This is a genomic window from Parasediminibacterium schistidii (assembly GCF_046546515.1).
Lineage (GTDB): Bacteria > Bacteroidota > Bacteroidia > Chitinophagales > Chitinophagaceae > Parasediminibacterium.
Window position 1 is genome coordinate 1 of the sequence record NZ_JBKHKJ010000014.1, and the last position, 57,671, is coordinate 57,671.

Here is a 57,671-nt window from a genome sequence, read left to right on the forward strand (position 1 = left end):
ATAAAAATACCGGCGAAAATAATATTATAAAAATATACAACTGTTCTCGTTTTGGCCTCCTCTGCTTGCTCCCGCTCCTGTGCAAGAATTTGTCGCTACCTTTGTGGTTAAGTGGGGCAGGATGGGAGCAGGCTTGTGCTAGGGTGAAGTTTTACTAAAAAAGTAAAATTTTTATGCACCCCATATAATCACAGTTGTACGCAGCAACACCTCAAAAAAAGAATTAGCCAATAATTGCTTATACGCACGATGTGCTTACTTTTGGCATCCCTAAAATGATTTTTTATAAATAAAAGCACTGGGCTTGCCCGTGCTTTGTTTTTTTGCAAATAACACATGGAATTAAGTAAAAATTTTGAGCCTGCATTAATTGATAACAAATGGTATGGGCATTGGATGGACAAGGGGTATTTTAGTAGTAAGCCCGATGGCCGTGAGCCTTATACAATAGTGATGCCGCCGCCTAATGTAACAGGCGTACTACACATGGGGCACTGCCTTAACAATACCATCCAAGATATATTGATACGCCGGGCAAGGATGCAAGGCAAAAACGCTTGCTGGGTACCTGGTACAGACCATGCTTCCATTGCTACCGAGGCAAAAGTTGTAGGCATGTTGCGGGAGCGGGGTATTGCCAAATCTTCCTTGTCTAGGGATGAATTTTTGGGGTATGCATGGGAATGGAAAGAAAAATATGGCGGTATTATCCTGCAACAACTGAAAAAGATTGGTTGCAGCCTCGATTGGGACCGAACTTCCTTTACAATGGACCCAGATTATTACCAATCTGTTATCCAGGTATTTATAGACCTGCATAAAAAAGGGCTTATTTACCGTGGCAAGCGCATGATAAACTGGGACGTAAAAGCCAAAACAGCCCTTAGCGATGAAGAAGTAATAAGGAAAGAGACAAAGCAACAGCTGTATTATTTAAAATATGCGTTGGTAGATGCAGATGGTTTGCCATTGACCAATAGCTCCCCTTTAGGGGATGGGGGTATTATCATCGCCACCGTCCGCCCCGAAACCATCATGGGCGACACAGCCATTTGCGTACACCCAGATGATGAACGATATAAGCACCTGCATGGCAAATATGCGATTGTACCATTGGTTAACCGCAAGATACCCATTATAACCGATGAGTACATAACCATGGATTTTGGTACTGGTGCATTGAAAGTAACACCTGCACATGATACCAATGACTACCAACTTGGCCAAAAGCATAAGTTGGAAGTAATAGATGTACTGAATGACGATGGCACTATTAGTGCCGAAGCGGGCATTTTGGTTGGAGAAGAACGATTTGCCGCTAGGAAAAAAATAGTAGAAATACTAAAAGAAGGTGGCTTTGTAGAAAAAATTGAAGAATATGTCAGTGAAGTAGGGTATAGCGAAAGGACAGACGTGGTAGTGGAACCACGCCTTAGTCTGCAATGGTGGGTAAGCATGAAACAATTGGGCGAGCCAGCGTTGAAAGATGTAATGGAAGAAGCCATTAAGTTCTACCCACCTAAGTTTAAAAACCTCTACCGTAGCTGGATGGAGAACATAAAAGATTGGTGCATTAGCCGCCAGTTGTGGTGGGGGCATAGGATACCGGCCTGGTATGATGAAAACGGTAATTTTTATGTGTCAGAAAATGCTGATGGGGCTTTGGCTTTGGCGAAAAAAGATAACCCTGCTATTACTATTGAACAATTAAAGCAAGACGAAGATTGCCTGGATACTTGGTTTTCTAGTTGGTTATGGCCTTTTGAAGTATTTAAAGGGCTGAGCAACCCTGGTAATGAAGAGGTTAACTACTATTACCCCACCAATACCCTTGTAACTGCCCCGGAAATCATTTTCTTTTGGGTAGCTAGGATGATTATGGCAGGGGAGGAGTACATGAAAGTAAAGCCTTTCAACGAGGTATATTTTACAGGTATTGTGCGGGACAAGCTGGGCAGGAAGATGAGCAAAAGCCTTGGCAATTCGCCTGATTTGTTGGGGTTGATTGACCAATATGGCGCAGATGCTGTTCGTTTTGGCATTATGATAGCTTCCCCTGCGGGTAATGATATTTTGTTCGACGAATCGGCTTTGGAGCAGGGACGTAATTTCAATAACAAGTTGTGGAATGCTTTGAAGCTGGTGAAGATGTGGGCAGGCCGTGTACCCCCATCCCCTAAAGGAGGGCAGGAGCAGCCTAGCACTGATGACTTACGACTTACTACTTATGACTCTGTTTTTCCTGTTGATTGGTTTAATAGCCGCTTGAATGAGGTAAAAGCACAAGTTGAAATATTGATGGCTCAATTCAAATTGAGCGAAGCGTTAAAAACCATCTACTCCTTGGTTTGGGACGATTTCTGTAGTTGGTATTTGGAGTGGGTAAAACCAGGTTTCGAGCAACCCATCAGCAAAGAAGTATATGACAAAACAGTTGGCTTTTTTGAAGAATTGATGCAATTACTGCATCCATTCATGCCGTTTGTTTCTGAAGAAATTTATCATTTGCTAAAAGAGCAGGATGATGATTTGTGCGTGAAGCTATATGGTGCTGTTATTAACCCTGACACTGCTATTTTGGAGGGTGGCGAATTATTAAAGCAAGTAATCAGTGCTTTGCGTGATGCGCGCAACAAGAACCAGATAAAACCCAAGGATACCATCCAATTGCACATCCAAACAAATAACAAGGATAATTACAAAGCAATTGAAAGCATTCTTAGCAAACAGGTAAATGCCGCAGTCATTACTTATGCCGATAGCACGGTTGCTAACACCATTGTGGTGGCTGTAGAAAGGGATAAGTTTTATATAGAAAGCGAAAAAGCCTTAGACACTACTGCTTTGAAACAAGAACTTTTAAAAGACCTTGCACATCAAAAAGGCTTTTTAGAATCTGTGGTAAAGAAGCTAGGCAACGAGCGTTTTGTTCAGAATGCAAGGCCAGATGTAATAGAACTTGAACGCAAAAAGCAATCGGATGCCGAAGCAAGGATAAAAACAATAGAAGAAAGCTTGGCAAATATTTAAAGCGTTTCCTAACCTTTATAGGGTTTTGAACCCTATAAAGGTTTGCAAGAAAATTGGGGGTATAGTTGCAAACCTTCAAAAGGTTGGCAACTACTAATATACAAATAGGGGTTACAAAAATTTACCTAGGGCGTTTATAACTTTCGGGCGGTTTATTTATCAAAACCCTTATTTTCATCATTATTTAAATACGATATGCAGCTTTCCTACCGAGCCATTTATTTGCGAAACATATTTTCTATACTCCTGTCATTTGCTTTTGCTAGTACTTGTTTTGCCCAAGGTGGTGAAGTCGGGCTGCTGAATAACATCAACCCTGATAACCCATCATCCAAGTTCTGGCAAGTTACTTCCGCTTCTGTATATCCTATTTCTGTAGGTATTCCTGCCGGGTTATTAGTTCTTGGCTACCTTCGGCAAGATAAAAACGAGCAACGGAAAGGTTGGGAAATAGTGGGGGCTTTGGCGGTGAACACGGTTATTGCGCAAGGAATGAAGTATGCCATTAATCGTAACAGACCATACACAAAATACCCGGACATTATCCACCCTTATGATGCGAGTGAGGAAGGCAAATCCTTCCCATCTGGTCATACTTCTACTGCTTTTGCATTGGCAACATCTTTGTCTATCGAATACAAGAAATGGTATGTTGTTGTCCCTGCCTATGCTTATGCAGCAAGTGTAGGTTACTCTCGGTTGTATTTAGGTGAGCATTATCCTACTGATGTTTTGGCAGGTGCAGCCATTGGTGCAGGAAGTGCATACCTTAGCCACTGGCTAGAGAAAAAAATATTCAAAAACAAATAACCACTTATCCATGGATCCAGTTTCTTCGCCCATAACAATTAGGACGGCTATTTTTTCGGATCTACCCTTAGTACAAGATATAGCCCACGCTAGCTGGCCATCAGCATACAGTAAGATTATATCTAAAAAACAAATAGACTACATGCTGGAAATGATGTACAGCCTCGAGTCTTTAGAAAAGCAAGTATTTGAGGGCAACCAATTTATCTTGGCAGAAAAAGATGGAGCCGCCATCGGATTTGCTTCTTTCATGTTTAGGGAAAATGGTGTGTACAAACTAAGCAAACTATACCTGTTGCCTGAAGCAAAAAATACAGGTGTGGGAAAAGCCCTTTTAAAAGAGATAATTGCAAAGGTGATTAGCCTAGGGGGGAAAGAACTGATTTTACAAGTAAACAGGCAAAACAAAGCAGTTGGGTTTTACGAGAAAATGGGCTTTGAAATATTGTATGAGTTCGATTTTAATATAGGTGAAGGATATGTTATGAAGGATTATGTAATGTCGTTAAAATTGTGATTAATCTATGCCCTTAATTTTTCTTACCTTAAAACTTTGTGCCTCTTTGTGTCTTCGTGGCTTTGTAGCAGATTAACCAAAATTGCACCAGTGTAATAGCTATTTGCCAAATAACTGCTTGATTGCATTGTTTTATTTGGCTATTAACCCCTAATCCCCTTATTTTGCACCCGGAGAGATGGCAGAGCGGTCGATTGCGGCAGTCTTGAAAACTGTTGACTGTTACAGGTCCGGGGGTTCGAATCCCTCTCTCTCCGCCAGTACATACAAAAATGCCTTGCAACCAATAGCTTGCAAGGCATTTTTGTATCCCCTAGGAAATAAATGGCATATTAGGTCGATATGCAGTGGGTAAGGTATTTAATATTTGTTGTAAAAATGAAAGGTACACACTGACTACTCACAACTGACATCTCACCACTTACCTTTGCAAGTAAATGATTACTCCTTCCACCATAGAGCAAATAAAAAGCCGCCTCGACATCATAGATGTTGTTGGTGAGTTTGTGAAACTAAAGAAACGGGGGAGCAATTACTTGGGTAACTGTCCTTTCCACAACGAAAAAACGCCTTCTTTTACCGTATCGCCCGCTAAAGAGTTGTATAAATGTTTTGGTTGTGGCAAAAGTGGCAATACCATTACGTTTGTGATGGAGCATGAAAAACTAAGCTATGTAGAAGCACTTAGATGGTTGGCTGCCCGCTACAACATAGAGGTAGAGGAAACACAGGTAAGCAACGAGCAGAAACAACTGATACAAGTTGCAGACAGCTTGTATATTATCAACAGTTTTGCAGCAAAGTTTTTCGACAACCAGTTGTTTAATACCGAGGATGGGCAAGCCATAGCCATGAGCTACCTTAAGCAACGGGGCTTCAGGGAAGAAATACTCAAAAAATTCCAAATAGGATATAACCCTGCCCAGCGGGATACCTTGGCCAAAGAACTGATTGGCAATCAATTTAACAGGGAATTACTGCCCCGCACAGGGCTTGTGGCGGTACGCAACGAAACAGAGCTGGTTGACAACTACCGTGGGCGTATCATTTTCCCTATACACAGCAACAGCGGCAAGATAATAGGGTTTGGGGCAAGGGTAATTGGAAAGGCCGAGAAAGCACCCAAGTACATCAACACGCCGGAAAACGAACTTTACTCTAAAAGCAAGATTCTCTACGGTTCCTACTTTGCCCGGCAGGCTATTGACAAGCAAGACGAATGCTTGCTGGTAGAGGGCTACACCGATGTAGTAAGCCTTCACCAGGCAGGCATTGAAAATGTGGTGGCAAGCGGTGGCACATCGCTAACTATTGACCAGCTAAGGCTGGTAAAAAAATATACCAGCAACCTTACAATTATTTATGATGGGGACAGTGCAGGCATAAAAGCCGCTTTGCGTGGGCTAGACATGGCATTGGAAGAAGGCCTTAACGTGAAACTGGTATTGATACCAGACAATGAGGATCCCGATAGCTATGTAAACAAAGTAGGCACGGCTGCCTTCCAGCAGTTTATTGCTAACAATAAAAAGGATTTTATCCTTTTTCAGTTGGAGGTAATGCTGAAAGATGCAGGGACAGACCTAACCAAGAAAAACACACTCGTAAACCAGATTGCTGAAACCATCAGTAAAATAAACAAGGCTGAGGATTTTACCAAGCAGCAAGAATACATCAAGCAATGTGCTGCTTTGTTGAAAATAGACGAAGCCGGGTTAATTACGCTAGTTAATAAAATAAAAAGGGACAAAGTAGCTAAGGAAGACAAGAAATTGTCTTTGGACGAGCTAAACAACCAGCTTACAACCGATCAGCAAGAAACTAGCACACTTGACGATACCAGTTTCTTAATAAGCGCAGACGAAAAACAGGAACAGAATATTATAAGGGTATTACTTGATTTTGGTTTGAACCAGTTTACGGAAACAGAAACGGTTGCAGAATACATATTTGCTGGCTTGCAGGACTTCCCTTTCGAGAACCCCCAATTGGAGCAGCTATTAGAACGCTACAAAACAGAATACCGCCAGGGTTTAGAACCTTCTACCAAAACATTTCTATATTCTGAAGACAAAGAAACGCGGGAACTGGTTATTGCAATTACGCTTTTCCCTTATGAATTAAGTTCCAATTGGGATAAATTGTACGTGGGCAAAACCATTACCAATCAGGACAATAGCCACCAGGATGTCTTGACGAGCATGAATTATTATAAGCTGTGCAAGCTAAAGAAGATGTTTAAGCAAAATCAAATTGACTTAGAAAAAGCCACTAAGGAAGAAGCAACCCTACTTATAAAAATTCATTTCGATTTACAAAAAATGGTAAAGGAGATAACAAAAGAGGGAGGAACAGTAATTCTAAAATAATTTTCACAATAAATTAATATTGAATTAGTTTAAGTATATATTTGCAATGCCTTGATTGTAAAATGCAATGCTGTAGAAATAGGACGCCCTCTCTCTGTTGCTTGCTAAATGAAAAATTCGGAGGATTTTACGAACTTTTTTTAAAGTATCTCAACTTCCTTTGAAACCTGACCTCCAACGATAATTTTGCCCTCTAGCGATTGCTGCCATTTGAAAAAGCCCATCTTTCTTTGTTGCTCATGCGAAAATATACAACGAACTTAAAGGTTATCCTTTAAGTTTTTTTTATTAAATGATGCCAAAGACGTATTCAGCAAGCTAAAAGCCTTGTCAACATTAGGTTTTGTGGCTATTAAGCTATTACGCCCAATATGCAGATTAAACGATTTTTTCCAAAAATATACCAAGTACATTTAAAAAACTTCGCGTAGGTCTTCGCTTTCCCCTCCGAGGAGGGGTAGGGGTGGGGGTGGGTTTATTGACAATATATTAATCTGTGCTTCTTTTGAATAGAAGCTTAGAGTAACGAAAAGAGAAGATTTGAAATGCACTGAATGTGCTTTTCTACTAAGTTTTAATTTTAGCTAATCTATCATTTTTTCTTTGTGCTAGTTTGTGGGAATATAAATATTGTGGTGGGCAGAAACAAAACATTTGTGATTATTCGTGCATTAATGGCAGCAAAACAAAAGTTCCGTGCAAAAAAAAGGGTCTCCCTGTAGAAACAGGACGACCTCTAACGATTGCTTGCCATATGAAAATTCTTAAAAATAAATTTTGGCCTTTTGAAGTGGCGTAACTTTTATGCCTGAAACCTATCTTGTTATTTTTATTTAGAAACTTAACAAGTTGTTTTTTTTGTTTTGTTACACAAATGTAGGGTGCATTTGCGCATGGTAGAAACCAACTTGCAGCCAGTTTTATGATGCCTAACCTTTGTTGTGAACACTGAAAGCCCCATCATCATTGGTTTTCAGCTAAAAAATACAATTATGCCCAACTAAAAATAAATGTAAATAAAACACTTATAAAAGCTAAAATAGTTTGTAAATAAGCTAAAATAAGTTATATGGGTTTTAAGATTTCCAACTTTGAAAAGTATATTTGCAGTGAACATAATAGGCGGAAAGTTCCGTGCAAAAAAAAGGGTCTCCCTGTAGAAACAGGACGACCTCTAACGATTGCTTGCCATATGAAAATTCTTAAAAATTATTTTTAGCCTTTTGAAGTAGCGTAGCTTTTAAAAAAGCCTTATTACGTTTTTAATCTTTAACAAGAACCTATTTTTTTGTTTTGTTACACAAATGTAGGATGCACTTGCAGGACTTGGAAACCAACTTATACATCATTTAATGATAGCAAAATGATTTTTAAATGATAAAACCTAAGCCCTTATTGGGTTTTATGCTGTTTGTTCAATGATGCCCAACGCAAATAAATGTTATTGAAATACTTATTTTTTCTGCTACTTAGGTGCCAGTTTGGTGATAGTGGCACAAATGCATGAAGACATAAAGCGACACAAATGTTTAAGAAAAATAGAATTACACAGCTTTTAATCCTTTTTTGCTTAGTGCTGCTTCGAGCCTTAGTACCTTTGTGGCTATCTTACTTTGCTTTAACCATTACTTCACCCCACCTTGTCCCAATAGGTCTTGCTATATGCCAATGGGCTGATGCCATAATGCAATTTGAACTGGCGGTTAAAATTTGAAACATTGTTGAACCCGCACTCATAACAAATCTCGCTGATGTTCTTTTCTCCCGAAACCAGCAATTTGCTGGCATGGCTTAGCCGGAGGTCGTTTAAATATTGGGCGAACGTTTTACGAGTACGCTGGCTGAAATAGCGTGAAAATGCGTTGTCAGACATATTGGCTACTTTGGCCACTTCCGTCCTGCTGATGTCGTTGGCAAAGTTTTTCATCAGGAAGTCCAGCACCTTATGCATCCGTTCGGATTCTTTTTCATTTATTCCCGTTAATCCTCCGCCAGATATGAAATGGCAATCGGCAGATGCAGCAAGCAACTGCAATATTTCCAACAGTTTAATTGCTCTGGCAAATCCAGACAATTCTAGTAGCTCAAATAGCAGTTCGCTTGCCTTCTTATTGGTGTTGCCTGTAATTTCAAGCCCCTGCACGCTTTTCCTGAACAGTTCTTTGATTTGTTTTGCCTCGGGCATAGAAGAAAAGATATGGCCAAAACTGTTTTCAGAAAAATGAACAACAATAGATTTTGCCCGCAAATCTGTGTTTGGCTCATAGTAAGGGACATCGTTCCTATATAAATGCGGCAGGTTTGGGCCAATTAAAGCCAAGTTGCCCGGCTGAAAATTGCTGATATTGTTGCCGATAAAACGCTTGCCCGTGCTTTCTGTAACCAGCACAATTTCATATTCTGGGTGGAAATGCCAAGGTGTGGGGTAATATGTGTATTCAAAAGATTTTACCACAAAACTTTCCTCGGCATCCTTTGGCAGGTATTCTAATACAGGTTTCATATATGGTGGATTGCTATATTTTTTTCACTTAAAACTTTGTGCCTCTTTGTGTCTTCGTGCCTTCGTGGCTAGTTAATCGAATTAATTAAATGTTACAAAAGTATCAATATTCGTTTTATTTTAGGTATAAAAGTACAGTACACCACCATAATTTCGCATCAACAAACAAAAAATATTTTCTATGCCGCACAATCACCTAGCGCCTTCGCAGGTAGCAGCCTTTCACAAGGACGGCTACATCGTTATCAAAAATTTTTGCAGCAAAGAAGAAATCAACAAGTTGTATGGCACTGCCGTTGGCGACAACGCTATGCTTAACAATGCACTGGATTTGAATGACCAGTCTGGTAAGAAAACAAAGCTGTCGCTATGGTTTACCCCTGGCAATGATGTGTTTGGTTATTTGACCCGGAGCGAAAAAATAGTACACTCAGTGGCGCAATTGCTAGAAAGTGATGCCCATGTTTGCCACTTCCATTCCAAGCTGATGCAGAAAGAACCCAAAGTGGGCGGCGCATGGGAATGGCATCAAGACTATGGCTATTGGTACAAAAACCAATTTATGTTCCCCAACCAATTAATCAGTGTAATGGTGGCACTAACGGATGCCAACAAAGAAAACGGCTGCCTGCAAGTAATAAAAGGATCACACAAACTGGGCAGGATAAACCACGGCTTTTCTGGCGAGCAAGTGGGCGCAGACATGGTAATGGTGACCAATTCCCTTAAAACAATGGAATTGGTTTACAGCGAGTTGGAAGCAGGAGACGCTTTGTTTTTCCATAGCAACCTGCTGCACCGTTCCGAGGCCAATTTATCTGAATATCCACGTTGGTCTATTATTTCCTGCTATTCATCACAGTCAAACCTTGCCTATAACGAAACTTCCACCTCTTGGAACACGCCAGTAGACGTAGTTCCCAACGAGGCTATTTTGGAATGGGAAGCACAGTCTTTGTCAGAAGCTGATTTCCTGAAAAAAGAAGACGACCCTGCTTTAAAAGAAACAGGCTGGGAAAAATCGGTTCCAGTTTCTTAAACATACACAATTTCCCGAAAGTTTAAAACTTTCGGGAAATTAAACGCATATTTAGCAACGATTGCCACATGAAAAAAGAAAGTGATTACAATGCTTCCCGTAGGAAATTTATACAACAATCTGGCTTGTTGATTGGTAGTGGGCTGTTTGCAGGAAGCCTGCTAAGCAATGCTTTTGCCGAAGGCTTAAAAAGCCATAAGCCAAAAGTGAATGCGCATTTATGGCTGTACGCCAGCAAATACCCGCCGCAATGGGACGCTACCCCTAGCTTGGAAGCCTTGTTTGCAGATATGAGCTATGCGGGCATAGACGGTGTTGAACTAATGGAATCTGTATTGCGGCATGACGATGCGGTGAAAACGCTAAACGAGCTTATAAAAAAATACAACTTCCCTGTGTCTGGCTCGTCGTATGGGGTTGGGATGAATATGTGGGATACCGACCAGCACCAAAAAATATTGGACGACATTAACGTAGTAGTTCCACGCCTAAGTCAGGTAGGCGGCAAAACATTCGGCATATCTGTTGGCGAGCCAAAAGGCATCAAAACAGAACAACAGTTGGACGCACAGGCTGTGGTGCTGAAAAAAGTATTGGCTATTTGCAAGGACAATGGCATACAGCCGAACCTGCACAACCATACCTATGAGGTGGAAAATGGGATGCACGACCTGAAAGGCACATTGGCCAGGATACCAGATGCAGCCTTGGGGCCAGATTTAAACTGGCTGATAAGGGCTGGCATTAACCCCATTGACTTTATTAATACTTACGGCAAACAGATTGTTTACCTGCACATCAGGGACCAATATGCGAATGGCACGTGGACCGAATACCTTGGGCAAGGTGTAACAGATTTCCCTGCAATTGCTGCTGCCTTAAAAAAGCAGGGCTTCAAGGGCAATGCGGCCATAGAACTTGCATTTCCTGCTGGCTTTACCCCTGTGAACCCATTGAAAGAAGACTGGAAAATGAGCAGGGAATATGTGAACAAAACCTTTGGGTGGTAGGAATTATGAGTTATGAATTATGAGTTAGGCGTTTTGAGTTATCAGGGTATCAAGCATCCCGGCTATCAATCGTTTGGCTTACTTTTTAAAAATAGTCTTTAAAGAAAATAAAACGAGTTTGCAGATGAAGATTGCCATGTTAGGTTCTGGGTTTATCGCCCGTTTTTATGCCACGTCGCTACATGCGCAAAGGCGGAAAGATTTTATTTATACCATTTATTCCAGGAATATTGATAATGCGCAGCGCTTTGCGGCAGACTACCAATTGGCGCATTTTACAGATAACATGGAGGAAGCCATCAACCACCCCGAAGTGGAAGTGGTTTTAATTTCGTTGCCCAACCATTTGCACGAAATAGCGGTGGCTGCTTGTGCCAAAGCAAAAAAGCATGTGCTATGCACCAAGCCCCTTGGCCGCACGGGTGCAGAAGCCAAGCGCATGCTGCAATTGGTAGAAGAAGCGGGCATTTTTGGGGGCTACCTGGAAGATTTGTGCTATACGCCCAAGTTCCTGAAATCTGTTGCCAGCATTCAAGAAGGGAGCATTGGCAAAGTGCTTTGGACAAAATCAAGGGAAGCGCACCCGGGCCCACACAGCGATTGGTTTTGGGACAAAGAAAAATCGGGTGGCGGAGCCATTATTGACCTTGCCTGCCACTGTGTGGAGATAAGCAGGAATTTTATTGGGAAAAATGTAAAGCCCATAGAAGTCATGTGCTGGGCAGCCACGCAAGTGCATCCCATTGAAGCCGAAGACCATGCCATAGGGTTGGTGAAATACGCCAACGGCGCCATTGGCCAGTTTGAAGTAAGCTGGACATTCAGGGGTGGTATGGATTTGAGGGACGAAGTAGTAGGCACGGAAGGCAGTATTTGGCTCAACAGTTTTTTACGCACTGGCTTTGAAGTGTTCAGTACAGGCAAGGGCGGCAACTATGTGGCCGAAAAAGCCGAAGTAAACAATGGCTGGCTGTTTCCAGTTGGGGACGAAGCACACGAGCTGGGCTACCCCAATATGTTTACGGATATGTTTGATGCCATTGAAAGCAAAAGGCAGCCACTGGAAACGTTTTATGATGGCTATATTGTAAATGCCATTTTGGATGCGGCTTTTATATCGGCCAAGACAAAACAATGGGAACCCATAGCCATAGATGATTGGCGTGGGGATGAAACCCTTGTTGAAACCGGGGCAGCATTGGTATCGTTTGACGAGGAATATTACCTGATAAAAGAAGAAGTATTGCCCAATGGGGATATAAAATTGATTTTGAAAAACAAGCAAAGCGGCGAAGTGGTACAGAAAAACAAGTAGTGTTTTTTTGCCACGAAGGCACAAAGGCACGAAACAGCACAAAGAAAAAAAATTAAAAGGTATTGGATAACATAAACGGGTTCTTTTTATTCTTCCTTATTTCTTCGTGCCACTTTGAGCCTTTGTGCCTTTGTGGCAAGAAAACTTTTTTCTTCTCTTCTTTCTTCGTGCCGCTTTGAGTCTTCGTGCCTTTGTGGCAAAAACCCTTTTTCTTCTTTCTTCGTGCCACTTTGAGCCTTGGTGCCTTAGTGGCAAAAAAACCTAAAATAAATAACGATTGCTATGGGCAACAACAACGATACAATAGCTACAGCCAATATAAATACCAAGGGCGTAAAAGCCAATACATACGACGTAATCGTGATTGGCTCCGGTATCAGCGGAGGCTGGGCGGCCAAGGAATTTTGCGAGAAAGGTTTAAAAACGCTTTTGCTGGAAAGGGGCCGCATGGTGGAACATATCAAGGATTACCCAACAGCAAACATGGCCCCGTGGGAATTTCCCCACAGGAACGTGCTGCCCAACAAGGTAAAAGAAGAAAACCCCATCGTTAGCCGTTGCTATGCCTTTGAGGAAGCTACTGAGCATTTTTTTGTAAAAGACAAGGAACACCCTTATATACAAACCCGCCCTTTCGACTGGATAAAAGGCTATCAGGTAGGCGGCAAATCTTTAACCTGGGCCAGGTGGGTACAACGCTGGAGCGACCATGACTTTGAGGCAAATGCCAAGGAAGGGATTGCAGTGGATTGGCCTATCCGCTACAATGAGCTTGCGCCTTGGTACAGCTATGTAGAGAAATTTGCGGGCATTAGCGGCAACAGGGACGGGCTGGCACAAATACCCGATGGCGAGTTCCTGCCACCTATGGAAATGAACGCCATTGAAAAGCACCTGAAACAAAGCGTTGCCGCCAACTATGCGGGCAGGCCTATAGTTATATCCCGCACGGCCAACCTATCTACCTCACTTTTGGGGAGGGGGCCATGCCAATATCGTAATTTATGCGTTAGGGGATGCCCATTCGGAGGTTATTTCAGCAGCAATTCTACTACTATACCTGCGGCACAATTAACTGGCAATTTGACCATCAGGCCGTTTTCAGTGGCGCATTCCATCATCTACGATGAAAAAACACAGAAAGCAAAGGGTGTGCGGGTAATAGATACCAATACAAAAGAGGCAACCGAATTTTTTTCAAGGATTGTTTTTGTAAATGGCGGTACGTTAAACTCCACCTTGATTTTGCTTAATTCCACTTCTTCCCGTTTCCCTAATGGCATGGGCAACGACAGTGGCGAGCTAGGGCATAACCTGATGGATCATAACTACAATGCCCGGATTTCTGGTGAACACAATGGGTTCCAAGACCAAAACACCATTGGTAGGCGGCCAACGGGCATTTATATACCCCGATTTAGGAACTGGGGTAGCGATAAGCAAACTGCTTATGCAAGAGGTTTTGCTTATGCCTCTGCCAATGGCAGGGAAGCAAAAAGTATTGATGGCGTGGCTATTGGCAGCGATTTGAAAGATGCAATCACACATCTTGGCCCCTGGAAGGTAAACCTAGTGGGCATGGGCGAATGTTTGCCGAACCATAGCAACAAAGTTTCGCTAAACAAGGATAAAAAAGACGACTGGGGCGTGCCTCTACTGGACATTGATGCCAGTTTTACCCAGAACGAACACAACATGACAAAAGATATATTGGCCAGCGGGGCAGAAATGCTAGAAAAAGCAGGCTTTGTAAATATTGTTTCAACCGATGTAAACAGTGCCATGGGCTTGGGGATACACGAAATGGGTACAGCACGCATGGGGCGGGATGCAAAAACATCGGTACTGAACGGTAATAACCAAGTATGGGGAGCTAGCAATGTTTTTGTAACTGATGGTGCTTGCATGACATCTGGCTCCTGCCAAAACCCTTCGCTTACTTATATGGCACTTACGGCAAGGGCAGCACATTTTGCAGTGGAGGAATTGAAGAAACAAAATTTATGAAACCATACATACGTTTACAACTTTCGTTGATGATGCTGCTCCAGTTTTTTATATGGGGCAGTTGGTATGTAACCATGGGTACTTACATGGCCAATACGTTAAAGGCCGATGGGTTGCAAATAGGGGCTGCTTATGGCATGATGGCCATAGCCACTATTATTTCGCCGTTTTTTATTGGCATTATTGCAGACAGATACTTTGCACCTAAAAAACTATTGGGCTTGCTTCATCTGGCAGGGGGGCTGGTTTTGCTTTTCATTACAAAAATAGAGAGTGCCAATATTTTCAATTGGGTATTGTTGATTTATGCCTTGCTCTATGCGCCTACCCTATCCTTATCAAGCAGCATAGCTTTTGACCAATTGCAAAACACAGGTAAATCTTTTGCCGGCATCCGTGTGTTTGGCACCATTGGATGGATAGTAGCTGGCATCAGCATCGATAAAGTTTTCAACCTTAGCCCATCTGCTATGGGTTTTACGTTTACAATGGCTGGCGTGGCTTCACTTGTGCTTGCGGCATTAAGCCTCGCATTGCCCAATGCCCAGCCAAAAGATTCAGTTGTCCCCGTTTCAACCGCTGCTATTATAGGCAAGGATGCTTTTGGGTTGTTCAAAAAAAAATCATTCACTATTTTCTTTATTGCTTCCATTCTTATTTGCATCCCATTGTCGTTTTATTACAGTCTTGCCAACCAGTTTTTAAATGAAACAGGCCTAATCAATGCCACGAGCAAAATGGCTTATGGGCAAATCTCGGAAACTGTATTTATTGTGTTGATACCCTTTTTTATGAAAAGATGGGGCATTAAATGGATGATTATAACAGGCATGGTGGCTTGGGTGCTGCGGTTTTTGTTTTTCCGCTATGGTGATGCAGGCAACAATAGTTGGATGCTGATTGCGGGCATTGTATTGCATGGCGTTTGCTACGATTTCTTTTTTGTAACAGGGCAAATGTACACAGACAGCATTTCCAACGAGCGCAACCGCAATGCGGCACAAGGCATGATTACCATGGCCACTTATGGTTTAGGCATGTGGTTAGGTAGTTTGATTTCTGGATATGTGGCCAAACAAGCAACCATTAATGCCAGTAGCCACCATTGGGATACGGTATGGCTAGTGCCAGCAGGTATAACAGTTACGGTACTACTATTTTTTAGTTTTTTATTTAATGAAAACAAAAAACAGGTAATCGTAGTATAGCCACTAAGGCACGAAAACATGAAGAAGCACAAAGTCTTTCTTTTCTTCTTCTTTCTTTCCTTAGTGCCACTTTGCGCCTTTGCGCGTTAGTGGCGAAAAAGTTATTAAAATTTATTTTATGAGAAGAAGAGAGGCAATAAGCAGGTTGGGTATTTTATCAGGCGCAGCATTGCTAGGAACCACGGGGCTACTAAGCAGTTGTCATTTTGCCGATAAGAAACGTACCACTTTAACGGAAAAGGACATACCCTTGCTGGATGAGATTGGCGAAACCATTATACCTGAAACCGCCACCTCGCCTGGTGCTAAGGCCGCTAAGATTGGGGCTTATATGGTATTGATGGTAAACGACTGCTACAACGCAGCACAACAAAAGTTATTCCTGGAAGGGTTAGATAGTTTTGAAGCTGCTTCCCAGCTACAATACAAAGCCTCATTTTTAGAACTAAGCCCAGCAGATAAAAAGAAGTTTTTAATGCAGTTGGATAAAGAAGCCACGAAAATAAAAAACAAAAAAAGCATTGCTCCACAGGCTGGTGAGCATTACTTTGCAGCGTTGAAAAGGCTTACTTATAATGGGTATGTTACTTCTGAAGTTGGGGCTACAAAAGCACTTCGCTACGATCCTATACCCGGTAAATACGAAGGCAGCGTGCCTTGCAAAAAAGATGAGAAGCCTTGGGCTACAAGTTGATGGAAAGATTTTTAGCCACTAAGGCACGAAGGCTCAAAGCGGCACTAAGAAAGGAAAGGAAAGAAAAAAGAATTATAAAAAACAAACAATGAAATTACAACACTTATCTTATTTGGCAGCAATAGTAGCATTAATGTCTTGTGGTGGCGGCACGGAAAAGCAAGAGGCCCCTGCTGCCGCACAGGAAACTGTAAAAACCGATATAAGCACCAACCCCGATTATCAAAAAGGGTTGGCATTGGTTGCCAAGTCTGACTGTTTGGGCTGCCACAAAATTGAGGACAAACTAGTAGGCCCTAGCTATGTGGATGTAGCCAACAAATACCCGTCTACCACGGAGAATATTACCATGCTTGCCAATACCATCATCAAAGGCGTAACGCCTGACAAAGCAATATGGGGCAAGCTGCCCATGAGCCCGCACCCGCAGCTTTCACAAGCAGATGCAGAACAAATGGTGAAATATGTGCTGTTGCTGAAAAAGTAACAGTACCCTTTTTTACCATTGGCTCAATCCCTTCAAAGCAGCTTTATTAATAGTCGGCATAGCTTCCCCCGGCACAAGCAAAACATTAAATACTTGTTTTGTATGGGCTGGCAGCGTTATCTCAAAGCCTACTATTGTTGTGCCGGGGTTTAAAGCATCGTAGCTATGCTGAGGGTCGGTAGGCCATGTTCGCAAGCGCACTTCTTTCAATCCATCAACAAATAGGGTAAGCTTTTTGCCCTTATTTTCCAATTGTATTTGGTTGCCCTTTGCTTGACCTACGGTGGCAGAGGTAACCATTGCCCACCTGATGGTACAGGCAGAATCGCCTGTTTCCAGTTCATCCCTTACCGATACATATTGTTTGTCTATAATGGCAATGCCCCTTTGTGCTTTTGCCAAACCTTTGTACAGTGACGACATATCTAATGCAGCACTCATAAACATGGAGTCTGACGAATGGGATATAAATTTGGCATTGCCTTTTACTAACTGGAAACCGTTGTTCACGGCTAGTGTGCTATGTGCTAAGTTATTGTAGCGGAACACCTGCCAACGCTCTGCATCCTGCCCCATATCCCACAGTTTTACCCCTTTAGATTCCAGCGATTCATATTCCTGCATACCCAAATCCATCGACCACCTTACGCCATCGGCATCCATTACAAAAGAACCAACATCCATGTGGCCGTGGCTTGCCGAAGGGCTTCCACCTTTTAGCCCCACATATATAGCCGAAGGGTTTTGCCAGGAAGTGCGCATCAATGCCACTGGATTTTCGCTCTTTCCATCCCATATTTTATTGGAGGGTGGGAGTATTTTTTCTGGGTCTATTCCTTTGCCCCAAAGCATAGCAGCAGGCAAGAAACGGTTGCGGGTATCCTTGGGGCTTAGTTTCATTAAGTTGTCACGCTCCTGCCATAGCAGGGTGGGATCCTTAAATTGATTGGCAAACCAAAACATAGCTGGCTCTAGACCATTAGCCCCATTGGAGGCATCGGAATAGTTGAAGCTAAGCCTTGTGGGGCCTAGCATATTTTCGTAAAAAGAGGCCGTTTTACCAAAACCCGGGGCTGCAGACAACCCATAATCGGTACCGAATAGGTTTTGCAAAGCATCTACAAAAAACACATTGAAGCTGGTGCCATAAGCCCAATACATGTAGCCTTCGGGGTAAGTGCCATCGGGGACGTAGGCCTTCATGGGTATTTGGATGCTTTTAAATGCCCGTGCTATTAACTGTACAGACAAAGTAGGCTGCTGTTCATACACGGCCAAAGCCCCAAAAGTGATACCCGCATTGCACACTTGGTTCCAGTTGTTGTAATTGCGCATCCAGCCATTGTATTTGGTGTCGAGGGAAGGCTCGATTCCTTTTGCAATAATTGCCTTGCTGATAGCTTCCCGAGAAGCTTGGGAAAGATCTGCATATAGCCAATCGTAACCGATGGAAACAGCCATCGTCATTTCGGCTACGTCTAAAAAATGCGAAGGATTCCAATCGCTGAATTTGCTCATGGCGAGCATTTCTGCCTCGCACCTATTAAAATATTTCCTGTCATGGGTAATACGCCATGCGTAAGAAAGAAAAAATATCCGCCTGAACGCTTCCCTCGACTTATCCAGCAGCCGCCTGCCAATCAACACCCTTTGCACAGGGGGCAAGGCCAGCATTACATCACATTCGTTGATAATCGTATTGTGCAAATGCCCCCAATATGGGCTGGCAGCTATGTTTTTTTTAATGCCCTCTTCCTGCCCTGCCAATAGCAATAACCGTGGGTGGCCTGTTATTTTAGCAGTGTCTATCTTCTCCGCCTGTCCTAAGCATTGGAGAAAAAACAAGGAAAACAAAACCCCTTTTACTAATTTTAAATAATGACTATATGCTTGTTTCATGATGTAATTGAAATTTTTTCTAGGCTACATAACTACACCAAATTTTTGACAATGCGAAGGTTTCTGGGAGTGTATCATATTTTTTTTGAAAACTTGTAGTAATGAGATTTATAAAAGCTTTTCGCATCTTGCACCTTTAGTTATATGGGCTAAAAACACTAACCCTTAATTTTTTACTTTTCAAGAAAACTTAGTGTACCTTGTGGGTAGCTAAGTATCATGACGTGAACAGTAGCAAAACTTAAAACTTCCCCCAAATGGACATTGATAATATACCCCCTGCCTCTTGGATAACAAAAGAGGAAATTGCTGCATTGATAAAGCCTAGGAAATCCGATTCGCACAAAGGCACTTATGGCCATGCCTTATTGTTGGCTGGTAGCAGAGGCAAAATGGGAGCGGCCGTTATTGCTGCAAGGGCTTGCCTGCGTTCAGGGGTGGGGTTGTTGACGGCAGTAGTGCCAGAGGAAGAAAGGGCTATACTGCAAATAGCTTTGCCAGAAGCCATGATTCATTTCAGGGGAAATAAGTTAATAGATTTAGATAAATATGCCAGCATAGGCATTGGGCCAGCTTTTGGAACTGATAATGTTTCTAGCGAAGCACTTTATACTATTTTGCAGCGGTATGCCAAGCCAATAGTGATAGATGCTGATGCCATTACCATCCTATCGCAGCACAAAGATTGGTGGGAGAGGATACCTGCCAATTCCATCATTACCCCGCACCCAAAAGAATTTGACAGGCTATTTGGCGAAAGCAAAAGCAATGATGAAAGGGTAGGGAAGGCCATTCAATTATCTAAGCAATACCCTTGGGTAATAGTATTAAAAAACAATTTTAGCCTTGTTGCTGCCAATGGTAGCCAGTATTTTAACAATACAGGCAATGCGGGCTTAGCAAAAGGCGGCTCTGGCGATATGCTTACAGGGATGCTCACGGCTTTGCTGGCACAGGGGTACAAACCTGTGGATGCTGCCATTATTGGGGTGTACCTGCATGGGCTGGCAGCAGACATAGCTGTGAAACAACACAGCATGGAAAGCTTGCTCGCAACAGATGTAATTGAAAAAATAGGGGAGGCGTTTAAATCATCACTCGTCTTTCATAAGTAGTAATTAGCATAGCGTAAGTTACTAAGTTGCAGCCGTTCTCATTCTAGGGAACAGGGGTTAGGGAGAATTAGGCAAAAAATGCGAAAAACATAGTTTTTAATCATAAAAAACAATATTTTAATCCAAATAGAACCTGTATCCAACAGAAATACTAAATGGTAAATAGGTGAATTTTGTCCCGAGGTTTTTGTAATAATCATATTTTTCATAAAATGCTTGGCTGCGAATAGGGACTAGCAATGCAAAAGACCAACATCCTTTTTTGTACGCACGCCTTTTCCGCTCAATCCCAACACCAAATGAAGGCCCGTAATACAACGAATTCTCAATTGTTTGCCCTCCAACAGTAGTAATCTTAATAGCAGCATTGTACCCATACATGCCCATGAGGTAAAAAACATTCCTGCTAGAAGATGTTTCATTTAAGAACCTGTATTTAACCCCAGCGTTTACCCCCATCCCAGCTATGGCATACCCTGCACCTGCAAAAAAGCCTAGTTTCTTTTTTGGGTAATACAAAACATTTGCTCCAAGGCCGCCATAATCTATCCCAGCCCCAATGCCAATAGATATATTGTCATAAGCTTTAAAGGGGCTGTCATCATTTGTTTGTGCATGGCTTTGGGCAACAAACAATAAAGAACAAGCGTATACAATTAGCCTTAATTTTTTTCTCATGTAATAGTTAGTGTTTTAATATGAAATAAGCAGTTGGTAATCAATTTTATGGGTGTAAAGAAAAGGAATATTTTGTAAAAAAAGGAAACAAGTTAGCACTTCATACTATATCGTTATCAACGGAAGTGTAAATCAATGCAGAATCAAAATAGCTAGGGGCTAATAGATAATATAAATATTTTTTTTTAAGGCAACTTTAATAAAATTCCTGTGTTAAATTATTTTAATACTCCCAAAAGCTTCAGATAGAATAGAAATAATTGTAACAAATGAGAAAAATAACAAAACCAATTTTATTGCCATTTTGGTGGCAAGACTTTCTATTGACAATTCCACGCATCGTTTGCGGCTATTTGCTTACCTCTAGCTTTGGGGCAGACAAATTTGGGATGCCATGGTCGCCAGCAGACAAAAATTTAGGGTTGTTTGAAATTGTATTTTGGTTTCCTGAGGATGTGGCCCATTATGGTGGAATTTTTGCCCACTTCCCAGTATTTTTTGCTTGGATGGCAGGTTTCAGCGAAGCGGTCGGGGGAATTTTTTTGTTGGTGGGTTTTCAAACCCGCATTGCTTCCTTGCTCATTTTTGCCACAATGCTTGGTGCTGTTTTTTTGCAGCAAATCCAACAAGGAATGTGGAATACCCTGCCTGCACTTGGCTTTTTATGGGTTAGCTTATATAGCCTAACGCTTGGGTCGGGGCGTTTTGGGCTTGACTATTTAATCTTAAAAAAAACACACAAATGAAAAATAATAGGTTGCTAATGATAGCAATAGCCATTCTTGGTTTATCAAGTTGCGTGCAAAAGTCAAGAAAGAAAACAATCGTTGTGAAATTGAACTTGGAAGGAATAAAAAATATTCAAACTGTGGGCATCCGTGGCAGTGAAAAGCCGTTAAGCTGGGATTATGATATAGGGTTAAAACCCATCGCCAAAGACAGTTTGTATGTTGCCACCTTTTCTTTGGTTACAGGATATAAATTCACGGAAGCAAAATTTACCGTGAATGGGCAATTTGAGCAGCATTTGAAAGACAATAGGAAAATTATATTTAGCGACAAGGACACAACATTTTATGAAGCAAGTTTTGATATGGAAAAGAAATAAAATTAAGCCCTTTGAACTATTTTTTTATTTGTAAAAAATCATGGCAATAGATGATATTAATCATTTATCGCGGAGGCGCTGCAGGATATTTTCGCTTTAATAAATAAAATTAAACGATGAAAACATTACTTGTACCCACAGATTATTCTGAAACCTCCAAAAATGCGGTTTTGTATGCACTAGGCTTTGCAAAACAGGCTGGCGCAAATAAAATAGTTTTATACCATACTTATTCTACCCAGTTGGATATTTCGTCAGATAATGTTTTGCCTACTGGCATAGTTGTAGACTATGCCGCTGAACAACAATTTGCAGAGGAGCAATTGCAACTTTTTAGGAAAAGCATTGAAAGCCTCATTCCAAAAGGTATTGAAATAGATATTTTAGCGGTAAATATGCCATTTACCAGCAATATAAACAAAGTAGTAAAGGAAACGGGGGCCGATGCCATTGTTATGGGCATTACAGGTGGCGGGATAGTAGCAGAAAAGCTGATAGGCAGCAATGCCACCACCGTGGCAAGGAATGCAACGGTGCCAGTAATAATTGTGCCGCCACAAACCACCTATACACATATCATAAGGATATTGCTGGCATCAGATTTTATAGATGTAGAACTATCAACGCCATTTGAACCCATAACAAAGCTGTTGGATGCAACCAATGCACAGTTATTTATACTGCATGTGGCCAAAAACGAACAACAGGTATTAGATGCAGGCCATCCTGCTAGCGTGGCTTTTGAGGACTGGCTGCCTGGTGCCCACCCTTTTTTCCATTTTGCGCAAAATGCAAACTTTGCCGAGGCCGTAAATGAGTACGCCATAGAAAAAAAGATTGGATTGATTATCATTATCCCTAAAAAGCACGACCTTGCCGAAACGCTTTTTATAGGTTCTTACACAAAAAAATTGGTTTTCCATACCGATATACCTGTAGCTGCCATTAGTAATAACTAATGAAGGAGGGTAGGTTGGAGAGGGCTTGGGATAAAAAGTACAAAAAACTTTTATGTACCAATTCAGGCCGTTAAATCAGGTGCTGATGTATATATTTGTAAAAGCATTATTGTACTTATTGCCAAAATAAAATACATGAAAACAACCCCCTCTCCACATAGAGTTCCAAAATAAAAAGTGATGCTCGGCGTAGATTTTTACTAAGTCGTTACGTCCACAATCCCACGCCGAGCGGGGGGAAACGCTGTGAAGCGTTGGCAGCAAGCAACAGATAAACAAAAAGCTTAAATACGCTTATATTTGATGGGAGTAGCGTAAATTTACTCGTTATCGGCCATTTTCGCACCCTACTTTTGTAACAATCAGCGACAAACAAAACACATTTATAGTATATAAGACAGGTGGAAATAGGACACATAAAACTGGTTGGACAATCCCCAAACAGCAGACAAAGGCAACTTGGCGAAACCTGCGGCCACAACCTGACCAGGCACTTCGTGGAACAAAAACCGTTCAAAGGTTTACACATCTTGCAGCTTGACAAAGTCCCCTCAGTCACTAATGTCACAAACCTATATGGGGGAATTTTGGGATGCTCATGGGGGAAATATGCCACCATATAGGATTTTACTTTTGGACTACCGCCGACTGTAGACTAATTTACGGCAGTTTAGCAACAGACGGACTTGGCAACCTAAAATGACTCACTTTTAATACATCATAAATCATCATTGATACACGATAAATCCACATTGATACACAATAAATCATCATTAAATCACCATTAAATCACGATAAAACCTTCGTTAATAATGAATAAAACAACTGTATATCAATGAGTTACATCAAATAATTCAGCTTAGCGTAGACTCCTGTCTACGTCATAGCGTTTGCAAATCTCCCGATTTGCGTATCCTAGCTAATCCACATGAACCTTAGTGTTGTCATAAAACCCAACTTCCCGAAAGTTTAACCTTTCGGGAAGTTGGGTTTTAGAAGTTTAAGATAGAACACAAGAAACCTAATTATTTACTGCAACACCGTGCCAGCCAAAGGCGGCAGGTTTACTAGCAGCATATAACATTTAGTCGGTTCATCTACCAGTAGGTCAATAATAACTTTTTCAAAATACTAATATATTTAGTTTATCTTCGTGCAACAGTTAGCTTAAAAAATGGAGACAACCCAACCCAAGCTAAATCGTAGTTCTTTTTTTACTAATATTAAAATAGTGGTAGTGTCAAAATAGGTTTTGTTTTATGGGCATAAAATCACTCACTTTTTCTCACAAATCTCTCATAAATAACGCATAAATCACTCAAAAAGTACGCACAAAACACGCACAAAACACTCAATAAAATTTAATTTTATTATTGATAATCAATGGTTTACAAGTGAGGTAACGATTTTTGAAAAAAGAAACAGAGTAAAAAAAACACAAAAAAGGCAAAATTGAAACTATTTTAATAAAAAGCAAGATAAAAAATATATTATTAAAAATATGTAAATATTGTCTCCTTTCCCTGTTCCTGTTACCTTTTCCTTTAGGTAACTTGTCTCGGTCTTTCTGTAGGGGTGAGGTTGGGCTAGGTTGATTTTTTAATAAAAAAAGCGAAAAACTTTTATGCACCCATGCTAATACAAATGCCTATATATATTTGTAAAAGCAGTATAAAACGTATTGCCAAAATAAAATACATGAAAACAACCCTACTATTTATTTTCTCTTTATTTCTTACATTCTGTAGCTATGCACAGGGAATTGAATTTGAACATGGCACATGGGCAGAAGTACTAGCCAAAGCCAAGCAAACCGAAAAGCCGATTTTTGTAGATGTTTACACTTCTTGGTGTGGGCCTTGCAAACGGATGGCAAAGGATGTATTCCCGATGGCAGAAGTGGGAAAGGCATATAATGCCAATTTTATTTGCTATACTGTTGATGCTGAAAAAGGTGAGGGCATGAAAATTGCAAGCCAATATGAAGTAAATTCTTATCCTACCTATCTTTTCCTGAAAGCTGATCAATCGTTAATAATGAAAAGCATGGGCAGTATGGCGAGTGAAAAATTCATTGCACTAACGGAATATGTAAAGGCAGAGCTTGCTACAACTAAACCCTTACAAGTATGGGATAAAGAATATGCCCAGAAAAAAATAGATTCTACCTTTCTTTTAGCTTATATCCAAGAACGCTCGAAATTAGGAATATCGAATGCAGCACTCTTTGATGAATACTTGGCTTTATTGCCTGCTGATAGCCGAGCCTCTAAAGCAATTAGTGAAATATATAAGAAAGAACGCAATAACTTAAAAATAAATTCATTGGCGTATGAAAACTTTCAAACCAACCCCTTAATTGGATACAACAGATTGGTACTTGGATATGGGATAGTTTCTGCAGCAATAAATAACTCATTTCGCGAGGCAGTAAAGACTAAAAACGAACAGTTGTTGCAACAAGTAATTGACGAAAATGGCAAGTTGCCTAAAACACAAGCGTCTAAGCAAAAGGAGGAGTTTTACATGGACTATTACGAAGGCACGAACAACATGGAAAAATACATTAGCTCTGCAACCATGTATTGTGAAACGTATTTAATGCCAATTTCGACCGACTCTATTGCAAAACAAGATAAGATAAACCTTCAAAAATTTGAGGCAACACAGAAACCCTTCCTTGCCATGATGAAAGATACTGCGCTAGTTGCAGAACTTAGGGATTATAATGAACATTTGCTCAGGAATAAAAATAGCAATGCCTTGAACGAAGCAGCTTGGGGCTTTTTTGAAAAAGTAACCGACACAAAAGCATTGGAAGATGCTTTGCGATGGTCGAAAAGGTCTTTGGATATTTATCTTACGGCCCAATATATAGACACCTATGCAAACCTGCTGTATAAATTAGGCCGAAAACAAGAAGCCATCACTAAAGAAACGGAAGCATTGAATTTTGCAAAAAGCACAAAGGGCCTTACTAAAGTATATGAGGATGCCCTTAAAAAGATGAATGCTGGGGAGAAAACTTGGAAATAAATGCTAGTAGGGAATAAGTTTTTTATACCTGCATTATTCACAAACCTAATTTATCTCATCTCATTTTGTGTTTTAGGGTTTTGCAACTAGTGGCATATTCTTTATTTATAAATAATGCAGGTTCGTGCTTTTGTGGCAAGATAAATTTCAAAATTATTTTTTTGCTAAACATTGGGACAGCGTAATACTTATTACTAATATCTTCGCAGCAATGGAGAAATTTGCACACGACACCATAGTGCCACTGAAAAACAGCAGCCTTAGCAAAAAAGAGCAAGTGGCTGATATGTTTGACAGTATTGCTTTCCGCTACGATTTCCTTAACCGGTTTTTAAGTGCAGGAATTGATGTTTGGTGGCGCAAAAAAGCCATCAGTCAGTTGGCAGCCCTGCAACCTCAAATGGTTTTGGATGTGGCTACCGGCACGGCAGACGTAGCCCTAATGACTTACGACATATTGCATCCCCAAAAAATAATCGGTATAGATATTAGCGAGGGCATGCTAAACCTTGGCAGGAAGAAAATAACAGCAAAGGGTCTTGGAAATACCATAGAGCTCTACACAGGCGATAGCGAGCATATTGCTTTTGATGCAGATACCTTCGATGCCGTCACGGTAGCATTTGGCGTTCGTAATTTCCAAAACCTGCAAAAAGGGCTAGAAGATATGAGGCGGGTGCTAAAACCAGGTGGCAAGTTGGTAGTGCTGGAATTTTCAAAACCCAAAAACGGGTTATTTAAAGGGTTTTATAATATATACATGAATATCATAGCACCTGCTTTTGGCAAAATGGTAGCCAAAAACAAGGATGCGTACCAATATTTGAACGACAGCGTGCAAGCATTCCCGGAAGGTGGCACATTTTTGGACATTATGAGGCAGGCAGGATTTAAAAACACATATTTAAAAAAACTTAGCTTAGGAATATGCACCATTTATTGCGGAAACAAATAAGGTTATTGGCTTTTGTGGCGGCTTGTATAGCCAGTTTTTCGGCAATGGCACAAGAAAAAGAAATTAACCGTGCAGAACACGATGATTTGCCATATTATTTTGGTATTACGCTAGGCTACAATTCTTCTTATCTACATGCCAACAAATCAAGCTATTTTTTAAAGCAGGACAGCATATTGTCTGCACAGCCTGGTTCTGGCGGTGGTATAACGCTTGGTTTTGTAGGCACATTGAAACTGAACGACCATTTTCAATTCCGCTTAAACCCACAACTGGTGCTGGGGGGGGGTAAATATTTTACTTATACATTAAACCCTAACCGCCTTAGGGCTGACAGAAGCGAAAGTTTGAACACACAAAAAACATTGCCTTCTACTTTGTTGAGTATGCCTATCCAAATAAAATTCAATTCAGACAGGATTGACAATTTCCGTTTTTATGCCTTGGGTGGCATAAGGCTAGACAAAGACCTTAGCAGCAACTCTGCTGCCAGGAATGCAGAAGACTTAATAAAGCTAAGTGGCAATGACTTTGGGCTTGAAACAGGGTTAGGATGCAACTTCTTTTTGAAATTTGTAACCATCTCGCCGGAGCTTAAGTTTAGTTACGGTCTAACCAATATACATGCACGTGACCCCAATTTAAAGTACTCCGCTATTTTTGACAAGATACAATCGAGGATGATTAGCTTCTCGATACATTTTGAGGACTAGCAGGGTTTGATTTTTTCTTTTTACAATGTGCCTATGAGTTGGGAAACCCTACCCATATATCTCCAGCAGGCCATCGGGCAGGGTTACATAAAGAATGCCTTTTTTCCTGTCTATGCTTTGCAATGTTTCTGCATGAAGCGGTATAAGGGCTTCGTTGCCTTTGTAGGTTATCCTTATTAATACTTGATGTGGCTGCTCTATTATTTCTTCAATATTGCCCAGCAATTCAGTTCCTTCCATAACTTTATAGCCAATCATAGCTATTGGGCTTGCTTTGCCAGCAAGCCTCCTGAAATCGGTTTCAAGTAGATAAGTTTGCTTGCCAATTATTTTTTTTGCTTTTTCCTTAGTGCCAATGCCTTCTAGCTCTATATATGTTTCGTCAACTGTTTTTGCCTTGGATGCCACCAGGAAATAAGGTATAAAACTGCCCTTTACTTCTTCTATAAAAACAGCATCAACATTTTTAAACGTCAATTTTTTGGCAAGTTTATGCTGTAAAATCAATTCCCCATTTAAGCCAAAAGTGGCTACTATTTTACCAATATTAATGTATTCTTCCATGAAATTAAATATTTTTTTATAGCCGAATCCTTCATGCGGCGTATGCAATACCCCCTACGTTTCATTAAAATGTGCCACTACCAATTTTGCTTTTGCCAGCCCAACCACATCGGCCAATTCTTTCTCGGTTTTTAGCTTTACATTTTTGACTGACTTGAACATTTTAAGCAAAGCACTAGCTGTTTCTTTCCCTATGCCTTTAATGGTTTCCAATTCATTTTTAAATGTGCCTTTGCTCCGCTGGTTTCGGTGGAAGGTAATGCCAAAACGGTGCACTTCATCCCTTATGCGCCTGATTAATTTTAGGCTATCGCTGTCCCACGGCAGTTTTTTAGATTCGCTGTCCCCCGGGAAGAAAATTTCTTCCTCGTTTTTTGCCAGCCCCACTACTACCATTTGCCCCAATAGATTTAACTCTTTTATGGCTTCCATGGCACTGCTTAGCTGCCCCTTGCCACCATCTATAATCACAAGTTGAGGAAGGCTTTGCCCTTCTTCTGTCAGCCGCCTGTACCGCCTGAAAACCACTTCCTTCATGGTAGCAAAATCATTGATGCCTGCAACTGTTTTTACGTTGTAGTGGCGATAGTCCTTATTACTGGGCATACCGTCTTTAAAACAAACCATCGCACTTACTGGGAAGCTGCCTTGGAAATTAGAGTTATCGAAACATTCTATATGCACTGGTGCAACTTCCATTTGAAGGTATCCTTGCAATTCGTACAGTACATTTTTCTTTTCCCAATCCGACTTTCCTTCTAAGTGCAATATCTTCTTTTTCCGTATTTCTTCTTTGTAATAGTTTACATTTTTCAAAGATAAATCCAGCAGTTTCTTTTTATCGCCTGCTTTTGGTATGGTAACCACGAGGCTTGCATCTGGCAACTCCACGGGAAAAGGCACAATTACCTCAAGGCTCATGCTGTTGAAAGTTTCCCTTAAATTGGCTATTGCAAATGCCAATACCTCTTCTTCTGGCTCATCCAGCTTTGGTTCTAGCTGCACGGTATGTGTTTGCACAATAGTGCCGCCCTGCACCATCAGGTAGTTTACATACGCTATGTTTTCATCCTTTAAAATAGAAAATACGTCCAAGTTGGTAAGATGCTTGCTTACCACCACGCTTTTTTCTTGGTATGTTTCTAAATGTTCCAGTTTTTTCCGCACCATTTCTGCCTTCTCAAATTGCATGTTAGTGGCAAAATCCAGCATTTGCACCTTGTAGCGGTTTACCACACTGCTTAAATTGCCCTTCAGCATATCCCGCATTTGCTGTATGCCTTCGTTGTAGTCCTGCAAGGTTTGCAAGCCCTCGCATGGGCCTTTGCAATTGCCTAGATGGTATTCCAAGCATACTTTAAACTTGCCTTTATTAATGTTTGCCTCTGTTAATGGCAGCTTGCACGTACGCAAAGGGATGTATTGCTTGATGAAGCTAATAAGTTCCCTTACTTTGCCCGATGAAGTAAAAGGACCTAGGTATTCGGAACCATCGTTGAACTTCCTCCTAGTTAAAAATATCCGTGGGAACGGTTCTTTTTTAATAACGATGTAAGGGTAAGTTTTATCGTCTTTTAAGTTGATATTGAACTTAGGCTGGTATTCTTTTATTAATGCGTTCTCTAATAAAAAGGCATCCTGCTCGCTGTCAACTATCGTAAAAGCCAAATGGTGGATGCGCTGTACTAGCTCATGCGTTTTATAGCTGGTAAAGGTTTTAGAAAAATAAGAGCTTACCCTTTTCCGCAAATCTTTGGCCTTGCCTACATAAAGCAGCTCGCTGTCTTCATTATAATATTTATAAATACCGGGCTGATGTGGTATGGTATGGGTAATATTTTGAAATTGCTCCTGTGTCATTCTTTTTATTTGCTCTTGCCCCTCTTCTTTGGAGAGGGGTTGGGGTGAGGTCTAGTTTTGTAATGCAAAAAAATTGCTTACTCCTGCTCCTGCAAGTTATCGTTCCAGTTTACTATTTGCTGTATGCCATATTGTATGCCATTACTTTTTACAATTGACTTGTTGATAGAGAAACTTTTGCCAGGTTTCCAGTTAAATTGTGAAATGATGGTTGAATCATCATTCCCTTTTGATGTCCTGATAAATATATATTTCACCTTGCTGGTTTCTTCATCTATCAGTATATCTATATTTTGAACCTCTAGCTGCTTGTTTGGGGTGGTATAGTTGAAAGTGATGCTGTTGGTAGAGAGGTCCCTAAAAATGTTTTGCTTGTAATAAGGTTTCAATTCTTTTGTAGTAATATCCTTTTCTACAAACTCATTTGCAAGTTGGGCAAACTTAGCTTTAGTTACAGCAAATGAGTCTGTCCTTTTGTCGTCTCGTTTAATAATACTATACATATAATAAGGCGTAGAGGAAACCTCTTTTATTTCGCTTAGAAAAAAACTTTTAATATCATAAAAGGTAGATGTGTCTATCACGGTAGGCTTGGCAATAACCGCTGCATTGTTTTTTTTCGATTTGCAACTCGGCAACATATTTAATAGCACCAAGAAAGATATTAAGGAAACGAGAAATAGTATTTGCTTCATTTTGCAAAATTATTTAAACAAGCACAATAATGCAGAGGAAGTTTTGGCAAGAGGCAGAAATTATTAAGATATAAAGGATATTCGATGCTATTCAGGAGGAAGTTTGGTTAATTTGTCACTAAGACCTAAGATATAGAGAAGCACAAAGTTTTAAGGAATAAGAAAAAGAAGAAAATTATGTTTTTTAAACTCTTCTAAGCTTGTTTTCTTTGTGCTAATTCGTGCTTTTGCACCTTTGTGGCAAAAAACATAGATTACCTATTTAATTGGTCGTATTATACCAACCTTAATACCGTAGTCCATGCGGTATTCCTTGATAGGGTATTTGTCTGTATAAGTAGGCAGATGCTGGTAGCGCATTTGTGGGCCAACGTATAGGGTAGATTTTTTTAGCTTGTAACTTACATTAGCTTCCAAGCTGCTATTTATATTCCAATGACGGAAGAACGACTCACCATTTGCATAGTATTTGTAATCGGTAGAGATAATATAAACATTTCTGTTAAGTGATAATGTAGGCTGTATAGAAGCACTTAGGTTTATCCCAAAACGTTTTTTGTTATATAAGTTCCACTCCACCCCAACAGGAATAGAAAGTTGATACAACTTGTTGTCTAGCTTAGCTGTCGCAAGCCCCCCGCCATCATTGCTATAACCTGTAACAACATTTACAGAATCTAGCTTATTGTTTTGTACAATTTTTATGGTAGCAAGCCCTGCGGTGCGGTATGCGTCTATATAATACTGCCTGATATTAAACTGCAAGCCTGTTTTGAAAGTGAGGTTACTGGCAAGTTTATAACGTATGCCCAAGCCTAGTTCAGTTCCTAAGGCAGCCCTGTGCCTTACCTCTTTGTTTATGGTATTGGCAGCAGCTGTGGGTGTAGAAGCTAATTGATTGCTAACCTGATCGTCTTCCAATCTCCTGTAGCTTATAGAAGGGGTGGTATATATTTCATAATCTAACCTATTAGGCAAAACTGCTTTTTCTTTCCTAGTGGCGGCATCCCTGTCCTTGCTGCTTAACAGGGCAAAGCTAGGCTTATTATCCGAAGCTATTTGCTTTTTTGTAGTTGTTTTACTTGGCTGAACAGCTAGTTGTGCGCTTAATTGCTTATCAATAATAGGTATGTTGATATTGGCATATTTTGGAAGGTCTATATCTGAATATATCAATCCTTTTGTTTGTGTTGACTCATTTTTTTCGTCATTCAATTGATTAATCCCAATTAAATGATTGTAACTTGACACTGCTATACCCCCCTTGGCTTCTTTAAGGTTAATCTTAGAGCCCGTAGCAGTTGCTGTCTCATAATTCTCAATTGGCAACTCGTTGCTCAATATAAAATTACTTGTTAAACCGCCTTTATTTGCTTTATTTTTTAATATATAATTAGGCTTTTCTGCGGCATCCTTGAGTTTGTTATCGTTTGAAATAGCTGCTACCCCGTCTTTCGATTGCAGGTTATTCAACAATACATCCTGCTTAACTTTCAGAAATGAATGATTAGTATCGTTAAATTTTATTTTGGTAAGTATATTGTCCGGAGGATAGTTAAAAAAAGTTGCAACACTAATGGAAAGTACAATAACAAAAGCTATGATGGTAAGTGCAGGCCAAGACTTTTTTGGTTGTACTTTTTTGGCAATATTGTTCCAAACATGGTCTGAAGGAAACATTTTAATATTGCCCGCTTCATCCTGTAAAAATTGTTCAAAATCATCAAAGTTTGTTTGATCTCTCATTTCAAGACGACTCCTTCTATTTTTGCACAGTAGCAAACCAGTTTACTTCTGGCTTTGGGTTATCTATAATTTGTTTACGGACTAGCATGTTCTCCAGCATTACCTTAGCCCTTGTGTACTGACTTCGGCTAGTGCTTTCGCCTATCTCCAACATTTCACCAATTTCACGGTGGCTATATCCTTCTATTGCATATAAATTCAGTACTGTCTTATACCCAATTGGCAAGTTCCTGATACATTCTGCAACCTGCCGCCCCTGCATGATAGAGGCTATTGATTCTTCTCTTGCTTGAAAATTTTCAGCCTGTTCCAACCCCACGCTTTCATTAAACTTTTTTGTCTTTTTCAAAAAATTAATGCAAGTATGAACTATTATCCTTCTTATCCACCCCTCAAATGCACCCTTTCCTGCAAAAGTATGTATCTGTGAAAACACCTTTATAAAGCCTTCCTGCAGCATGTCTTCCGCATCTTCCCTGCAATAGGCAAAACGGTAGCAAACACCCAGCATCTTGGGGCTATATTGATTGTATAATTCCCTTTGTGCAAGGGGGTCTTTCCGCAAGCAGCCATGTATAATTGCTTGTTCTACCATTTGGGATAATTTTTATCCCACTAAATTAGACAAAAATTCTGTTGCGATGCTGCTTTTGTAAAATAAAAAGCAATTAATTAACGAAATAATAATAGAAGGACATAAAAAATAAAAAAAATCTAAAGAAAATAGGAAAAACAAGGGATTTTTAAATGACTTTTTTTAGTCAAAAACAAAGTCCGTAAAGCATCAAAATGCACATCCCTTCTCACTTATAATTTTTTTAGCATATCCACAACTCCTTCCCGCTTTAAAATTAAATAGCCAAGCCGATCGTTGCTTACCCCTTCCTGCAACTGGTAACTAAAAACAAGTTGGCCTTGTGCAACACCTGTTTCAAAATACCTGAAACTGATATTGGGGTGCTGCCGCAGCGAATCCGCAATTTCGTACAAATGGGTAGATAGTATAAAAAGCCCGTTGGGCATTTTGTGCAGCCCTTCTATTACTTCTATGCTGCATTTCATGGCATCCTGCACGTTTGTGCCTTTAAATAATTCGTCTATCAGTATCAACCATTTTTTTCCGTCGCTTATTTTCTCTACTGTCCTTTTTATGCGTTGCACTTCATTAAAAAAATAGCTTTCCCCTTTTACAATGTTGTCTGCCACCTGTATATTCGTCAGCAGCCCATCAAACAAGCTCAGCTCCATATCTTTTGCAGGCACCCCCATGCCAATATGTGCCAGGTAAACAGCAATGCCCACTGCTTTTATAAATGTGCTTTTGCCGGCCATGTTTGCCCCCGTAAGAAAAAGAAAATTGGTGTTTTGGTCCAGCACCAAATCATAAGATACAGGTGTTTCCAGCAACAAATGGTACATGCCATTTGCTTTTATGTATGGCTCGTCAGAGGGCTCTATCACTGGAAAAGCCAAATCATATTTTTTACAGTCATACGCAAGGCTTGTATAAGCATCCAGCCTACTATACACATCAACCAATTCAAATGCTTGCTGCTTGAAGTGCAGCCGCAGGTACTTGCCAAATACCAGCACAGCTGTAGGCGGTATATTTTTCTCGTTTGTCCATTGCAGCATGGCTTGCAGCATAGGCCGCTGCAACAGCAGGTTTATTTTGCTGCACCACATTTTTACCTCTTTGCTGTTTGCCCCTGTTTCCAGTATAGTGGCAATATTTCGCAGTGTTTTTACAAAACTGATAAAATGCTCCACAGTATATCGTGTAACAGAAAAATCAGGGGCGCTAAATAACCTGTAAAAATGGCTATTGAATATATTGGGATGGGCAGGGTATGTATTTACTATTGTATCAAAAAAACTTTCGATAACCATGATAGTGCCATTGGTAATAGTCTCCGGCAATTGGTGCGACACTTTTACCAAATGCTGGATGGTATGCTGTGTATCTTTTATGGCTTCTATGCTCGACAATGGGTTTGCCAAAATCCATTTCAAATATTCCCTTCCGCCATTTGTTTTTGCATGGTTCAAATAATGGAACACAGATTGCTCTTCATTAGGATGAAAAATGGAAATATCTTGTAGCGTTGTTTTGTCAACAAGCATCTTTTAATTATGAATTATGAGTTATAAATTATGAGTTTCACTATGAATGTAAATAATATAATTATATAAGATGCCTTTTCATCCATAATTCATAATTTATAACTCATAATTCATCACTACGCTCCCATTTGTTTAGTGGCAACTGGTTTTTTATACTCCATGTAGTATATCCGCATAAGAATCAGAAGGTACGAAATCATCAGCGGGCCAAATATCAAACCGGGTATGCCAAAGTAACGCAGGCCTATGATAACACCAAGCACAGTAACAATGGGGTGAATATTGGCCATTTTTTTGGCTAACAAAAACCGTATCAGGTTGTCGCTGCTGCCTATTACGATAGCCCCCCAGCCCAATACAAAAAAGCATTGCCAATTATGTCCTTGCGCCAGCAAATAGCCAGCCATAGGCACCCAGACCAAGGCGGTGCCAATTAATGGTATAATGGAAGCAAAGCCCGTGATGATGGCCCAAAAAACAGGGTCGGCAGCATTGGCAATATAATAGGCAGTAAAAGCCAGTAGGCCATGGACTACTGCAATCAAGGGTACACCCACCGAATTGCTTACGGTTTGTGCCTTTAGCTCATCCCCAAAAAGCATCACCTGGCTTCTTTTAAAAGGAAGGAACAAAACTAGGGCTGCTTCCATGCGTATGTTCGTAACAATCATGAAGTACAAAAAGAAATACATCATGCTGATGGTGGTAAAAAAATTGAAACTGCTATTTAGTATAGACGAAACCATGTTAGTGGCAAAATCTTGGATGCTGCCAATGCTACTGCTGATAATGTTTATATGGTATTTCTGTTCTATCACATCGCCAAGGTGGCGGATAGGCTTTACAAGCTCTGCCGGGTTTCTTGCTACAAATGCAATTTTTTGATACAGCATGGCTGCAAATAAACCGATGGGGAGTAGGATAATAAAAAATGAAATAACAATAACCAAGGTGGCCACTGTGCTTTTTTTCCATTTCCATCGCCTCAACAATAAATCAATTAGTGGCTTGCTCAGCACATAAAACATAACCGCGCCGAGGAAAGCAGTAAAAAAATCGAGCAAACTCCACAACATTGCCACTGAAAACAGGATAATGATGGCTAAAAAAAAATAGCGTTCTACAAAATTGGTCTCTTTTTTGCTTTCCATAACATACTTTAGGTACAGGTAAAACTCATTTGCCGTACATTTACTAAAGATAACAAAAATATTTTCCAACTAAAAAAACAAGCATCATGAAGAGCAATGAAAAATTTTTGGCAGGTGTAATCCTAGGCGCGGCAGCAGCAACAGCACTAGCTGTTTTTTTTACAAGCGATAAGGGCAAAGAAGTTTTCGCAAGTGCAAAAGACACTGCTGAAAAACTTACTGGCGACTTGAAAACCAAGCTGCAAAGCCTTGAAGGCGAAATGAAAACCCTGCTAAAAAAGGGAAAAGCAATTGAAGCAGATATTGCGGCAACAGTATCAGCAGATGGAACTGTGTAATTTTATGCACTGTTGGGTGTATTTCTTACTCACATTTTTAACCTTTATAGGGTTTGTAACCCTATAAAGATTTTGCAGCTTGCAAATTATTTAATCATCGGTACAACAGCACTCATCATGGAACAAGAACCAGGAAAGCCTTCTTTTTTTGCTGAAAGCAAGCAAACAATAGAAGATTATGTACAGGATCGACTGTTGCTGCTAAAGTTGCAGGCGGCAGAAAAAGTAGCCCGGCTTGCAGCCCTTCTATTCACGGGGATAGTACTGGCATTGCTCAGTTTTTTTGTGTTGTTGTTTATCAGCATGATGGCGGGCTATTATTTTGCAGGGATTACAGGCAGCCTGTATATTGGTTTTGGCATTGTGGCAACATTTTATGTGGTACTTCTAGGGCTTGCTATCAAGTTCAGGAAACCTGTATTAGAAGAAAAAGTTGCCAACATCATAGTAAATATTTTCTTTGAAGAAGAGGAGGACGCAGCATGAAGCCAAGCATAAACACTACGAGAATAGGCACACTGAAAGATGTACAGGACTCTATACATATTTTGAAAAAGCGTGTCAAGGTGCAGGAGAAAGATTTAAGCATCCGCCTGAAACGCCTGCCAGAGGAAAGTTTTAAAGCTACCACTGGTTTGTTTTTGCCTGCCTTTATCAATAATAAAATATCTGGCGGCACTTGGAAGCTGGTAAAAGACGGGCTGGGTATCCTATCCCCATTTAGTTCTAACAAAGCTGGTTATATTAAAGATGCAGCCAAGCAAATAGGCATCATGGCCTTTATGAAAGTCGTGCGGGGGTTTATAAAAAAATAAACCGCTATTCTTGGTAAATTGCCAAAAAGGAACGAAGTCTCGAAGATGTACTAAGAAAAAAGTAACGACTCCTTGGCTTGCATTTATTTTTTCCCTTTTAAACCTTCGTGCCTCTCTTTGTTTTAGTCCTTTCATGGCAAAATTTAGTAACCATAATTTAATTTGCTCCCATGCAGCCATATTTTTACACAATATGTCTAGCCATTGCATACATGGCTTTTCGTAATACATATCAGGCTACATTTGCTGTTTTACTAAATAGAGAAAGTGATATGTTTTGGTACGAGCAAGATGTGAAGGGAGTGGAGGCGAAGAAGGCAAAGGTTGTTAATCCTAAAATGCTCTTTTATGGTAGTTCTTCCATAAGGTTGTGGTCTAGCTTAGAAAAAGATTTTGCCGAGTATAAGCCTTTGAACATGGGTTTTGGAGGTTCAACAATGGCTGCATGTATTGTTTATTTTGAAAGGCTGATGGCTGGGTTAAACCCCGATATTATACTTATTTATGCTGGAGACAATGACCTAGGCGATGGGCGCCACCCAGAGGAAGTGCTTATTTTCTTTAAACAACTGATAGCTGAGATAAGGGGGAGGTTTGGTAAAATACCCGTTCTTTTTGTATCCATAAAGCCAAGTATCACTAGGTTCAACATCATTAACCAAATTAGGTTTACCAACTCGATTATTAAAGATGCGATTGCCAAAATGGATGGAGAGGTATTTTATATTGATATATTCGACAAGATGCTGGATGCCAATAACTATCCTGACAAGTCGTTGTTTTTGTCGGAAGGGCTGCACATCAACGAGAAAGGCTATGCTATTTGGAAAAAAATGATAACGGGTTTTATGACTGAGCATAATATTCATTTACAATAAAATGTCCGCCCTGTATGAGCGTTGTTCCATTATCTTCATTTATTACCGAGAAAGGCTATAGACGAGAATATTTTAAATGGTTTAGCCCTCATTTGCAGCGAGATATGGAATTGTTGGTTTTTGGGTTTGCTGGCAAGCCAGTGATTTTTTTTCCTACAAGGACTGCAAGGTTTTACGACTACGAAGATTGGAAAGTAATAGACGCCTTTAAAGAAAAGCTGATTGGAGGTGAACTACAGATTTATTGCGTGGACAGTGCTGACCAGCAAAGTTTTTACAACAAGGCCATCACCCCTGCCGAGCGCATCCAGAAACATTACCAGTTTGAAAATTATATTTTGCTGGAACTAATGCCGTTTATCAAGCAAAAAAACAACAATCCATATTTAATATCTGCTGGTTGCAGCCTAGGCGGTTACCATGCAGTAAACTTAGCCTTCCGTTACCCGCAATTGTTTAGTAAAGTGGTGGCCATGAGTGGCAGGTACGACCTTACGCTGAAACTAAAATTTTTCGATGATTTGTTCGATGGCTATATAGACAACCATATATATAGCCATACGCCCATAAAATTTATTCCTAATATACAAAACCCACATAGCTTGGATTTGCTGCGAAAGCTAGATATAACCCTAGTGATAGGGGAAGAAGACGCATTCCTGGAAAACAACAAGCAAATGCACGAAGTGCTGTTGCAAAAGCAAATACCCCACCATTTCTACATCTGGAAAGGAGAAGCCCACAAAGCCCAGTATTGGATACAGATGGTGCAGTTGTATTTTTAGTGATGAATGATGAGTTGTAAGTTCATAACTCATCATTCATCACACATAATTCATAACTTATAATTTATAACTCATAATTAAGATGGGTATTTCTAAAACCCCGCCGCCGCCTTATTACGCCGTTATCTTTACTTCTGAAATAAGAGAGCCTGCCGCAGGCTATGGAAGCATGGCAGAAAAAATGGAAGCGCTTGCAAAACAGCAGCCTGGTTTTTTAGGCGTGGAAAGTGCAAGGGACAAGCTAGGCATTACCGTTTCGTATTGGGAAAGCCTAGAAGCAATAAAGGCATGGAAACAAAACTCTGACCACCTAATGGCGCAGCAAATGGGCAAAGAGCAATGGTACGAAGATTATAAAGTGCGGATTTGCCTAGTAGAAAGAGATTATACCTTGTAAATATCTGCTATAGGGCTGGCAACCTAATTCCTAATTCTTAATTCCTAATTAAGTGCTATTTCTTTATTGCCCTTGTTATTTCTGCCTTGCCAATAGGCCCCCGTATTTTCTCCACCCAAAAACCTGCTGCTTGCAAGGCTTTCCTCACACTAACTTTACTTGAATATGTAACCAACACACCATTGGTGTTGGTTAAAGCATACATAAGTTTAAATACTTCTTCTGTCCAAAGTTCTGGCTGCACGGTTGGGGCAAATGCATCAAAATATATCACATCGAAACATTTGCTTATGTTTATGTTTAAGAGGGATTGAAGGGATTTATTGATAGTGAAATACTCATTTATACATACTGGTTCTCCCCAAGCAGCTTGATGTAGCTGCATTAATAAATGGCCAGTGCCTAATTGGTTATCATATTTCAAAGCACCTGACTCTTCCAGCGTTAAAGGGTATAGTTCAATGGCATAATAATCAATTTTCCTGCCCAGCTTGGTAGCATCCTGCAAAGTGAGCAAGGCATTTAAACCAGTGCCAAACCCCATTTCAAATACCGATACAGTATCAGTTTTAATTGTTGGCAGGGCATATTGCAAGGCAGCTTCAATGTATATATGCCTACTTTCTTGCACAGCTCCATGCCTGCTATGATAAGTAACATTCAGTTCAGGGATAGCAACTGTGTTACTTCCGTCCCTTGTTATTTCAATTTCACGGTGCATCATCAATGAAACATTTCTTTTTGCGGTTACAAATTTTGTTGCTAACCACCACATCTAATGTGCTTTTTTAGCCAAAAAGGCACAAAACCACTAACAAAAACTAAGAAAAATAAGTTATAAAGGTAATGATAACATAATTTTTATTCTTTTTTCTCTTTGGTTCTTTACGTAAAACTTTTTGCCTCTTCGAGTCTTTTTGTCTTTGTGGCAAATTAACCAAACTTGCATTTGAGCCTCTGCTGTTAACCCTTTTCTTGCCGGCTCAAGGGGCTTTGCCCGCTTGGTTTGGCTCGCTTTTGACACCAAAAATTTATTTTTGAGGCCTTTGCGAACTATAACTCATTGAAATACAATGCCTTATGGTTTTTACAAGTGAGTGTTTCGTGAGTGATTTATGAGTGATTTTCGCGGAAAAGTAAGTCCTTTTGAGTGTTTTTTGAGGATGAATGTAAACTGTCATGATGTTTTTTTATATTAAAAATAAGCCCCACGGGGCATTGAGATAAAGCTAGGCTAACAAAAAAAAACAGGAGGTTTTTAATACATGCAGCGAGCCAAGGCGAGGCCAAGCACAGGGATTGTGCTAATAAAAACAAAGACCCTTATACTACAAAGTCGGTATTGATTTAATATCTGTGCAAAAGGACAATCCTATATGGGGGAAATTTTGGATGCCCATGGGGGCATATTTCCCCCATATAGGATTTTTATTTTGGGCTTTATACATATCCATGCCAATTTTACATTGAAGGAGGAACTAGCCATCTTAGCTTTAGCTCCTACACAAGGTGTTAGTTGGCTGTAGAAAATCATAATTCACCATCAAAATCTTATCAGTTTCTTATCAATAAACTATCATTTTCCTATAATAAAACTATCATTCCATTATCAATAAATTATCATAAAATTCACTTAAATTATCATAAAAAAAGAGGCTTAAAAAATATAAACAACTGAATATCAATGAGTTGCAAGCAAAAAGAGAGACGCGGAAAAAAATAAATCACGGAAAAAGATGAAAAAAAACATTTCAAATGTTCTCTTATACTCTCACATTCCCTCCTTTGTTTTTGCTCCTTCTCTCTTGTTCTTGCCACATCTCTCTTTGGAGAAGGTTGAGGTGAGGTCGGGCTGGGGTGAGGCAGAGATTTAGCGTGGGGCTATTACCATCAAATATGTAGGTTGCTGATAAATAAAAAAGGGGAATAAAAAGCAAAGATTTTATATGCGCCCTTCAAAATAAGTTTTTTTTCATTTTTTTAAATATTCGGTAAATTTGTGGACTAATATATAATTTTATGCGTTGGCTAATATTCCCTCTTATTTTGGTATGCACCAATATGGCTGCCCAGTGCAAAACATTCAGGTTGAATGCAGACGGCGACACGCTGGACTGTGTGGACAAGAACAATAAAAAACAAGGCAAGTGGGTGATAAAAACACCAAGTTTACATGGCGAGCAAGGGTATGACGAAGAGGGGGAATTTGTAGATGGCAAACGAGAAGGGCCATGGCGGAAATACAACTTAATGGGCGATTTTATAGCCGTTGAAAATTACAGATGGGGCTACAAAGACGGCGTGAGCCAATACTTTAATATATATGGCCTGGAACATGAGGAAACTTGGAGGGCAATAAACCCACAGTACCCTTACGACACGGTGCTGGTGCCAGATGTAACCAACCCCGATAAATACGAGCTAAAAGTAGTAAAAGTAGAAGGGGGAACTGTAAAAAATGGCAACTGGCGGTACTACAACCCCGAGACAGGAATGATTGTAAAAACTGAATTTTATTGGCTGGACAAATTGCAAGACCAGTCTGGCGCAAATGGGCAAAGCCAAGGAACCAAGCTTAGCGCATCTACTGGCAGCAGCAAGCCAAAAGAAGTACAGCAATTTGAGAAAAAAATTGCCAATAAACGGAAAGTAAAAATCCGGGATGGAAGCACATCATTTTAATTTTTTAACCTAGCAACCTTTTAGCCAACCTACGCGTATTATTAAAATTGGCTTTGTAGTTGTAAAATAGTATAGCCCCATTTTGCCTGAAACCCCTGCCAACATATTAGCACTCATCGATGGTTGCTGCAAAAACAACCGGAATAGCCAGCGCGAGTTGTACTATTTCTTGCATGGTTTTGCAGCAAGTGTTTGTTACAGGTATGTAAACCAGCAAACAGACGTGGATGAATTGGTAAGCGAATCATTTATCAAATTGTTTAAAAGCATGGAAAGGTTTGAGGCAAAAACAGGAGCAAATGTTGAACTATTGCTAAAAGGCTGGTTCAAAAGGATTATTATTAATACCTGCATCGACTTTTTAAGGAAAATGCACACTATTATACCCATACAAGAGCTCAACTATGAGCAAGACACTACTTTAGGCCAAGAAGAAACAGGCTTAGACAAGGTAGAATACAAGGAAATAATAGAAGCCATAAGGCAGCTTTCGCCTTCTTACAGGTCTGTGTTTAACCTATTTGTAATTGAGGGCTACTCACACGAGGAAATTGCCACAGAGTTAGGCATTTCTGTGGGTGCCTCTAAGTCTAACCTAAACAAGGCAAGGAACAATTTAAGGAAGATTATTAATGTGCAAAACAAAGTAGCAGTGTAAAACTATGTTTAATCTGGAAGACAACGATAATGAATTGGATAAAAAAAGCCGTGAGGCGGCTGCGGGGTTTGTATCCTCTGCAACGCCGCCTGCTTGGGATATTTTTGTACAGCAACTAAACCAAGCTATGCCCATTAACAAGAGAAAGAGAAGGTTCTTTTATTGGTGGGTACCAGCGGCTATTGCGGTTGTATTGGGGGTAAGCACGTATTTTATCATACAAAAAAGTAGCAATATCAGCAAGGTATCGCCCGCTGCTAATATTGAGATCCCTGCTGCAGCAGTTGCAATATTGCCCATCCATAAAGAAAAACAAAATACTGCAAACAAAGCCACCAAACTAACAACCGATACACAAAAAACGTTGCCTTACAGCAACAAAATGCAGCAAGAGGCTTCAACAGCCCTCGTAACAAAAAAAGGCATTACTAGAACAAAAGAGGATAAAATTCATGCAGAAAATAATGGGAATAGCAATAAAAAGAAAATTAAACTTTCCTTAGCTGCACCAAACAATTCGGGTACCACAAACAGGCAAAATAACATTGCACTTATTAGTAGTAATAATACAGCCCACAGACTAACAAAGCTAGAAACAAGAAAACCTATTTTAAAAAACAAACTAGTTGATACAACTGAAGTAGTAGCAAAATATTCGGATAAAAAACAGGTATTAGCTGCCTTAAGTTTAAAAAAAGAACAAAAAAACGAAGACGATGTTGTTTTAATTAACAATACCAATTTCAAGGGTACTACTACTGCCACCGCCACCCCAAGTAAAACGCTATTAACAAACAAAATAGAAGTATTAGATTGTACCCATAACTTTTTTGCAGCTAAAGACAGCACTAAAAAAGCAGTAATAGCTAGTTTGCCTCGCGATACTTCCTTAGTAGCCACAAAAGACACAACCAATAAAAAATCAAAAAAACATACCTTGAATGCGTTTAGCATAGAAACGGTAGGCACATCTGATGTTAGCACAGTAAAGTTTACTTATATAAACAAAGCAAGTTATGGCGGCGGGGCAATAATTGGCTATCATTTCAATAAAAAATGGAGCATACACACCGGCGCTATCTATACCCAAAAAAATTACAAAGCCGCTGGCAGCGATTTTACTTTGCCAAAATCCTCTTGGCTAAGAAATTATAAAATTGAAGATGTAGTAGGTTATTGCCGCATGTGGGATGTGCCATTGGTGGTTAGATATACAGTAAAAGAAACACAAAAAGCAAGTTTTTTTATTAGCGCAGGCTTGTCTTCGTACTTTATGAAGAAAGAAAATTACAGCTACGCTTATTATATTGGCGGAAACAAGTACACATACAATGCCTCTTATAGCAATAGCCCTTCTTACTTGTTATCCATTGCAGATTTTTCTATAGGCATGGACGAGCATATATCCCCGCATTTCAACCTTCATATCGAGCCTTATGCAAAACTGCCACTGAAAGGCATCGGTTTTGGTAGCATGCAAATAAGTAGCTATGGTTTAAACCTTGCATTGCAATACAAGCGGTTGTTGCATAAATAATTTCAGGGAAATTGCCACAAAGGCACAAAAACGCAAAGTAGCACTAAGGGATTAAGTAAATAATTGAATTTAACTATTTACCCACCCTAACCACTTTTTCCATTACTTTTCTGTCTGTATAAACCAATGAAATAGCATATACCCCTGCTGGTAAGCTGGCAAGGCTAAGTTGCTCCAAGGTGCTTGCATGGCCATTGTAGCTTACCTGTTTCACCCTTTGCCCACTGGCAGTGTAAATGGCTACGCTTTGCAGCGTGGTAGGGGTTAGGTAATGTTGTATGGTAAGCCTATTGCTAACAGGGTTTGGGTATATCAATAGCCCTTTTTCCCGCACTAGGTTGTAAAGTGTTTTGGAATAAATACGGATATTGTCTATGTAAATATTGTTGCTATTGTTATTTATGTCCCTAAAGCGTACCCTTATTTGGTCGCCACCGTTTACCAAGCTGCTTACATTAATGCTGTCTGTCCGCCATTGGCTCTTCATTGGCACAAAGCCGGTGTCGGATGCGGGTGCTGTTTGCAGGGTATTGCCCCAGCGTTTGTAAATGGGTGCCCATGTACTGCCACAATCTTTGGTTATGTCTATTTGTAAGGTATCTGGTGTATTGTTGGCCGCAGCAACAGTAGCGGCAACATCAAAAATAAGGAATGTGCTATCCACCGGGTTATTGATAGACAGAGGCGGTGTTAATAAATCATCTACGCTTGGGTTTGGGTTTGCAAAGTTTTCTACAAAGGCCGCGTAGCTTCCTGCGCTGGCAGCAGTATCTGTTTGACGCCATATAAAATTGTCGGTAGGTTGTTGGGTTATTTCCCACCCAGCGGGTGGGAAGCTAGTACCTTCAAAGCTCTCGTGGATGGGCAGCGTAACCGTAGGCAGAATAGTAAAGCTGCTTGCTAACGTATCGTTTAATATATTGTCGTCTGCTGTTTGGTTAGGCAATGAAGTGAAAACTTTAATGCTATGTAACCCTGGCTTAAGTGTTTGGGTTGATAAGGTAACAGTGGCAGAGTCATCTTTTTGTAAGTTGCCAGTGAAGTGGGTGGTACTAATAGTGCCGCCATCTATCTGCATACCTATGTCGCAGGATTTAATTAGGGTATTGCCTAGGTTTTTAATGGCTATTTGTGGCTTGACTATGTTGCTGCAACTGGACGTATTTATTTGCGTAATGCTATTGGCTGCAATATCTATTTTATACCTTAATGTCATATTAATATTATCAAGGAACAGGTTGTTCCCCTCGCCATTATACCCCCTAAACCCGACCAGTATTTTGTCAAAAGCATTGTAGGCTGAAAGGTTGATGGTTTCCTGCTTCCATTTGCCAATGCCCCCAAAAGGATAAAATTCTTTATTAGTAGTATCTCCTACGGTAGCTAAATCTTTACCTCCTTTTTTCCAAACGGAAGAAAATGTTTGGCCGCAATCGGTGCTAACCACTACTTCCAAAGTATCAGAATAAGGCTGCCCTTTTGGTGTAAACTGGTATGCCCTCCAAAACGACAGCAGGATACTGTCTGCACCCTTTACCTTTAGTTGAGGTCCTGAAAGTGTATCTGCTGCACCTAGATGCATGTTATACTTATAATTATACAAGCACATAGAATAATCGTCGCCAGCACCAGTGTGGCTAGTATCGTTTGCGGTATGAATCCAACTGCTAAAATCTAGGTTTGTATTGGTGTTATGCCATGTTTTATTAGGGAACAAAGGTGGGTAATCAAAGTTTTGCTGGATGGCACTTGCCCCTGCATCCGTAATAATTGGCTTGGCAAAAACCTCTATTGTTTTGCTAAAAGAATATTGATTGCTGCCTACTACGTTCCATGCTTTAAAGCTGTATTGGCTAATGGAATCTATTACTGGAAAAATAAAGTTGCCTGCAGTGCCACTGTAAACAATAATGCCACCGCCATTTAAAGTATCGCCTATTTTGTAAGAATTTCCATTTACCAAAGCGCCCATATTACTGCTTGTGTTGAAAGCAATGATAACGGGTTTGTTGTTTTTACTAGCCCAACTAAGGTTGAACTGGTTGCAATTGTAAGTAGCTTTTAAATTTGTAATGGCACTGGTGCTGTCATTTACTAGGGCAGTCGCTTTTTTTACTGCTGCATAAGCATTTAGCCTGCCTGTGCCCAGTAGCCCTATGTAATTAGGGTTTAGCGGATAATTGTTGTCAGTCGTTGACAATACTATTTCCCTAACGTCGTTTGCAGAAGCTTTCCCTTTTAATATTGAAGCCACCAAGGCGGCTACACCCACCACATGTGGGCAGGAGTATGAAGTGCCGGAGCCGTTTCCATAAGCTACGTTTTCGGTGCTAAAAATACCTGCCCCAGAAAAGCCCTCCCCGCCAGGGGCTTGAATATCTATCCAGTTGCCAAAATTGCTGTAGCTTGCTTTTAAATCTTGGTTGCTTGTTGCAGCCACGCAAACAACCCTGTCATAAGCCCCGGGATAAATGCGTATGCTTTTCCCGTTATTGCCGGCAGCAAATACTACCAATCCGCCATTTAATACGCTTCCCCCACCATAATCAGAGAAATAATCTATGGCATCCAGTACGGCTATGTCATAAACATCTGGGTCTTCATAGCCCCAGCTATTGCTAGATATAGCCGAGCCATTGTCGGCAGCATATACCAGCGATTCTGCAAATCCTGCGTTCAAATTATTGGGTCCAAAAATTTCGCAGCTCATCAGCCTTATGCCGCTCGAAGGCGACCCATTGCCGCCGGCTATGCCGCTCAGCATAATGCCATTGTTGTTTACCATGCCAATAATACCCGCACAGTGCGTGCCGTGGCTGCTATTGAGGGTAAGTGTGCTGCTATTATTGGTGAAATTGAAGCTTTTGCCTACGGCAATGTTTTGGGCAATGTCGGGGTGGCTTAGGTTAATGGCATTGTCGTGAACAGAAACAATTACGGCGGGGTTGCCGGTCTCTATCCCCCAAGCATCTTCCATAGAAATATCCTTGCCTGGCGTGCCGCCTATCTGCCCGGTGTTTTTTAGGTTCCATTGAAAGCTAAGCAAGGGGTCGTTTGGCACAAATGGGGGAGGGGCATTGTTTATTACTGCTGCTCTATATACCGGTTCTACAACCTCAAAAGCATTTGTTTGCTGGTATGCCTTTAAGGCTTGTTTTATATTAGTTGCTATGGGCAACGTTATTTCCAGCCATAAATGAAAGCCATAGGCCTCGTGCTGCTGCTGCATATCCGTATTTGCAAGGATATTGCTAAAGAGCATTGTAACTTCTGTTGGCCGCAGTTTTTGGTCTAGCGCATCCACTGCCGGGACGCTGAACTTCACATTTCCAGTAGCATCTTTAATTAAGTGCTGAGCTTGATAGCGATAGCTGGGCAATAATTTTACATATAATTTGCCTGGGATATAGGCAGATAAGGGAACGGTTTCTATATCTATTTTAGGCCTATCGCCTTTGTGGATGCTGGGTATAATAGGCTGGGCAAAAGTATGGGCAGCAAAAAAGAAACAAACTACAATTGCTTTTAATTTTTTGGTGAACCTATCATATAACAATTCCAAGCGTTTCATATCCTAATATTGATTGCTAAGATAAGCAGGTAACCTTATAACATGGCATTATTAAGGCATTATTATAAATAGTATGAGGAATTAACCGTTATATTTTAGTGTTTTAAATGGCTGATTATTTAGGAATCCTTGCTTTGTATTTAAGCTTAGTAAATGATAATTAAAATATAGTCCTTTTTTTAGTTATGATAAACGGTAAAATACTTGGCAGGTTTTTTGCTAATTTCAACTTGCTTTTAAGTAAAACAATATGTAATTTATTTTTAAAAACTTTTTTGATAAAAACCTTAAAAAAGGGCTATAGTTATATAAAATTGTTCATTTGCAGGGTTCGATGTATTAAAAAAATCTTCTTTAATTCGCAAAATTAAAATAGCATTAAAAAATATATCAAATAATTCTGTTAATTTTATTAACTTGCCGCAGTACAAATCAAGGCTTATGAATAATAACAACTCTTATTTGCTCAAAATTTCGCTATTATGTAGCGATTTTGTAATTGTGAATGCTAGTTATTTTCTAGCATATTTTGTTACCTCATGGGAAACAAGGCTTAGTGACCAGTTTTTATTTGGTACTATTATTTTCTTCAACATTTCTTGGCTATTCTCCAGTTTTATCACGTATTTGTATCATAATAATACAATGCGTTTCTTGGAAAGCGTGCTTAGGTGTACTATACAGACCTTCCTACTCCAGTTTTTGTTTTTCAGTGCTTTTGTCTTTTATTTTTATAGCACGCACACACGGTATAGTTTCTTAATTGTTTCTTATGTGCTAATCTTTTTCCTTTTGGCAATGAGCCGAATATACTTGACTTATATTATTGAATTCATAGCCAAAAAATCAAACCTCAACAAAAGGATAGCTATAGTTGGGCATAATGAAATTGGCATTAAACTAGCAAATTACTTTATTGACCATACTTCTATTTATTCATTCCAAGGGTTTTTAGATGTAAATTCAACCAAATTGGCGGGCATAGGGCATAAAAATGTGGTTAGGAAGTTGGATGATTGCGTTGAATATGCGGTTGAAAACAATATTACCGAAATATACTCTACCATATTGCCCGAACAGAACCACGAGATTAATGAGTTAATTGAAAGTGCCGAGAAAAATTGTGTGAGGGTGAAGTTTGTAACCCCAACAAACGAACTAAGTTCTAATTTATACCAACTAGAGTATTTTGATAATATACCCATTGTTAGCCATAGGCCAGAACCGCTTCATGCGTTGAACAACCGATTGAAGAAACGTATTTTTGATGTTATTTTCAGCCTTTTGGCCATTTGTTTTGTTTTGTGGTGGCTAATTCCTATCATTGGTATTATTATTAAAGCAACTTCTAAAGGGCCAATTTTTTTCAGGCAGTTAAGAAGTGGGCGCGATAATAAGCCTTTTTGGTGCTTTAAGTTTAGGAGTATGACTGTAAACAAGGACAGTAATACTGTACAGGCTACTAAAAATGACAAGCGTATTACCCCAATAGGAAGTTTTTTAAGGAAATCAAGTTTAGACGAGTTTCCACAGTTTTTTAATGTAATACTTGGCAATATGAGTATTGTAGGCCCTAGGCCTCACATGCTAAAACATACGGAAGAATATAGCCAGCTAGTAGATAAGTTTATGCTAAGGCAGTTCATGAAGCCGGGCATAACGGGATGGGCGCAGGTAAGTGGTTACCGGGGCGAGACAAATGATACTAGTCTGATGGAAAAAAGGATTGAACATGATATTTGGTACATGGAGAACTGGTCTTTGATGCTGGATATAAAAATCATATTCATGACTATTATTAACATATTTAAAGGAGAGGAAGCAGCCTATTAATAAACACTTTACACTTAGATTATTTTTACATACAATTTATAAGCCTACTCTTGCCGAGTAGGCTTTTTTGCTATGCAGTATAATGGCTTTTTTATTAGAACAGCATTCATATACTTTATGCCTATGGTTTTTCTGGCTCACAAAAAAAGCAACCCCCATAAAATGAGTAGTTGCTTTTTTCAATAATAAAGTGTAATGTATTTATAATATAACTAAGCCACTGCTAGCTTTACCAAATCTGCTGCCTCGCTCAAAAGAATAGCAGATTGAACTTTCAAGCCACTTTCGTCAATCAATTTCTTTGCTTCGGTAGCATTTGTGCCTTGTAAGCGTACGATAATAGGTATTTCAATATTTCCTAATTTGTTGTAAGCCTCAATAACACCTGCTGCCACACGGTCGCAGCGTACAATACCTCCAAAAATATTAATCAGTATCGCTTTTACATTAGGGTCTTTCATGATAATTCTAAAGCCAGCTTCAACGGTTTGTGCATTGGCAGTACCGCCTACGTCCAAGAAATTAGCAGGTTCGCCACCAGCAAGTTTAATCATGTCCATGGTAGCCATTGCCAAGCCTGCACCGTTTACCATGCAGCCTACGTTGCCGTCTAGCTTTACGAAGTTTAGGTTAAACTGGCCAGCTTCTACTTCTGTTGGGTCTTCCTCGGTAATATCCCTTAATTGTGCTATTTCTGCATGACGCATCAAAGCGTTGTCATCAAGGTTCATTTTGCAATCCACAGCAATCATTTTCTCGTCGCTGGTTTTGAAAAATGGGTTAATTTCAATCATGTTGGCATCTAATGCAACATAAGCCTTGTACAAATTGGTTACAAACTTCACGCAGTTTTTAAAAGCCTCGCCACTCAAGCCAAAATTAAAAGCAATTTTACGCGCCTGGAAAGGAAGCAGCCCGCCACTTGGGTGTACCAATTCTTTAAATATCTTTTCTGGTGTGCTGTGTGCCACTTCTTCAATGTCCATGCCGCCTTCGGTGCTGTACATGATTACGTTTTGCCCTTTTGCCCTGTCCAGCAAAATACTTAAATATAATTCTTTTGTAGGGTTAGGCCCATCGTAATACACATCTTGAGCAACCAAAATCTTGTTTACTTTTTTACCAGCCTCGCCAGTTTGTATGGTAACCAATGTTCCGCCTAGGATGCCCGTTGCAAAACTGGCAATATCTTCTACGCTCTTGCCCACTTTCACGCCGTTCATGCCTGTTTCTATCACCTTGCCCTTGCCACGGCCACCAGCATGTATCTGTGCTTTTACCACAGCAAACTTGTTGTTGGTTTCTGTTTTTATTTGGCGGTAGGCTTCTTCAGCGGCGGCTACTGTTTCCACTGCAATACCTTCTTGAACTGGGACGTTGAATTTTTTCAACAACTCCTTGGCTTGATACTCGTGTAAATTCATATAACTAACTTAAAAATTTTGACGAAGATAAGCGAAACTACAATTGAGAAAAGGGAAATACACCGAATTTACAAACATAATTTTGACAATATGATAGGAGGTAGGCAATTGGGCAAAAAGTTGCTACAGACAGTGCGGGATGGTGAAAGATTACCTTGTTATTGGGTACGTTGCCAAGTAACGGCTTGGCGTTTGTTGAGGAATTAGCATTCCGTAAGCCAATAACCATGTTGGTAATTGCAATATTGCTGATGTTTATTAATAACCCAAATTTATAACGTCGAACCCGAACAGAAGCGCAATAAAGAACAAATGCCGAGGCAATGTTCGTCAAGCCACAATAATGCCAAACCTAATGTTGGGCGTATTTTAAATTTCGTATTTTTTTATGGAACATTTAGGTGAATCCCAGCTTTCATCGTCTAACCTGATACTTTCCCATTCATCTCCTGTATCAAATTCAAGTTCACAATATTGGTAATAACAAACTTCTGGGTCAAATATTCTCAGCATAGTAATTACGGCCATTGGATATATAATCATTTCATCAAAATCATAAGCCAATTCAATAATATTAGTAGTGTCATTATAGAGGTCAATGAATGATTTAAACATTCTCCATGATTCATCTTTGCTCTTATCTAAATGGTCAGTATGTCCAATTTCATCTTCGATTCTTCTATAAAGCTTTCGCCAATAACGTTCCCATTCATTTTGCATTATTGGAATAAATTTTGATTTTTCTATACCTGCATCAGTATATATTTCTCCCCAAATATTCTCATTTGTTCCAATATATATTTCGTCATAACTTTTGTTCTCTATATAACTTTCTAATTGTTGTGTAAGACTTTCATAGGTGCTCATTTCATAAGTTATCTTTTTAGCTTTGAAATGAATTACAGAACCCAGTATTTGAGATTCATATAGTCCTTTTTTAAGTTTACTATATAGTTCAAACGCTTTTAAAAACTCTGCATATTTTGGAATATTATTTTCTTTGTTATTATTGTCAAATATAAACTCAGCAATATTTTCTATTTGTTCATTAACAATTACATTTATTTCATCAATTAAATTTTTGAATGGTTTATCATTCTTACTTTTTGTATCGAATTTTGATTTTATGTACTCTTCGAAGTCAATGATAGAATAATGATATGCATTTTCCCATGTCAGAAAGGATTTGTCGAAATCCCATTCATTCTTTTTAGGCTTATACCCTAAATTTATTAAGGCCATCTCATTTTTATATTTAAGGCCTATATGCATATTGTTATTAGCTTCTGAATTTAAACAATACCATATAGCCAATTTATTTTTATTCCATTTAGATATAGGGAGATTTGATTTTAAACTAAAACCTGACGAAGACTTAAAACTTACAAGCCCAAAAAGAATATTTGAAATTGTTGCTTTTGATTCTTTATTCAAAACATTTTTGAGAGAAATATCAAGTTTCCAATTTTTAGGAGTCTTTGAAATATTATTTTGTGTATAATGCTGCCAAAAAATTTTCTCTGTTATTGGGTCTTGTAAAATTATAAATAAAGGATGGTTTTCGCTGACCGCATTCCAATATAAATAATGTGTTTGTGAGAAGTAAAATGTTAGACACTATTTCTTTCTTTGAAAATTAGTTTCACCGCCTTTTATTTGTAATGCAAAGATTTTTATTTGCCCTTTTTCGTCAATTGGAGTTTCTACCAAAGCGTCAATCCCTAGATCTATAATTGGTTGTTCACGAAAAATCCAACCATATTCTGTAAATAATTTTGCTGTATCATATAGAGCTTTTCTTTCGGTTTTAAAGTGATTCACAATTTCTAAGTTGAATGGAATGAAGATTCATAAATTACGCCCAACAGTTGATTTTTATCATTTTACAGGCAAATATATTTCTGCCATCATACACCTAGCACTGCCGCCGCCATTAGCCTCTATTGTAGCAATATCGCTATGTATAATGGGATTGTATTTTTCTATTGTAGTTATTTGTGCTGTGTTTAGGCTTTCAAAAGCCTGGGTACTCATTACTAAAAAAGGGTTGCCTTCTTTGTTTTGTACTTGCAGCATATTGCTAGCAAAATGGTTCATTTGGCTAAAGCTAATGTCGATGATTTCTTTGCCGCTGCTTTCCAATGCTTTTTTTAGGTACGCCCTTTCAAAATCTGCCCTTACGGAAGAAAGGCAGATAACTGCGTATTTGTCTGCAACGCACATCATCACATTGGTATGGTAAATGGCGTTGCCAGCTTCGTCATCGGCAGTGAAAGTAATTGGTGTGTAGTTCATTGCCCTGCAAAAGTCTTTAAGTACCACTTTGCTGGTACGGGGCGAAAGGCAGGCATACGCCATTTTATTTTCTCTGTCCAGCACCATGCTACCTGTGCCTTCTAAAAAAAGCTCGTTTTGCTCATATACACTCAAGTCTGTAGTGTATTTAATGATAAATTTTTGCTGGATAGCATCTAGCACATGCTGCTTGCGTTCTGGTCTCCGGTTTTTGGCAAACATGGGGTAGAGGAAAACAGTGCCATCGCTATGGAATGAAACCCAGTTGTTGGGGAATATAGAATCGGGCGTGTGTGGTTCGGGCGTGTCTTGCACTATGGTTACGTCAATGCCATTTGCTATTAATTTTTCTACAAAGCCGTCAAACTCTGATAATGCTTTTGCTTGTATTGCTGCTGTTTCAGGTGCTGCCACCTGAAAACTATTGTTCACTGCTGTTTCTGCATTATAGGCAAAACGGGCAGGGCGGATCATTAATAAGTTGTATGTCATAAGTTGTAAGTCGTAAGTGATAAGTCGTAAGCCATAAGTAGCGGGCGTAATTCCTAATTCCTAATTCCTAATTCTTCTCTCAGCACCGGCATACTCATGCAATGGAAGCCCCCCCTTGCACGGGAAAGCTCTGCCGATGGCATCAGGATTACGGTATCTGTTATTGTTGCTGCATCAATAGTACCAGCTTCCAGCCCTTCGATCAGTTCTTTGGCCTTGATGATGTTGAAGCCATTTGCTGCAAAAGCATCCGTTGTTTTATCATTCCTGTCATACGCCAATACCACCCCTTCTTTCAAAGCCAATAAGTTGCAACTGTCTGTCCACTGCTCCCTAGCACTGTAAGGAAACTCGTTGTTGCCACTAAAGATTATTTTTACTTCGCCCTCGCATTTTAAATCTGTTTTGCTGATGTCCACCAGCAAGTCTTCCAGGCTTTCAAAGGAAACAGGCTGCTCTGGTTTGTTCTTGTGGAACTGGAGTATTTTTATTTTTTCTTCTTTTTTTATTTCTAAAATGCGTTCTATTGCATTTTCATCTTCGTGCTTTACCGCCTTGCGAGAAAAATTGCCCAGCATTACCCATACATCCCGTTTTACCTGCGTAAACACGGTGTCTATGTGCATATAGTCCCTTTTTTTTGGAATTTTAATGATGCTCACCTTATCCACAATGCCCTTTTCAAACATGGTATTGGTAATTTTTACGGCGGCCTCGGCAGTTGTTCTTTCACTTACGCCTACCAGCAGGTGGTTGGGGCTTACCACCATTATATCGCCACCTTCAAGCGTTACCTTTTTGTCATCGTCTTCCTTGGGCAATAAAAAACTATACTGGCTGTCAGATAGCTCAATGATATTGCCGTGGTAAGCAGCAAATAATGGGTGGTTGAAAAAGATATATTTGGCTAGTAAAGCTTCCCTTGTCCTTGCTTTTTTGGCGGGCTTGTTCAGCAATACATAATTGTTGATGGTAATACCAATATCCCGTGTGAAAATAAAATTGGGGATAGGGGCAAACAACAATTGTTTTTCACGCGAAGTGCCAGACACGAATGTCTTTGCTAGTTCCGTAGGGCTATAAGTAAGTAGTTCTTTTTGTGCAAGGTAAGTGCAGCCTTCAATGGCACACACCGAGGAAACCAACTCTGTTTTAATGCTTTGGCTTTCCAGTATTTCTGCCAGCAGCCATTGCAGTTCTATCACGTGCTCGCTTTTATAAAAGTCAGGGTGTTCGGGTTTATAAAACGCCCTTTTGTTTTCAGGTGCATCGATGCTGGTCAGCTTCCCTTTTATTTTTTCGGGGTCAAGAAAATATAGCAATATCTTGGTATAATAGTCATATTCGTTCCTGCGGATAGTGTCTAAATGCACAATGTCTTCAAACAGCCAGTCTTGTGCTTTTGATGGCACTACCTTGCCAAGCCCGCTATCAGGGCTATGTACCAACAGCCTTTTTAAAGTGCCTACTTCCGATGTAACCGATACTTGTAATGGAGTTGCCATTGATTGATAATTGATAATTATTGCTTAGGTACAAACTTATGCTTTTTCGGCTATCACCTGTTTTCCATTGAGAAAACCCTTGGATGATAGGGGGATAAAACGGGTAAACATATCCTCGCTGTACCAATCTTCTTGCTTGGTTTTGCGAATTACTTGAGTATGGGCTTTCATGTTATAGGCAAAACTTTTCATGTGGGCTTTGCTTTCCCAGATGCTAAAGGTCGCTTGTTTAATGAAAGGTATCTCTCCAATGCCAACAGAAGCGATAAGGCCATCTGCATCTTTTAATTGGTGGGATACAGCAGGCGTATTTTTCCAAAAGCTACTAAGTTTTCCCAGGCGTATGGTAGCCCTAGTAAGCACGGCAATTGGTCCATTATAATCTGTTTGTTTTGGCAATTTTCCAAAAGCCTCCTTGCTATCCCAGGTGCCATGCCCTTCTATTGGTTGCAACCAGATTGTAAAAACCTCTGCATTAAAAAAGCGGTACCATTGCTTTAGAAAAGCAGGTATAGGTATAGGTGTAGGTGTAGATGTACTAGGATAAACTGATAAAACCGCCCATTGCCGCCAATCGGGGGTTTTGTCGAAGCTGCCGTTTTTGCCACAACCCATTAATTTATAAAAGCTAATTTGTTTGTTGATAAACAAAGGGATATGGAAGATGGCCATTGAAAAAATACCCACAAAGCCCATGTATCTTGGGTATCGGGCGATGGTAAGCGTACAAATCATTTGATAAAAATAAGCAAAATGCAATTGCAGCAAAGGCACAAAGGCTTAAAGAAGCACAAAATCTAATATTTCACGCATTCTTAAAATGATATATAATTTACTGTAATCCAAAAGAGCAATTCTATGCGGGGGTATATTCCGCCATAGGTAGCCAAAATTTTGCAATTGAAGCGTTTTAAACAAATGTTAGCAGTTATTAATCTTTAACAATCAAGGGTATTTTTTTGTCCCCAAATGTCCAATTTAAGTCCTTTTTTTTAAGAATAGCAAATAATGTATCGGAAATATTTGTTACAGGTTGTGCTACAGATTTTTGCGTGGATAGTAACATAAAATCTGCCCTAAGCAAAGATTTTCGATAGTAATACTGGTTTTGCTTGATAGGCTTGCACTACAAATGATTCAAAATATCTTGGACAGAAGCACGCAATTTATAATCTGGATTGAAGAATACATATTTTACGGTTCGATCTTTCCCTATTACATACGTTGAAGGTACTGGAAGCGTGTTACCATTACTGCCATTAACTACTGTAAAATCTATTTTATATTTTTTGTACGTTTCCAGCATTTTTCCTTCTACGGCATAGTTCACTTTATATGCTTTTAAAATAGATAAATCCTTGTCGCCGATAACGGGAAAGGTTGCTTTTGTTTTATTAACTGTTTTAGTTACATTTTCTATTGTTTCTGGTGAAATAGCAACTACAGTTGCCCCTTTTGCGGTAATTAATGAAAGCGAATCATTAAGATGGCTCAATTCTTTGTTGCAAAACGGGCACCATTGGCCGCGGTAGAAAACAATAACTACTTCCCCCTTTTTCAGCTCCTTTTTTAGTGAAAAGGGTTTGCCAGCATTGTCTATAGCTTTAAAGTTGGGTGCCATATCACCTACTTTTAATCCTTCGGGGTAAACGACGTCGTTTTTTTGTGCAAATAATGTCAAGATAAACATACTAAACGCCAAAGTAAAAAGTGTTTTTTTCATTTTCAATAATTGTAGTGTTAATAATAAAGGGTTTATTTTTATTTTTTAAGCTCCCCTTGCATATTTATACGCCATGATCCGATTTTCCTTACATTTTTTGTTACAAAATATAAGTTCTATCTTTCATTCTGCTTGGCGTACACTCCTGTCTATATCAAAGCGTTTTCAAATCGCCTGAGTTGCATATAACCCTAGCTATCGCACAGTCCCCTGATATATAATCTTGGTAAGTGCTATTGCTTTTTTTGTGATGAAATTTAATACATAGCCAAAGCTGGTTTTTTTTCTGCTTCCGAGTGCATAAAAGTTTTTTGCCTTTTAGTAAAAAATCACCCTGGCACAACCCTGCTCCCATCTGGCCTCACTTATCCCGAAAGGCCGGAACAAATACTCCCAAGTGAGAGGGGGCAAGAAGATAGAGTGAAAAACGAGTACACTTATACAATTTTTATACTATTTTTTTTGCTGGTTTTTTATTAAAATAGTTTCAGTTTTGCCAATTTTGAACCTTTTTGCCGTTTCAGTTTTTTTTTTTCAAATCCTCATTTTTTTGTAACCCATTGATTATCAATACTATTAGCGAATTTTTAGTAGAAAAAAAAAGTATCATTTTATGATATTTTACTATCATAAAATAGTACCAAAATAATACCAAAATGATAGTAGAATAATAGTTTTATGATAATAAAGTGATTATTTATTGATAACGGATTATAATACCCTAATTTTTAGAAACTACTATTTTAATATTAGAAAAAAAAGAACTACGATACTGCTGCCTGAAAACTAGCTTTGTAAATGCTTTGTATCAAGTGCATTTATAGCACAAAGATAAGGTTTTTTATAGATTGGGGGGTATCAGGACAAAGCGAAAAAGTTTTATGCACCCGTTAAAAAGTGATGGGGTAATGTTGTATTATTGTGGTGGTGATATTGGGTTGAGTTAAAAGAAAAAGTAGGGAATATTAACTAGTTGACTGTTGCCTTAAAAAACTTACCAAAGAGAAAATGATAAATCAAGAAGACTTATATCAATATTTACTAAAAGAACAATGGAAAGAAATAATTGATATTCTTTATAAAGAGAAAGAAAATATTAAAAGCGATACCTTGCTAAGCGTTGCTTCAAAAACATTTGAAACGGAA

46 protein-coding genes, 1 tRNA gene and 1 pseudogene (1 of these 48 running past the window's edge) are annotated in these 57,671 nt (G+C 39.6%); 30 read left to right on the top strand and 18 right to left on the bottom strand.

What is annotated here, in order from left to right:
* Positions 1 to 336 precede the first annotated feature (336 nt).
* From ACHFIY_RS09580 to dnaG, 5 genes are all read left to right on the top strand, one after another.
* A complete protein-coding gene (locus ACHFIY_RS09580; protein ID WP_410845863.1) occupies positions 337 to 3,030 on the top strand; it encodes a valine--tRNA ligase in 2,694 nt (897 codons plus the stop codon).
* Between the two features lie 195 nt (positions 3,031 to 3,225).
* Positions 3,226 to 3,840, top strand: a complete 615-nt coding sequence (locus ACHFIY_RS09585; protein ID WP_410845864.1) for a phosphatase PAP2 family protein — start codon at positions 3,226 to 3,228, stop codon at positions 3,838 to 3,840.
* A 10-nt stretch (positions 3,841 to 3,850) separates the two neighbouring features.
* Positions 3,851 to 4,357 carry a GNAT family N-acetyltransferase gene (locus ACHFIY_RS09590; protein WP_410845865.1) on the top strand — a complete coding sequence of 169 codons (507 nt, stop codon included), beginning with the start codon at positions 3,851 to 3,853 and terminating at the stop codon, positions 4,355 to 4,357.
* A gap of 172 nt (positions 4,358 to 4,529) precedes the next feature.
* Positions 4,530 to 4,617 (top strand) — tRNA-Ser (locus ACHFIY_RS09595).
* A 177-nt stretch (positions 4,618 to 4,794) separates the two neighbouring features.
* Positions 4,795 to 6,726, top strand: a complete 1,932-nt coding sequence (gene dnaG / locus ACHFIY_RS09600; protein ID WP_410845866.1) for a DNA primase — start codon at positions 4,795 to 4,797, stop codon at positions 6,724 to 6,726.
* 1,630 nt (positions 6,727 to 8,356) lie between these two features.
* On the opposite strand, the gene ACHFIY_RS09605 is transcribed toward dnaG, so the two are convergent.
* Positions 8,357 to 9,229 carry an AraC family transcriptional regulator gene (locus tag ACHFIY_RS09605; RefSeq protein WP_410845867.1) on the bottom strand — a complete coding sequence of 291 codons (873 nt, stop codon included), beginning with the start codon at positions 9,227 to 9,229 and terminating at the stop codon, positions 8,357 to 8,359.
* Positions 9,230 to 9,410: 181 nt separating this feature from the next.
* Between ACHFIY_RS09605 and ACHFIY_RS09610 the strand changes: the two genes are divergently transcribed.
* The 7 genes from ACHFIY_RS09610 to ACHFIY_RS09640 all read left to right on the top strand — a co-directional run bounded on the left by ACHFIY_RS09610 (position 9,411) and on the right by ACHFIY_RS09640 (position 16,989).
* Complete coding sequence (locus tag ACHFIY_RS09610; RefSeq protein WP_410845868.1) at positions 9,411 to 10,268, top strand: phytanoyl-CoA dioxygenase family protein; 858 nt, start codon at positions 9,411 to 9,413, stop codon at positions 10,266 to 10,268.
* Between the two features lie 68 nt (positions 10,269 to 10,336).
* The gene (locus ACHFIY_RS09615) at positions 10,337 to 11,278 is read left to right on the top strand and encodes a sugar phosphate isomerase/epimerase family protein (RefSeq protein WP_410845869.1); all 942 of its coding nucleotides are present in this window, start codon (positions 10,337 to 10,339) and stop codon (positions 11,276 to 11,278) included.
* 124 nt (positions 11,279 to 11,402) lie between these two features.
* Entirely contained in the window at positions 11,403 to 12,593 is a 1,191-nt protein-coding gene (locus ACHFIY_RS09620; RefSeq protein WP_410845870.1) for a Gfo/Idh/MocA family protein, read from the top strand.
* Between the two features lie 282 nt (positions 12,594 to 12,875).
* Positions 12,876 to 14,600: a GMC oxidoreductase gene (locus ACHFIY_RS09625; protein WP_410845871.1), complete on the top strand. Its 1,725-nt coding sequence runs from the start codon at positions 12,876 to 12,878 to the stop codon at positions 14,598 to 14,600.
* Positions 14,597 to 15,808, top strand: a complete 1,212-nt coding sequence (locus tag ACHFIY_RS09630) for an MFS transporter (RefSeq protein ID WP_410845872.1) — start codon at positions 14,597 to 14,599, stop codon at positions 15,806 to 15,808. The genes ACHFIY_RS09625 and ACHFIY_RS09630 overlap by 4 nt, the downstream gene beginning before the upstream one ends.
* 118 nt (positions 15,809 to 15,926) lie before the next feature.
* Positions 15,927 to 16,502 (top strand): gluconate 2-dehydrogenase subunit 3 family protein, encoded by a 576-nt coding sequence (locus ACHFIY_RS09635; RefSeq protein ID WP_410845873.1) that lies wholly within the window; start codon positions 15,927 to 15,929, stop codon positions 16,500 to 16,502.
* A gap of 88 nt (positions 16,503 to 16,590) precedes the next feature.
* A complete protein-coding gene (locus ACHFIY_RS09640) occupies positions 16,591 to 16,989 on the top strand; it encodes a c-type cytochrome (RefSeq protein WP_410845874.1) in 399 nt (132 codons plus the stop codon).
* Positions 16,990 to 17,001: 12 nt separating this feature from the next.
* Here the strand turns inward: ACHFIY_RS09640 and ACHFIY_RS09645 are convergent, their stop codons facing one another.
* Positions 17,002 to 18,888 carry a heparinase II/III domain-containing protein gene (locus tag ACHFIY_RS09645; RefSeq protein ID WP_410845875.1) on the bottom strand — a complete coding sequence of 629 codons (1,887 nt, stop codon included), beginning with the start codon at positions 18,886 to 18,888 and terminating at the stop codon, positions 17,002 to 17,004.
* 257 nt (positions 18,889 to 19,145) lie between these two features.
* Here ACHFIY_RS09645 and ACHFIY_RS09650 point away from each other — a divergent pair, with 257 nt between their 5' ends.
* Positions 19,146 to 20,003: an NAD(P)H-hydrate dehydratase gene (locus tag ACHFIY_RS09650; RefSeq protein ID WP_410845876.1), complete on the top strand. Its 858-nt coding sequence runs from the start codon at positions 19,146 to 19,148 to the stop codon at positions 20,001 to 20,003.
* Between the two features lie 117 nt (positions 20,004 to 20,120).
* On the opposite strand, the gene ACHFIY_RS09655 is transcribed toward ACHFIY_RS09650, so the two are convergent.
* Entirely contained in the window at positions 20,121 to 20,681 is a 561-nt protein-coding gene (locus ACHFIY_RS09655) for a hypothetical protein (RefSeq protein ID WP_410845877.1), read from the bottom strand.
* A gap of 269 nt (positions 20,682 to 20,950) precedes the next feature.
* Between ACHFIY_RS09655 and ACHFIY_RS09660 the strand changes: the two genes are divergently transcribed.
* From ACHFIY_RS09660 to porT, 6 genes are all read left to right on the top strand, one after another.
* Positions 20,951 to 21,427, top strand: coding sequence for a DoxX family protein (locus ACHFIY_RS09660; RefSeq protein ID WP_410845878.1), 477 nt, complete (start codon positions 20,951 to 20,953; stop codon positions 21,425 to 21,427).
* Positions 21,424 to 21,789 (top strand): hypothetical protein, encoded by a 366-nt coding sequence (locus tag ACHFIY_RS09665; RefSeq protein WP_410845879.1) that lies wholly within the window; start codon positions 21,424 to 21,426, stop codon positions 21,787 to 21,789. Before ACHFIY_RS09660 ends, ACHFIY_RS09665 begins: the two co-directional genes overlap by 4 nt.
* 116 nt (positions 21,790 to 21,905) lie before the next feature.
* Positions 21,906 to 22,748, top strand: a complete 843-nt coding sequence (locus ACHFIY_RS09670) for a universal stress protein (RefSeq protein ID WP_410845880.1) — start codon at positions 21,906 to 21,908, stop codon at positions 22,746 to 22,748.
* A 1,698-nt stretch (positions 22,749 to 24,446) separates the two neighbouring features.
* Entirely contained in the window at positions 24,447 to 25,784 is a 1,338-nt protein-coding gene (locus ACHFIY_RS09675; protein ID WP_410845881.1) for a thioredoxin family protein, read from the top strand.
* Positions 25,785 to 25,995: 211 nt separating this feature from the next.
* On the top strand, positions 25,996 to 26,739 hold the full coding sequence (gene ubiE, locus ACHFIY_RS09680) for a bifunctional demethylmenaquinone methyltransferase/2-methoxy-6-polyprenyl-1,4-benzoquinol methylase UbiE (protein WP_410845882.1): 744 nt from the start codon (positions 25,996 to 25,998) through the stop codon (positions 26,737 to 26,739).
* A complete protein-coding gene (gene porT / locus ACHFIY_RS09685) occupies positions 26,712 to 27,452 on the top strand; it encodes a type IX secretion/gliding motility protein PorT/SprT (protein WP_410845883.1) in 741 nt (246 codons plus the stop codon). The genes ubiE and porT overlap by 28 nt, the downstream gene beginning before the upstream one ends.
* Positions 27,453 to 27,500: 48 nt before the next feature.
* On the opposite strand, the gene ACHFIY_RS09690 is transcribed toward porT, so the two are convergent.
* From ACHFIY_RS09690 to ACHFIY_RS09720, 7 genes are all read right to left on the bottom strand, one after another.
* Positions 27,501 to 28,016 carry a ribosome maturation factor RimM gene (locus tag ACHFIY_RS09690; RefSeq protein WP_410845884.1) on the bottom strand — a complete coding sequence of 172 codons (516 nt, stop codon included), beginning with the start codon at positions 28,014 to 28,016 and terminating at the stop codon, positions 27,501 to 27,503.
* 54 nt (positions 28,017 to 28,070) lie between these two features.
* Positions 28,071 to 29,876, bottom strand: coding sequence for an excinuclease ABC subunit UvrC (uvrC, locus tag ACHFIY_RS09695; RefSeq protein WP_410845885.1), 1,806 nt, complete (start codon positions 29,874 to 29,876; stop codon positions 28,071 to 28,073).
* Between the two features lie 77 nt (positions 29,877 to 29,953).
* Positions 29,954 to 30,571, bottom strand: coding sequence for a hypothetical protein (locus ACHFIY_RS09700; RefSeq protein ID WP_410845886.1), 618 nt, complete (start codon positions 30,569 to 30,571; stop codon positions 29,954 to 29,956).
* Positions 30,572 to 30,829: 258 nt separating this feature from the next.
* Positions 30,830 to 32,317, bottom strand: coding sequence for an outer membrane beta-barrel protein (locus ACHFIY_RS09705; protein ID WP_410845887.1), 1,488 nt, complete (start codon positions 32,315 to 32,317; stop codon positions 30,830 to 30,832).
* A gap of 16 nt (positions 32,318 to 32,333) precedes the next feature.
* Positions 32,334 to 32,912 (bottom strand): RNA polymerase sigma factor, encoded by a 579-nt coding sequence (locus ACHFIY_RS09710; RefSeq protein ID WP_410845888.1) that lies wholly within the window; start codon positions 32,910 to 32,912, stop codon positions 32,334 to 32,336.
* Between the two features lie 212 nt (positions 32,913 to 33,124).
* Entirely contained in the window at positions 33,125 to 34,441 is a 1,317-nt protein-coding gene (locus tag ACHFIY_RS09715; protein ID WP_410845889.1) for a MutS-related protein, read from the bottom strand.
* 116 nt (positions 34,442 to 34,557) lie between these two features.
* Positions 34,558 to 35,592 (bottom strand): AI-2E family transporter, encoded by a 1,035-nt coding sequence (locus tag ACHFIY_RS09720; protein ID WP_410845890.1) that lies wholly within the window; start codon positions 35,590 to 35,592, stop codon positions 34,558 to 34,560.
* Between the two features lie 86 nt (positions 35,593 to 35,678).
* Between ACHFIY_RS09720 and ACHFIY_RS09725 the strand changes: the two genes are divergently transcribed.
* From ACHFIY_RS09725 to ACHFIY_RS09750, 6 genes are all read left to right on the top strand, one after another.
* Positions 35,679 to 35,930, top strand: a complete 252-nt coding sequence (locus ACHFIY_RS09725) for a hypothetical protein (protein WP_410845891.1) — start codon at positions 35,679 to 35,681, stop codon at positions 35,928 to 35,930.
* A 117-nt stretch (positions 35,931 to 36,047) separates the two neighbouring features.
* Entirely contained in the window at positions 36,048 to 36,416 is a 369-nt protein-coding gene (locus ACHFIY_RS09730; protein ID WP_410845892.1) for a hypothetical protein, read from the top strand.
* Positions 36,413 to 36,745 carry a hypothetical protein gene (locus ACHFIY_RS09735; protein ID WP_410845893.1) on the top strand — a complete coding sequence of 111 codons (333 nt, stop codon included), beginning with the start codon at positions 36,413 to 36,415 and terminating at the stop codon, positions 36,743 to 36,745. The genes ACHFIY_RS09730 and ACHFIY_RS09735 overlap by 4 nt, the downstream gene beginning before the upstream one ends.
* A gap of 170 nt (positions 36,746 to 36,915) precedes the next feature.
* On the top strand, positions 36,916 to 37,623 hold the full coding sequence (locus tag ACHFIY_RS09740) for a GDSL-type esterase/lipase family protein (RefSeq protein ID WP_410845894.1): 708 nt from the start codon (positions 36,916 to 36,918) through the stop codon (positions 37,621 to 37,623).
* A 14-nt stretch (positions 37,624 to 37,637) separates the two neighbouring features.
* Entirely contained in the window at positions 37,638 to 38,408 is a 771-nt protein-coding gene (locus ACHFIY_RS09745; RefSeq protein ID WP_410845895.1) for an esterase family protein, read from the top strand.
* Positions 38,409 to 38,490: 82 nt separating this feature from the next.
* Positions 38,491 to 38,805: an antibiotic biosynthesis monooxygenase family protein gene (locus tag ACHFIY_RS09750; RefSeq protein ID WP_410845896.1), complete on the top strand. Its 315-nt coding sequence runs from the start codon at positions 38,491 to 38,493 to the stop codon at positions 38,803 to 38,805.
* Between the two features lie 55 nt (positions 38,806 to 38,860).
* Here the strand turns inward: ACHFIY_RS09750 and mnmC2 are convergent, their stop codons facing one another.
* A complete protein-coding gene (gene mnmC2 / locus ACHFIY_RS09755) occupies positions 38,861 to 39,580 on the bottom strand; it encodes a tRNA (5-methylaminomethyl-2-thiouridine)(34)-methyltransferase MnmC2 (protein WP_410845897.1) in 720 nt (239 codons plus the stop codon).
* Between the two features lie 1,244 nt (positions 39,581 to 40,824).
* Between mnmC2 and ACHFIY_RS09760 the strand changes: the two genes are divergently transcribed.
* The 3 genes from ACHFIY_RS09760 (at position 40,825) to ACHFIY_RS09770 (ending at position 43,682) form a co-directional block, all read left to right on the top strand.
* Positions 40,825 to 41,487 (top strand): toxin-antitoxin system YwqK family antitoxin, encoded by a 663-nt coding sequence (locus ACHFIY_RS09760; protein ID WP_410845898.1) that lies wholly within the window; start codon positions 40,825 to 40,827, stop codon positions 41,485 to 41,487.
* A gap of 82 nt (positions 41,488 to 41,569) precedes the next feature.
* The gene (locus ACHFIY_RS09765; protein WP_410845899.1) at positions 41,570 to 42,145 is read left to right on the top strand and encodes an RNA polymerase sigma factor; all 576 of its coding nucleotides are present in this window, start codon (positions 41,570 to 41,572) and stop codon (positions 42,143 to 42,145) included.
* Between the two features lie 4 nt (positions 42,146 to 42,149).
* A complete protein-coding gene (locus ACHFIY_RS09770; protein ID WP_410845900.1) occupies positions 42,150 to 43,682 on the top strand; it encodes a porin family protein in 1,533 nt (510 codons plus the stop codon).
* Positions 43,683 to 43,755: 73 nt separating this feature from the next.
* Here the strand turns inward: ACHFIY_RS09770 and ACHFIY_RS09775 are convergent, their stop codons facing one another.
* The gene (locus ACHFIY_RS09775; protein ID WP_410845901.1) at positions 43,756 to 47,253 is read right to left on the bottom strand and encodes a S8 family serine peptidase; all 3,498 of its coding nucleotides are present in this window, start codon (positions 47,251 to 47,253) and stop codon (positions 43,756 to 43,758) included.
* A 441-nt stretch (positions 47,254 to 47,694) separates the two neighbouring features.
* On the opposite strand from ACHFIY_RS09775, the gene ACHFIY_RS09780 reads away from it, so the two are divergent.
* The gene (locus ACHFIY_RS09780) at positions 47,695 to 49,086 is read left to right on the top strand and encodes an undecaprenyl-phosphate glucose phosphotransferase (protein ID WP_410845902.1); all 1,392 of its coding nucleotides are present in this window, start codon (positions 47,695 to 47,697) and stop codon (positions 49,084 to 49,086) included.
* 212 nt (positions 49,087 to 49,298) lie between these two features.
* On the opposite strand, the gene sucC is transcribed toward ACHFIY_RS09780, so the two are convergent.
* From sucC to ACHFIY_RS09810, 6 genes and pseudogenes are all read right to left on the bottom strand, one after another.
* Complete coding sequence (gene sucC / locus ACHFIY_RS09785) at positions 49,299 to 50,510, bottom strand: ADP-forming succinate--CoA ligase subunit beta (RefSeq protein ID WP_410845903.1); 1,212 nt, start codon at positions 50,508 to 50,510, stop codon at positions 49,299 to 49,301.
* A 369-nt stretch (positions 50,511 to 50,879) separates the two neighbouring features.
* Positions 50,880 to 52,331, bottom strand: a pseudogene (locus ACHFIY_RS09790) (DUF4365 domain-containing protein).
* A 57-nt stretch (positions 52,332 to 52,388) separates the two neighbouring features.
* Entirely contained in the window at positions 52,389 to 53,297 is a 909-nt protein-coding gene (gene ctlX / locus ACHFIY_RS09795) for a citrulline utilization hydrolase CtlX (protein ID WP_410845904.1), read from the bottom strand.
* A 53-nt stretch (positions 53,298 to 53,350) separates the two neighbouring features.
* A complete protein-coding gene (locus tag ACHFIY_RS09800) occupies positions 53,351 to 54,802 on the bottom strand; it encodes an arginine deiminase family protein (protein WP_410845905.1) in 1,452 nt (483 codons plus the stop codon).
* Between the two features lie 36 nt (positions 54,803 to 54,838).
* Positions 54,839 to 55,537, bottom strand: coding sequence for a spheroidene monooxygenase (locus ACHFIY_RS09805; RefSeq protein WP_410845906.1), 699 nt, complete (start codon positions 55,535 to 55,537; stop codon positions 54,839 to 54,841).
* 391 nt (positions 55,538 to 55,928) lie between these two features.
* On the bottom strand, positions 55,929 to 56,525 hold the full coding sequence (locus ACHFIY_RS09810) for a peroxiredoxin family protein (protein ID WP_410845907.1): 597 nt from the start codon (positions 56,523 to 56,525) through the stop codon (positions 55,929 to 55,931).
* 1,008 nt (positions 56,526 to 57,533) lie between these two features.
* Between ACHFIY_RS09810 and ACHFIY_RS09815 the strand changes: the two genes are divergently transcribed.
* A protein-coding gene (locus ACHFIY_RS09815; protein ID WP_410845908.1) for a toll/interleukin-1 receptor domain-containing protein crosses the window boundary here: on the top strand, positions 57,534 to 57,671 show its 5' end (the start). It continues 1,125 nt past the right edge of the window; 138 of the gene's 1,263 nt are visible here — the first part of the coding sequence; its start codon is at positions 57,534 to 57,536; the stop codon falls past the right edge of the window.

Bases quoted from the DNA above. Each gene is read 5' to 3' on its own strand.
- ACHFIY_RS09580 (WP_410845863.1), top strand. From the start codon at position 337: ATGGAATTAAGTAAAAATTTTGAGCCTGCATTAATTGATAACAAATGG.
- ACHFIY_RS09585 (WP_410845864.1), top strand. From the start codon at position 3,226: ATGCAGCTTTCCTACCGAGCCATTTATTTGCGAAACATATTTTCTATA.
- ACHFIY_RS09590 (WP_410845865.1), top strand. From the start codon at position 3,851: ATGGATCCAGTTTCTTCGCCCATAACAATTAGGACGGCTATTTTTTCG.
- dnaG (WP_410845866.1), top strand. From the start codon at position 4,795: ATGATTACTCCTTCCACCATAGAGCAAATAAAAAGCCGCCTCGACATC.
- ACHFIY_RS09605 (WP_410845867.1), bottom strand. From the start codon at position 9,229: ATGAAACCTGTATTAGAATACCTGCCAAAGGATGCCGAGGAAAGTTTT.
- ACHFIY_RS09610 (WP_410845868.1), top strand. From the start codon at position 9,411: ATGCCGCACAATCACCTAGCGCCTTCGCAGGTAGCAGCCTTTCACAAG.
- ACHFIY_RS09615 (WP_410845869.1), top strand. From the start codon at position 10,337: ATGAAAAAAGAAAGTGATTACAATGCTTCCCGTAGGAAATTTATACAA.
- ACHFIY_RS09620 (WP_410845870.1), top strand. From the start codon at position 11,403: ATGAAGATTGCCATGTTAGGTTCTGGGTTTATCGCCCGTTTTTATGCC.
- ACHFIY_RS09625 (WP_410845871.1), top strand. From the start codon at position 12,876: ATGGGCAACAACAACGATACAATAGCTACAGCCAATATAAATACCAAG.
- ACHFIY_RS09630 (WP_410845872.1), top strand. From the start codon at position 14,597: ATGAAACCATACATACGTTTACAACTTTCGTTGATGATGCTGCTCCAG.
- ACHFIY_RS09635 (WP_410845873.1), top strand. From the start codon at position 15,927: ATGAGAAGAAGAGAGGCAATAAGCAGGTTGGGTATTTTATCAGGCGCA.
- ACHFIY_RS09640 (WP_410845874.1), top strand. From the start codon at position 16,591: ATGAAATTACAACACTTATCTTATTTGGCAGCAATAGTAGCATTAATG.
- ACHFIY_RS09645 (WP_410845875.1), bottom strand. From the start codon at position 18,888: ATGAAACAAGCATATAGTCATTATTTAAAATTAGTAAAAGGGGTTTTG.
- ACHFIY_RS09650 (WP_410845876.1), top strand. From the start codon at position 19,146: ATGGACATTGATAATATACCCCCTGCCTCTTGGATAACAAAAGAGGAA.
- ACHFIY_RS09655 (WP_410845877.1), bottom strand. From the start codon at position 20,681: ATGAGAAAAAAATTAAGGCTAATTGTATACGCTTGTTCTTTATTGTTT.
- ACHFIY_RS09660 (WP_410845878.1), top strand. From the start codon at position 20,951: ATGAGAAAAATAACAAAACCAATTTTATTGCCATTTTGGTGGCAAGAC.
- ACHFIY_RS09665 (WP_410845879.1), top strand. From the start codon at position 21,424: ATGAAAAATAATAGGTTGCTAATGATAGCAATAGCCATTCTTGGTTTA.
- ACHFIY_RS09670 (WP_410845880.1), top strand. From the start codon at position 21,906: ATGAAAACATTACTTGTACCCACAGATTATTCTGAAACCTCCAAAAAT.
- ACHFIY_RS09675 (WP_410845881.1), top strand. From the start codon at position 24,447: ATGAAAACAACCCTACTATTTATTTTCTCTTTATTTCTTACATTCTGT.
- ubiE (WP_410845882.1), top strand. From the start codon at position 25,996: ATGGAGAAATTTGCACACGACACCATAGTGCCACTGAAAAACAGCAGC.
- porT (WP_410845883.1), top strand. From the start codon at position 26,712: ATGCACCATTTATTGCGGAAACAAATAAGGTTATTGGCTTTTGTGGCG.
- ACHFIY_RS09690 (WP_410845884.1), bottom strand. From the start codon at position 28,016: ATGGAAGAATACATTAATATTGGTAAAATAGTAGCCACTTTTGGCTTA.
- uvrC (WP_410845885.1), bottom strand. From the start codon at position 29,876: ATGACACAGGAGCAATTTCAAAATATTACCCATACCATACCACATCAG.
- ACHFIY_RS09700 (WP_410845886.1), bottom strand. From the start codon at position 30,571: ATGAAGCAAATACTATTTCTCGTTTCCTTAATATCTTTCTTGGTGCTA.
- ACHFIY_RS09705 (WP_410845887.1), bottom strand. From the start codon at position 32,317: ATGAGAGATCAAACAAACTTTGATGATTTTGAACAATTTTTACAGGAT.
- ACHFIY_RS09710 (WP_410845888.1), bottom strand. From the start codon at position 32,912: ATGGTAGAACAAGCAATTATACATGGCTGCTTGCGGAAAGACCCCCTT.
- ACHFIY_RS09715 (WP_410845889.1), bottom strand. From the start codon at position 34,441: ATGCTTGTTGACAAAACAACGCTACAAGATATTTCCATTTTTCATCCT.
- ACHFIY_RS09720 (WP_410845890.1), bottom strand. From the start codon at position 35,592: ATGGAAAGCAAAAAAGAGACCAATTTTGTAGAACGCTATTTTTTTTTA.
- ACHFIY_RS09725 (WP_410845891.1), top strand. From the start codon at position 35,679: ATGAAGAGCAATGAAAAATTTTTGGCAGGTGTAATCCTAGGCGCGGCA.
- ACHFIY_RS09730 (WP_410845892.1), top strand. From the start codon at position 36,048: ATGGAACAAGAACCAGGAAAGCCTTCTTTTTTTGCTGAAAGCAAGCAA.
- ACHFIY_RS09735 (WP_410845893.1), top strand. From the start codon at position 36,413: ATGAAGCCAAGCATAAACACTACGAGAATAGGCACACTGAAAGATGTA.
- ACHFIY_RS09740 (WP_410845894.1), top strand. From the start codon at position 36,916: ATGCAGCCATATTTTTACACAATATGTCTAGCCATTGCATACATGGCT.
- ACHFIY_RS09745 (WP_410845895.1), top strand. From the start codon at position 37,638: ATGAGCGTTGTTCCATTATCTTCATTTATTACCGAGAAAGGCTATAGA.
- ACHFIY_RS09750 (WP_410845896.1), top strand. From the start codon at position 38,491: ATGGGTATTTCTAAAACCCCGCCGCCGCCTTATTACGCCGTTATCTTT.
- mnmC2 (WP_410845897.1), bottom strand. From the start codon at position 39,580: ATGTGGTGGTTAGCAACAAAATTTGTAACCGCAAAAAGAAATGTTTCA.
- ACHFIY_RS09760 (WP_410845898.1), top strand. From the start codon at position 40,825: ATGCGTTGGCTAATATTCCCTCTTATTTTGGTATGCACCAATATGGCT.
- ACHFIY_RS09770 (WP_410845900.1), top strand. From the start codon at position 42,150: ATGTTTAATCTGGAAGACAACGATAATGAATTGGATAAAAAAAGCCGT.
- ACHFIY_RS09775 (WP_410845901.1), bottom strand. From the start codon at position 47,253: ATGAAACGCTTGGAATTGTTATATGATAGGTTCACCAAAAAATTAAAA.
- ACHFIY_RS09780 (WP_410845902.1), top strand. From the start codon at position 47,695: ATGAATAATAACAACTCTTATTTGCTCAAAATTTCGCTATTATGTAGC.
- sucC (WP_410845903.1), bottom strand. From the start codon at position 50,510: ATGAATTTACACGAGTATCAAGCCAAGGAGTTGTTGAAAAAATTCAAC.
- ctlX (WP_410845904.1), bottom strand. From the start codon at position 53,297: ATGACATACAACTTATTAATGATCCGCCCTGCCCGTTTTGCCTATAAT.
- ACHFIY_RS09800 (WP_410845905.1), bottom strand. From the start codon at position 54,802: ATGGCAACTCCATTACAAGTATCGGTTACATCGGAAGTAGGCACTTTA.
- ACHFIY_RS09805 (WP_410845906.1), bottom strand. From the start codon at position 55,537: ATGATTTGTACGCTTACCATCGCCCGATACCCAAGATACATGGGCTTT.
- ACHFIY_RS09810 (WP_410845907.1), bottom strand. From the start codon at position 56,525: ATGAAAAAAACACTTTTTACTTTGGCGTTTAGTATGTTTATCTTGACA.